Source organism: Clostridium lundense DSM 17049, from assembly GCF_000619945.1.
GTDB lineage: Bacteria > Bacillota > Clostridia > Clostridiales > Clostridiaceae > Clostridium_AO > Clostridium_AO lundense.
Genome location: NZ_JHVC01000001.1, coordinates 1 through 57,671, shown reverse-complemented (window position 1 = coordinate 57,671; position 57,671 = coordinate 1). Strand labels below are relative to the sequence as shown.

Genomic DNA, 57,671 nt, shown 5'->3' with positions numbered 1-57,671 from the left:
CTAGTAAAGTAGTAACTAAAACTGCTTCTTTTTTTGTAAGCATAACCTTTTTGTCTCCATTTTGAAGAATAAGACTATCAAAATAAAATATTATATCTCCCTTTTTTAAAACCCTATCATTTTCATTTTGAGCATAATCTCCATATACTCTTCTTAAGTTTGCATTTATCTTGGCAACTACAACCTCAAAAGAAAAAGGCTTAGTAACATAATCATCTGCCCCATTTTCCATGGCAAGTATTTGATCCATGTCCCCACTTCTTGCTGAAATAAATATAATAGGACATTTTGATATTTGTCTTAGCTTTCTACACCAATAAAATCCATCATACTTAGGTAAATTAACATCCATTAACACAATATGAGGGTCAAATTTTATAAATTCATCTAACACATTATCAAAATCATTACATACAAAACATTCAATACCATACTTCTCTATATGACTGGCTAGCAGCTCACATATAGAACTATCATCCTCAACAATCAATACCTTATACATAAATTCACTGTCCTTTCTGTATATGCTAATATTAATTATACAACATTTTTAGCTAAATATAGATTTCCCATTTTCATAGGTAATAAATAAGTTTCTTATTTTAATTATCGAATTATTCTTAGCTTTAACTGAAGTTTTTTTATCTTTTATGACAGAAATTTAATAAACCTTCGTACTTATTTAGTGAAGAGCTCTTCAGGAGGTATGGGAAATGAAAGTAACGGAAAATAATTTTATTCATGAACTAAAGTGTAAAAATGAGAAAGCATTAGACTATATATATTCTAAATATGTAAATTTAGTTTATAAAGTTGTGTTAAATGTTTTAAATGATGTTGCTACTAAGGAAGACATTGAAGAATGTGTAAGTGATGTTTTCATAGCAGTTTGGAAAAACATATCAAAATATAATGCTGATGTTACCCCTTTTAATAAATGGCTTATAGCAGTATCTAAATATAAAGCCATTGACTATTTAAGAAAATTTAATAAATGGGAACAAACTATAGAATTAGAAGAAAGCATAAGTACATCGAAGGATAATATAGAAGATAAAATAATTCAACAAGGTGAAATGACTACAATATATAGAACAATAATGGATATGAACAAAATAGACCGAAATATATTTATTAAGCGTTATTTTTTAAATGAAAATATAGTAGATATTGCAAGACATCTTAATATGTCTAGAAATTCTATTGATAGCAGATTATCTAGAGGTAGAAAAACTTTAAAAAGTAAGTGCCAGAAGATTATGGGGAGGTAATTAAATGAATAAAATAAATAATCATGATGATGACATCATTTATGATATATTAAATTATGTTGATGTAGAAGAAAATTATAATGAAGATTTTCAATTAGACCAAATTACTTCTAAAAGAATTAAAAAAAATATTGATAAAAAATTAAAGGGAACTAAAAAAAGAAAAAAATATGCTGCAGCAGCAGTATTATTAATAAGCTTAGGAGCTTTCGCCTTTAGCAATCCAACCTTTGCCGCTAATATACAAGATTCCATAATTCAAACTATGCAGGTTCTTAGAGGTGATTATGCAGACTATAAAAAATATAGTAAAAATGTTAACTTATCCTCTTATGATAAAGGTATCCAGTTTAAAATTAATGAAATAGTAAGTGATGGTAATAAAATAATAATTTCATATTCTATAATTAGTGATAAAAAAATCAGTGAAGTGATTAAAAATCCACATATAACTACTATGGAATTTAAAATAAATGGGAAAATGCTTGGCTTTGCCGGTGGTGGAAATGGTGCATTAGTTAATGATAACAGATATGATGGAATTTTAGACATAGATACTATGAGAGAACATATTCCAAGCACATTCTATTTATCTGCTAAAGTTGTATCAATAGACAAGTTAGAAGGAACTTGGAATTTCAATATTAAAGTTAATAAAAATGATATCCAAGAAGAAACTAAGGATTATAAAATAAATAAAACTATAAGCATTGGGGAAGATAATGTCCTTATTAAAAAAATAAGTATCTCTCCTATATCTACATCCATAGAAATCAATGGTTCTGTAGGAAAATACCATTACTTTTTATTAGATGATAAGGGAAATGAAATACTAGCTAGTGGAGCTTCTTCAAATGGGTATGAAGGAGAAATGCATTATAATAGTTTAATAAATAAAGATACAAAATATCTAACATTTATACCATTTGACTACAATGATAACTATACACCTAACCCAAAAACATATGACATAGATAAATTACCACTAGAATTACCAATTGGAAACATTGGAAAACTTATAGTTAAAAATGTTAGCTGGGATAATGATACCCTTAAAATTTCATATACAGCAGAAGGAAAATTTCCTATAACTCAATCTAGATCTTTGTGTTTACTTGATGAAAAGGGAAAATTTGTTGAATGTGAAAATGATTTAGGTTATCAAAAAGATCCTTCTAATCAACATGAATTTGAAAAATGTTTCAAAGGAGTATCTAAAAACAAAAAATATAAAATAGGTGTTCTAAGATTTGAAGAATTCTATAAATTAAATGAAAAAGATAAATTTAATATTGATTTAAAATAAAATTCAAGGGGCTGTCGCATTAGAGAATTTGCGCACAATAATTGTAGAATTTATTTTTAGTGCGACAGCCCCTTTGTATTTCAATATTTACAGTTGTTCTTTTAGAGATATTCTAGTATTGCCATCCCTTCCTACTAAACTTTCAGCAGTTACCATGGAATTTAAAATTGCTTCTTCTACAGATTCCGCCGCCGCCCTAAATACCATATCAATAAAGTTTTCATTTATTACTTTTATATTTATTGTAGGCTTGTCTTCATAATGATTAATTTTATTTGCAGTGCTTGTAGCTATAATTATATCTCCACTTCCATTGCCCATAAATGACCCTAATCTTATTATGCCTACAGATGCCCTTTTAGCAACTCTTTTTAATTGTCTATCTGACATTGGTGCATCTGTTACTAATACAACTATTATTGAACCTTTTTCTAATTCTAACTTTGCAGGTATAGTAATTTTCTCGTTGGATTCTTTTGTTAAGGCAAAATCATCTTTTAACCCAAAATTTGAAAGAACTAATGCCCCTATTGTATATTCCTCTTCTCCAATATTAAAAACTCTCGAAGAAGATCCAATACCTCCTTTGTATCCAAAGCAGCTCATGCCTGTTCCTGCTCCAACGGCTCCTTCTTCAAAGATTTCTGAGGCCTCATTTAAACTTTTGAAAACCTCTTTTTTTCCTACATGCCTCCCTCTTATGTCATTTAAAAACCCATCATTACATTCACAAACTACAGGATTTATTGTTCCAGTGGTTAATCCTATATCTTCATTTATAGAAAGCATATATTCAACTAGTGCATCAGCCACCTTACCTACATTTAAAGTATTTGTTAATACTATAGGTGTTTCAATTGTCCCCAATTCCTCCATTTGTACTGTTCCTATAGTTTTTCCAAAACCATTCATTACATTAACTGCAACATAAAGCTTTTCTTTAAATATGTTTCCTTCATGTAGTATTATAGAAGTTACTCCAGTATTAACATTTCCATCTTTCAATGTAGCATGTCCAACTTTAACTCCTCTAACATCTGTTATTAAATTATTTTTACCAGTTTTTAATTTACCTATGTTTATTCCATAATCTCTTATTCTTTTCATGCAATCACCCCAATTTTTTATTTGATAGTTTTCTTATATCATTCCTGTAAATTTAAAATTCAAGCAAGATTTATTTCCTTATTGTTTATTTTATCATTTTCATAATCTTTATTTATAATATATTTCATAATTTTTTCTCAGTATTGCATCAACACATTTGTTAACACTTTTATACAAATCTATTTTTATAACAATAAAAAGGCTCAGTCAGTTAAACTTCCAGTGTAATCATATAACATTTATGCTATACTTTACCTACGAGGAGTATTGTGCTGTTTATATGAATTTTGCTAAAAATAAGAATTTTTGAGGTGATAATATGTCAGAGGAAATTCATGTGATTGGTGATAATGAGATAGAAGAAATGTTAGATATATTGACAAAGAATTACGGAATGAGTACTAAATGCCTATCACACTTACTAGGAGTAAAAAGTGATGTAGTCAAAAACTATAAGGAACACAAAGCTGAAGCGCCATCAGAATTTGAAAAATGCCGTTCCTTTATGAATTTATTACTAATGCTAAATATTATTCCAGATGAAGAACCAGATTTTAAATTCAAGGCATTTTTAGAAGTGCTAATTGATATACATAAAATTAGTGTTGACACTATTGCCAAATTTGCAAAAATCCAAAAGCAGGATGTTTTAGATTTCATGAATGATAGTAGTAAAGTCCCAATCGAAACAAAGTACAAGCTTGCATCCGTGATCATGACATTAAGATTTATATTTAAAGCTGTTGAGCCTAAATTATAATAAAAAATATTATTTTGTAGTAAATTCCTGAGTTGTGTTAATTTACCAAAACAAACAAGGGGACGGTTAACAACTTTTTCCTAAATCACTTAACAAATTGTTAACTGTCCCCCTCTACCTCTACCCTACTCTATTTTCTATGTTCATTTTCTTTCTTTAATAAAGAAAGCTATAGCAATTAATGCAGCAATAAATAAAACAGCTATAACTGCAGTTGCCCCTATTATTGCAATTATTGATAATGCCTTTTTAGATATAGGACTATATGTTTTCTTTTGGACTTCACATTTAGTTTCTGTTTTGTTTTCTATTGATTCACTATTAGGTTCTTTTCCTATTAAAATATAATCTGTACTTACATTGTAAATACCACTTAATTTTATAACATTATTTATATCAGGATTAGATTGTCCACTTTCCCATTTTGAAATTGCCTGCCTGGATACTCCAAGCGTATCCGCCAATTGTTCTTGTGAATAATTAGCAAGTTTTCTAAGCTGCTGTAATCTTTCGGATATCTCCACTTTCCTACCTCCTTTTTAAATAAATGTCATATATAAGCGTAGTTGCAACCTGTCAACAAGCAATTAAATACTGTCAAGTACTAGTTGCAAATCAATATTTCTTAAGCTACATCTAAATTTATAATAAAAGAGTATACTAAAAAATTATAACATACCATGTAAAATCATCCAATGAGATAAAATTAATTATTTTTAAAAAGAATCATATATTATATATTGTAAAATATTGTATAATATATACTGATAACACTTAAAATATATTAAATTACTTTAATTTAGAATCAATACCATCAATAATGTATTACAATGAAGTAAGAGAAAAAAATTGATTATAAAATAATTAACCAATGAAAAAATAATAAAGAAATATAAAATTTTTAAAAGGAGAATAGATTATGAGAAAAGTGGAAAATTTCTTTTTTACACTAAATATTCTTTGTCTTATAGGTTTTTTTTTAATAGTAATTCATAGTATTTATATTGGCAATTTTTTTAACGTAGTTATCATAGGTATTCCTTTGTGTCTAATAGGAAGTGTCTTTTTATCTATTTCAAAAAATGAGAAATATGGCTGGATAGGTTGGATTTTCATATTACTCATTATTTGTTCAATGACACCTTTAGCAAATTCTTGAAAATTATTTTTTCGTTTTATCTCTATCATACTTTAATGATAAATTTTTCAATGGCTTAATTACAAAAAGATTTCACTTAAACTTATAAGCGGCTTTGATCCTTACTTCAAAACCGCCTTATAATCCTTTTTCTGTAATTTTTTTAGTTTAATGAAATCTTCTGCTAAAGTTAAAGCTCACTTGATGGCAGTACATTATATATAAAACTTGGCATATCACCATAAATAGCTCTTGCAAATTCTTTAGTCATGTTAATTTTCCATCTCTCATCACTTTTTTCAAGTGAAAGTGTCACATCATACTTTTTCATTTTATCCGTGCTTCTTATTAAACTTGTAAACAAATTATCTTCATTTTTAGAGTTTTCTTTAAGAGCCTCTTCCTCAATACGCTTATCTATATCTGATAAATCAAGATTAGTAATCTGTACTTTTACTGTTGCAGTATTCTCCTTTTCTTCACTATGAAGGATTTTATAAGAAAGTTTTGATACAATAATTTCCATGTAATCTTTGCTTTCACCATGAATATTATCACCAAACAATACATTATTCTTAAACATGATTCCATTTTTTACAGTATCTTTATATTTAATATATTCATTAAATTCTCTTGTATTCAACGAAGTTAAAGCATCAAAAGCGGCTTCTACAGTACCTTTTGGTGATGTATTTTTTGTTGAGTGGACAATAGATGTATCCTGTGTTATTTCTTTTTTATTGTTAACTTGTTTTTGTCCGCTACAGGCTACAAAAAAAGTAGCAATAACTATCATAAGTAATATCAATAAACTTTTTATTTGTTTTACCATTTATATCATTCCTTTCTATTACATTACCCTGCATCTAATAAAAAAAGCTATAGAAGTTAATGCAACAATAAATAAAATAGTAATAATTGCAGTTGACCCTATTATTGCAATTACTGATAATGCTTTTTTAGAGATATGATTATATGCTTTTTTTTCAATGTTGCATTTGACTTCATTTAAGTCACTGTTAGACTCTTTTCCCATCAAAATATAGTCAGCACTAACATTGTAAATATCACTTAGTTTTATAATATTGTTTATATCAGGATTAGCCTGTGCGCTTTCCCATTTTGAAATTGCCTGTCTGGATACGCCAAGCATATCCGCCAATTGTTCTTGTGAATAATTAGCAAGTTTTCTAAGCTGCTGTAATCTTTCGGATATTTCCATTCCTCCACCTCCCTTTCTGTAAGTTAATGTACCATATAAGCATGGTTGCACACTACCAACAACTGCTTGAATACTGTAAACTACTGGTTGCAAACTAATATTTCTTAATTGCATGTAGTTCATTAAAGAAAAATTCTAAAATTATGGAACATAATCCAATACAATCCATTAATTTACTTGACAAAGGAAAATTAGAGTGTTAAATTGGTAATAAAGTTATATAAAGTATCCTTCAGGGTTGGGTGAAATTCCCTATCGGCGGTATAGCCCGCAAGCCATTAGGCAGATTCGGTTAAATTCCGAAGCCGACAGTATAGTCTGGATGAAAGAAGGTGAATACACTTATACGTATTTTTTGTTATGTATATTTATTGTATTTTCAAATCCCCTTAAGGTTGCTTAAGGGGATTTTTTATGTGCAATTTAAAGAAAAATGCTTAAAATAAAACCACTGGTTAAATAAACGAATGGATCCATATAAGTATAAAAAACTGAGATACTTTATATAAAATTTATTATAATTTGGAGGAAATTTTAATGAATGAATCACTATTAGCTCAGTTTGGTAATTCTTTAGAACGTATAGAAAAAGCATTGGATGATCTTAAACAAGGAAAAGGAGTACTTCTTGTTGATGATGAAAATCGTGAAAATGAAGGAGATCTTATTTTTCCTGCTGAAACCATTACAATACCTCAGATGGCTATGTTAATTAGAGAATGTAGTGGTATTGTTTGCCTTTGTCTAACAGATGAAAAAGTTAAAAATTTAAATTTACCTCAAATGGTTCCTGATAATACATGTAAGTATGAAACTGCATTTACTATATCAATTGAGGCTGAAGAAGGTGTAACTACAGGGGTTTCCGCTGCTGATAGAGTTACTACAATTCTTACTGCGGTAAAGGATGACTGTAAACCTGAAGAACTATGTCATCCTGGTCATGTCTTCCCTCTTCGTGCACGTACAGGTGGTGTTTTAGTCAGACGTGGCCATACAGAAGGCACTGTTGATCTTATGAGTTTAGCAGGATATAAACCTGCAGGAATTTTATGCGAGCTTACAAATCCAGATGGAACCATGGCTCGCCTGCCACAGATAGTTAATTTTGCTAAAAAACATAATATGACTGTTGTTTCCATTGAAGATATTGTTCAGTATAAACAAAATATGTAATATATTAAAATTTAAAAACGTTTAGACTAAAATTGAGGACACTAAAAAGTGTCCTCTAATTTTAATAATGATATAATCTTCCTAATAATATAACTTAAATATACTTAAACTATATATATTAATATTCTAAAATTAGATAAATGCTATATTTTTATAGGAGATGAAGGATATGAAAATGCCTTTCTTACCAAAAAGTATTCTAGGTAAATGGTCAATTGGATTAAGTATTTCTTTTATTATTTTAATTTGGCTTAAAATACAATTTGAGATTCATGTTATGACATTTTTAATTGCAGCTTTAGGATTAGCAGGCTTTTTTACTAGCATTGTCTCAATAATTAAAAATAAAGACAGAGGAGTATTATATTTTATACCTATTCTAGTTGGGTTAATAATTATATGGTGGATCGCTGGTGAAATGATTTATCCACATTAAAAATCGTAATTTTTAAAATTATATGGTATATAACTATATAAGCGGAAAACTATAAAAAAGTACACAATAGAAATAAACTATATATATTGCGAAAGGAGACTATAATGAAAAGCAAATCTATCGTTTCTACAAACTTCAATGATATTGAAGATAGTATAAGAAAAGATATAAACAATTTGATGAAAAACTATAAAATTGAACTAAAATCCTTGAGTAAAATGCTAGGAGTAGATTATGTTTGGTTCAAAGACTATATGGATGGAAAAAACGATTTATATGATTTTTTTACTGATACTGTAAATTCTAAAGACAATAATAAAGAGAATTTGAATAATTCCAATGCTCCCAACCCCGCGCATTTATGCAATATGATTTCCATGTTATCTGAGGGAGTATTGGCAATAAATGAAGATGAACGAGTTAAAGCAGTCATAGATGTGCTAATACATGTGTTTGAAATTAACTATGAAACTTTAGCCATATATTCAGGACTTGAGTTGAAAGATTTGCAAAGTTTTATGAATGATACTAATTCTATTTCCTGCGAGAAAAAATACAAATTAGCAGTAGCAAGTCTATTTTTGCATTATTTATTTAAAAGATAGCCAAATCAATTCACAATTTTCTTATTTTACAAGTCAAAAGTTACAAACAAAATAATAACTTATACACTACCTAATTTATATGTAGTCCATGTATAAAATAAGTAAAATGAAGTCTTATATGAGAATATATATGCTATATTGTGAGGAGGTTTATTATGTTAGGTAAACGAAGAGATGTCTTAAAGTATCGAAAAATAGCTTTGAAATGTTTGTTTATTTCTATAACACTAAGCATTTTAGCAACAATAGCTAGTTATGTTTATTTAATAACCTTATCTAAAGTATTTCTATATCTAAGTATATTACTATTAATAATTTTTATAGTAATATCTTTTTTGTTTTGGAGATGCCCAAGATGTAAAAAGAGGTTGCCAATTAGATTTGATATTAAAAATAATGTTGATGAAGTTTCATGCCCATATTGTAATATGAACTTTTTACATGATGATATTAATAATTAGATATGCATTATTTAACCTAAAAGAATAGGTTATTAAATTATTTATATGGCACTCCTAACAAGTAAAATAATGCTTGTTTAATTATATTTTGAAGTTTATTATAAATTAAAGAAAGCTGGACTTTATATACAACATATTGGAAATACTGTTATAATTATTATATAAATAAATTTTACTATACTTTATTTTACCTATTAACAAAGATCAGCGTCTTAAGATTTTACCCTGTGCTATTATAATTACTTCTATTTTTAGACACTCTAGTATCTTAAGTCATATTTTGGGTGGTTTATAAATATAGTAATGAAATTAAATAAATATTTAATATATTGGAGATAGACTTTATGAATAAGAAATTACAAAAAAATAAATTTAAAATTTGTTTTACAAAAACAGGACGTATTATATTATCTATGTGTATAGGTGCTATAATCGGTATATTTATGGCAATATTCGGCAAACATATTTTTGATAATATGGATACATTTAATGATATTATTTTTTCAATACCTTTATTAATTGCTCTTCTTATGGTTGCATTTATGCTTCAGTTAATTTTGCATGAAGCAGGTCATTTAATTTGTGGAATTTGGTCTGGATATGAATTTGTATCTTTTAGAGTTGGAAGTCTAACATTTGTAAAAGAAGATGGTAACATAGTACTTAAGAAATTCAAAGTTGCTGGAACAGGTGGACAATGTCTTATGATGCCACCAGAAGGAAATGGATATGATTGTCCCTACATTCTTTATAACTTAGGTGGTATATTAATGAATTTTTTAGTCTCCTGCTTATGCATAATTTTATATATAGTATTCCCTATGCCAAAATTAATAGCAATGTTTTTAATTTTTACCGCTATTAGCGGAATCTATGATGTAATTGTAAATGGTATACCCATGAAAGTAAGTGGTATTTCTAATGATGGACATAATATACTTTCAATGAAAAAAGATAAACTTTCACGACACTCATTTTATATACAACTTAGAGTAAATGGACTTCTTTATCAAGGCATACGAATAAAAGACATGCCTCTTCGTTGGTTTGAGCTTCCACCTAATGCTAACTTAAACCATTCGTTAATCAGCAGCATAAAATGTCTAGAAGCTACTTATTATCATGATAAAAAAGAATTTGATAAAGCAAAAGAATGTTATGAAACTCTATTAAATAATGCACCTAATCTAATTAAATTATTCCAAAATGAAATCAATTGTGAGCTTCTTTTTTATGAAATAATAGGTCAATGTAGAAAAGAAATAATTGATAAATTATACACAAAAGAATTAAAAAAGTATATAAAGCTAACAGATTGTTATATAACAAGAAAGCGTTTGATGTATGCTTACGCTGTTATAGTTGAAAAAGACAATGTAAAAGCAGATAAACTATTGAAGGAAATTGATATAGTTAAAAAAACATATCCTGCCAAAGCTGAAGTTGAAAGTGAACTTGAAATAATAGAGTTTATCCGATGGCTACCATCCGTAACACTCCCATCCTCTTTAGGTGTGAGATATTAGAACTCTTGAGCTTTTAGCGATTTAGAGTTCTTATGCTGTGCATAACGGCTGATACGCCCCTGGATAAGTTCTTCTAATGCTCAGATGGAGAAAGGCATTCCTCATAAGCAAACTCCACCTGAGTCTAAGAATCACTTGATAAAACAAAAATATTTAAAAACTTTCTAATACTCAGCAATGTTTGTAACTATATCCAGCTTTTTTATTTTATTAATTGGCCCAATAATTGATACATAGGTTGCTATTATAACTAAGAAAATTATAACTATTAATTCATGAATAGGAATAGCCCAAGGTAGTCCCCACTTTGCATTTATAGCTTGCATAAAGATAAATCTATGAAGTGGCAGCCCTATTATGCATCCTACAATACATCCACAAACAGTATAGGTGGCAGCTTCAGCAGTAATCAATCTTTTAAGCTGTTCTGTACTCATACCAATTGCTCTCATGCAGCCATATTCTTTCATCTTTGCTGAAATGCTCATATTCATACTGTTTATGATATTAAATACAGTTATAGATGCAATACACACAAGGAATCCATAAATAAAAACAGAAAAAGAAAATCTTACTGCTTTGACTTCCGCATTACTACTACGCTGATCAGAAAAAACATATCCTTTTGCTAAATTTCGAATAGCTTTTACATTTTCTTCATTTGCATTTTTATTAAGCTGAATATCAATAATGGTATAGTGATCATTACCTATAATTCTCTTAAAAGTATCCTCATTGCATATAACCGTCTCAGTACCTTTCTGTTTATCAAAAGGACTTGTAGCTAATATTCCTGCCACATTAACTGTATTAGTTCCATATGATGTGGTGGAAATTTTAATTTTATCCCCAACTTTCCATGGTAAATCCTTTGAATACACAAGCAATACATTTCCAATCCCCTCTGAAACTGTCTTAATATCTCCATCTACAAGTTGCCCTGTGGACCATTTAAATTGGTTCTTTTCATAGGAAACAAGATCAATCTTTCCTTTAGATTCATCCACAGTAACAGGAATGTTATAAGAAAAAGCTCTCCCATATGCCCTCTTAACATCCGGATTAGCTGCAACTTTATTTATAACTTCATTTGAAATAGATTGCGTATTATCTTTACTAACAATAGATAAATCTGGTGTCCAAGGTCTTGCCGGCTTAATAGCCTGATCCGTAAAATCAATTCCCACACTAAAACACAGAAATAAAACAATGCTTATAGAAAAAGATCCTACCATCAAAAACAAATTCTTTTTTCTTGTATAAGCATGATACATGCCTAGGGCAATATCAATTTTGTTATTCTTTATATTTACAGGCTTTTTATATATTCCATTATTGGATTCATTTATTTCTCCATTAATAGCACTTAAAGGAGATACTCTAGATGCTTTTTTACTAGGAGAAAAAGATGCTAAAATAACAGACAAAAGTCCTACCCCTGCACCTGATATTAAACTAATTAAACTTACATTAAATACAGGCATTTCGCTAAAATAAGTTGGATTTACATTTCTTAAAAAAGCACTTAATATCCAAACAGTTACTGTGCCTGATAATAAACCAATGGGAATTGCCTTAAAACTAAATCTTAACCCTTCATAAAGTACATATCTTTTTACTTGGTCTTTAGATGCCCCTATACACCTTAAAAGTCCAAAAAATCTAATTCTCTTCATAACTGTTGTATTAAAGGAACTTGATATCATTAAAATTGCAGCAATTAAAATAAGTAGAAAAAGAAAACCTGCTGTGGTATATAATTGAACTACATAGCTATCCTTGGTCTGTCCTAGAACCGCCATCAAATATTTGTTTTCATGTATTTTATCCTTTTTAATGGATACTTCATTAGAAATATCATCTATGGTTTTCTGCATACTTTTATGAGGTTTAAATTGAATATAAAATCTCTTTGGAAAACTATTTTCCGGGAAATTAACCTTCATAGCTTCCGGAGTTAAAATACAACCATATCCATCATATTTGAGCAAGGTTGACACATCATTACAAAATCCTGAAATTTCAAGTGTAATTATTTTCTTATCAGGAGTATTAATTATTATGCTGTCACCAATAGTTAATTTGAGACGTTCTTTTGCTGAAATGTTAATTAACATTTCATTTGGCTTAGTAGGATAATTCCCCTCCTGAACTTTTATGCCAAACTGCTTAGCCATTTCTTTGTCAACTGCATTTGGGTATATTGGTTTTCCTTTTAAAGTATAACTACCACTTTTACTAATAGTAAAAATCCACCCTGAACAAGCGATTTCTGGACGTGAAGAAATTAACTCTGCCTGCTCATTTGTTATATCTTTCATCATTACATGCCAATTACCATATTGATTAATCATGCTAGCCTTTTGAGTTTTTATCTCCATTTCTGCCATACCAAAAACAGTTGTTACAAGAAATACAGAAATTATAATACTTATAAGTGTCATTTTATTTTCTTTTTTATGCACTTTATTATATTCTTTCACCAAATGAAGGTAGTGTGTCATTTTATAGCACCTCCAAGATCAGAAAGCTCCCCATCTGTTACACGGAGAATTCGATCTGCTGCAGAAGCTATATTAACATTATGTGTAATCATTAAAATAGTCTGTTGATAACGTCGTGACATAGATTTTAAAAGAGAAACCACATCATTACTGTTTTTAGTGTCCAGATTACCTGTAGGCTCATCTGCTAAAATAAGCATTGGATTTTCAATTAAAGCCCTGCCAATTGCTACTCTTTGCTGCTGTCCACCAGAAAGCTGATTGGGCAAATGATTTCTTCTATCTTTTAAACCCAAAACTTCTAATATTTCTTCTACAAATTGCTGATCCGGCTTTTTATAGTCCAATAGTAGTGGAAAAATAATATTTTGCTCCACATTTAATTCAGGAATTAAATTAAAAGCTTGAAAAACAAAGCCTATATTTCTACGCCTAAATATAGTTAAGTCCTTTTCATTCATAGAAAATATATCTCTTCCATCAATAATTACTTTTCCTGAAGTTGGAGTATCTAATCCACCAATTTCATTTAGCAAAGTGCTTTTACCCGATCCAGATTCTCCAACTATAGCAACAAATTCTCCTTTTGCAACCTTAAATGAAACATTTTTTAGAGCTTGAACTTTATTTTCACCACTTCCATATACTTTACTTAAATTCTTTACTTCTAGTATATCCATTCTTCATTCCACCTTCCTTTACTGGTAGAATAACAAATTACTCTTACTCTAAAGTGTATCTAATCTTACTTTTTTGTAAGCTTAATGAATGTAAGAGTAAATTCTGTTCCTTCATTTAATTTACTGCTAACTGTTATATTACCCCCATTAGCTTCTATAATAGACTTAGCAAGGGATAATCCAAGTCCAGCACCATCACGATTTGTTGAATATTTACTTCTATAAAACCGTTTAAATATATTATGTATATCTTCTGGATGTATTCCTCCCCCATTATCTACAATCTTTATTTCTATAAAAATGGGGTTTTCCCTCCAATTAATACTGATGGTATTTTCTGATATTGTGTGATCTAGTGCATTTTTAATTATGTTTCCAATTGCTTCAATCATCCAGTCACGGTCACATATTAATGAAATATTACTATCACCACTATAGTAAATTTTCTTATGCTCATTTTTAGCTCTTATTTGGAGAGGTTCAATTGCATCTTGGATAATATATAAAACATTCTCCTTTCTTTTTTCAAAATCCATAATTCCAGTATCCAATTTCGCCATCTTTAATAAATTTAATACTAATAACTCCATTCTTTCTATAGAATGATTAGATTTTATGGTAAATCTCTTTATTGTATCAGGATTATCATATTCATCAATTATAATTTCATTGTACATTTTTAATGCAGAAATAGGTGTCTTTAATTGATGAGAAATATCTGATATTATTCCCTTTAATAATTCTTTCATTTGTTTTTCTTTTTGTAAGTGAGTGTATAGCATGGTGGCCATTTCATTAATAGATCCCAAAAACTGCGAAAACGTCCCTTCTTTCTCACTATCCAATCTTACTGAAAAATCTCCTTCTATATACTGATGAATAACATTTGAAGCTTTAATAATAGCTTTTCTTTGCATATTCAAATAAGCTATTATTAAAATTAAAAGGGTAATAGATACTATAACAAGAAAAAAAACTAAATTATGTTTGTTATTTTCATTAAATTCTTTGATACTAGGCAAATATGTATTTCTCATATCACTTTTATAACCTATAGATTTCAATAACTTTTTTCCCTTTTCAATTTGCACTTCACTTTTTTCAGAAGTAATAACTTTAGCTACATCAGCTGGAGACATGCCTTGTTCTAATAAATATCCAGCCATCTCAGCATCATTATTAACTATTGTCCCCTTCATACTATTTACATTTTGTGAAAAGATAAAAAATCCACTACTCCATAAAAAAATAAGTGAAATAAAAATACCAATTACTAAAAATCTATTAATCCTATCCCTTATGAAATCCAACTACTTCACCCCATTGTTTTCATTTTTCCATTTATACCCCATTCTACGTACTGTTAATAATATTTTAGGGTTGGATGGATTTTTCTCAATCTTCATTCTTAATCTTCTAATATATACAGATAAAGTATTATCGTCTATATAGTCACCGTTATTATCCCAAAGATAATCAAGTATTTGTTGCCTAGTCAAAATTCTATTTTCATTTTCCATAAGATAACATAATAAACGATATTCAACGGAAGTAACTTCAATTTCTTGTCCATCTTTAAATGCTCTATTTTCTAATAAATTCACTAAAATATTATTAGACTCAAGAGTGGTTGGCTTAGCTTGAAAAACATTAGACCGCCTTATTAAAGCTTGAATTCGAGAAATAAGTTCATTTAATTTAAATGGTTTTGTAATATAATCATCACCACCAATGTCTAAGCCCTTAACTATATTAATCTCCTCATCTAACGCTGTAAGAAAAATAATGGGAACAGTTGAATTTCTTCTAACATTCTTACAAATATCATATCCTGTACCATCAGGTAAAGTAATATCCAAAATGAGTAAATCAAATTTATTTTTAGATAATAAATCCATGGCCTCTAAAACTGTTTGTGCAATGTTCAAATTGAATCCAGCCTTTGTCAAAGAATACTCCAAACCATCAATTAAACTTATATCATCTTCAACAAGCAATATATTTATACATTTTGTTTCCCTCATTTTAATCCCCCACTTTTTACTAAAATGTCCTTCAACACACTTTTTCCCTTTGTAGGAAGTCTTTTTTACTATTTATTATATTTGCTTAAAGAAATAATATCAATCTGCTATTACTTCATTGAACATTGTAAATGCTAAATAAATTTTGTTCATTTATTCACATAATAAAAAATAGGAGTGTTCACATAACTCTCCTATTTTCCCTTAGTTATATATTATAATTAGCTTACAATATTACTATATCATTTCTCAATATATATTTAGCACCAGTATCTACGTTACCAAAAATAAGGTAACTTGTACCCCATTAGCCGCTTATGCTTGAATACAATAAATTTATTTAGTTACCACATTATCATATATTTTCCCATCCAAGCATAAAGCTGCCACCGCACCAACATGCTTTCCTTTGCCACCAGCAGAATCAATATCAACATTCTTAAGAGTTACATTGTAAATACTTCCCTCTTCAACATATCCAAATAAACCAATATATTTTGCTGTTTTATTAGTAGTCTTCAAGTTGCTAATTGTAAAACCATTACCATTAAATGAACCAGTGAAAGGATTATTATCATCACCAATAGCTACCCATTCTTGTGTTAGGGAAATATTTGCATCTAAGATATAATTATATGACATTGTATATTTACCTTTTCCAATTTCGCGAAGTTGTTCCTCTGTCTTAACCATATAATAAGTTTTTTTACCTATAGTTGTTGTTTGCATATCTGTAGTTTTTAATGTTTTAGCACTTACTACTCCAGTATTTATAACTGTCATTATCCCTAGTAATAGTACTAGCAATCCCCTAAATAAGGATTTCATATTACACACCTGCCTTAAAACGAATTAGTAATGAGATGACCTTGTATTCATTGCAGTACCTATTATTTTAAGTATCTTCATTTCGGCTAATGGGAAAATATTCTTGTACAAGTTAATTAATTATACATTGTCATTACAATTTATGTCAATGCAGTGTTTTAAAGGTATGTCCTAGCACTCCTCCTAATCAATATCTCAAGTTATAAAGTAAAATAGATAATCCATACAATATATAAATATGAGCTGGGTAAAATATATAAAATAACTTCTTCATAGATTTACCCTTTTCTCCATTATATAAAAACATAAAAATTACAGCAAACACACCCATCCATTCGTAGTAATCTGTAAACATAAGTCTTAAACTAATAGGTTTTATAAATAAAATTGGTATTATAGTCATCCATAAAAACTGAAATAGTCCAAAAGCTGTTAACTGTACCTTTCTATTTTTGTAAAAAATATATAGTATAAGGCCAGACATAATAACATAAATACCACCTTCAACTATAGAAGGCGCTGGTAAAACTGTATAAAATAAAATATTTGCATAAATTCTTAAAGAATCTGTTAAAATATAAGCTAAAAATGGTCCAATAATGTATGGTATAACAAAAGGTGCCATAAAAAATAGCAATCCTTTAAATATTTTCTTTTCCCTAAAATAATCAATACCCATAAACATAACCATAAGTATAACAAAAGTAGAGAGTATTCCATTCATAGCATAAAAACCATCTCCTCTTCGAAATTGCGGAATAGTTTCCATTAAAAATCTTACAACTCCCATTCCAATTGATATTAAATAAATTCTTAAGAAATATTTTTTCTTATTAGAAGTATGAGTATATCCTTCTATCATCATAAATAAAAATAACCCACCAGCTAATCTCCCAATCCAAGAAAATGCAACAGGCACCTTACCTGTAAATTCAAAAAAATAATGAATATGATCAAATACCATAAATATAAGAGCTAATAATTTAACTTGAAATCCAGTAATTCCTTTTTTGCTTATTTCTAAAGTCATTTTAATTCCTCCATATCAAATAATTCTTAGAAATCGTTATCCGATGACGTAGCCGCTCTTTACTTCCACTTTTAAGAAGATGGGGGGATTAGAGCGGGTAGTCATAGGATAAATTCTACATATAATCTAACATCTAATTATAAAAATTTTATAAAGTTTGTCCAAAAAAATAATTGATAGTCATAAATTTCATATGGAACAAGTAAATAACTATATTTATAAATTATGATATAATTAAAATTAAATAAACAGAGCTCTTATCTTCTGATAAAAATTATAATCCATGAAAGTAGGTAGAAAGAATATGGCTTCAAATATAGAATTTGTAGAATATGTTTGTGATCAAATAAGTGGTGCTGGTACTATAACTTACAGGAAGATGTTTGGTGATTATGGCGTGTACTGTAATAGAAAAATAATAGGATTAATATGTGATGATCAATTTTTCCTAAAGAAAACTGAAAGTGGTAAAGACTTATTACATGAAGTGGTAGAAGCCCCTGCCTATAAAGGTGCAAAACCATCTTTTTTAATTGAATGTTTGGATAATAGAGAATATTTGGCTGAAGTCGTGTCTGCAACTTATAAAGAACTGCCAATGCCAAAACCTAAAAAGGAAAAATAATCAAGGTCATTTCTAAAAGTAACATTACGATACAGGGATTCTGTTTCTGTTTCGAATATAAAATTTAGAACAAGATATTATGATAACTATAAAAATTGTTTAATAAAAAGCTGATAATATGTTATTTACAGGGAGGATACAATGGAGAAAAAAGAAATAAATTATATAAAAGGTGACGCAACAAACCCTCAAGCTGAAGGAAAGAAAATTATTGTTCATGTTTGCAACGATATAGGTGGTTGGGGAAAAGGTTTTGTTTTAGCACTATCAAAAAGATGGCTAAAACCTGAACAGGAATATCGCAATTGGTATAAATCTGGGAATGATTTTAAACTTGGTGAAGTCCAGTTTGTAGAAGTAGATTCAGATATTATTGTTGCAAATATGATTGGACAAAGAGGGATAAAGGGAACTAAGTCTGTTCCTCCAATTAGATATGAAGCTATTGATAAATGCTTAAAAAAAGTTGGAGATAAAGCTAATGAAATACATGCAAGTGTTCATATGCCAAGAATAGGCTGTGGTTTAGCTGGTGGAGAATGGAGACTTATTGAACCACTAATTAATCAAAATCTTATCCATAGAAATATTGATGTGTTTGTGTATGATCTTGATTAGTTTATATTTTCTTAATATAACTAATTAAACCCTATCTTTTTAAATACACTTTCTTTTATAAAAATAAAATCCTCTGCAACATTATAATTATAAAGCTTTTCTTATAAGGCTGCTGACAAAATATATTTATCAGCAGCCTTAATAATATTATTACTCTTTTAAATTTTAACTAACATTTACATTTAATTATATATTTGGTAAACTTTATATTGAAGTTACTTCATACCTGGAAAACTTTATGTAATATTAACCTAAGAAAGAGAGTGATTAAATGAAGAAAACCTTTATAAACTTTGGAAAAGTGATTATATTTTTTCTTTGTTGGAGTATCACAATAGTAACCCTGCTAACAGTTTGGGAATATCCAGAGTTTGTCTCCAATAAGGATTATTTATTGCGTTTGTATTGGGAAACAGCACCACTAATAGTGACGATTTTAATGACAATTATTTTTGCAAAAATAGTTGAAAGAAAAAATACTATTAAAATTCCTATCTTCAAAAATTCCATTGATACTATAATATTCGGAATTGTAGTAGGTGTATTATGGATTGGGATGGTGTTACTGGTTGCTTTAGGAATGGATATTTTACATATTGAAAAAATAACCTATCCACCTAATCTTTTTATATGGATATTAGCTATATTTCTAAATACAATTATGCAAGAATTACTGGTGCGTGGTTATATGTTTTCTCTATTAAATAGAGAATATAATTTGCCTGTTGCCATAATTATAACAACTATCATTTTCACATTTATGCACGGCGTTGCATTCCATGCTGGACTTTTAGCTTTAATAAATATAGTTACAACCAGTATTTTATTATCTTTAGTTGTAGTATATAAAAAAGGATTAGGAGCTTCAATTTTAATACATTTTATTTGGAATTCAGTTGGACGACTATGTGGTATTGTATCTTTACCAAATGATTATCCTATAATTTTCAAAACAACAATATCAGGAAGCAACTTAATTTCAGGTGGCAAGAGCGGCATTGAGGGAAGTATTATTGTTTTTTTCATAAATTGTATTTTAATTATTGGATTACTTATCTATGGTAGATTTCAAAGCAGAAAGCTTCCTAAATATGTGAATATGCGAAATAAGTATACCCCATAATTTTAATATTCTTTTTGACAAAAGATAGAAGTGCTAATATAACACCCCTATCCATTACTTAATAAAAAACTATATTAGGTTACAAAAATACTAAGAAACTTAACTAATATAGATGAGCCTATTTAATGCTAATGTTCCTTTTAAAAGATACCAATGTAGCAATAAAGTAACATAATAAAAGAATTATTATAACGCTGTACTTTATAAAAATATTATATGTTAATGTCCCTAATCCAATATAAGTAACTAATTGTCTGAAACTAGTTTTAACAAAACATGCTATTATAATTGCAGATCCTAAAAATGAAACTAATATTGGACAACCAAACCATACAGCCATTTGTTTTAAAATAATTTTATTTATAGAAGTATTTTCAACACCTAACTTTTTAAGTACATTAAACCTATACTTAAAATCTGTGGAATCTGCTAATTGTTGTAATGACAATACAGTTAAACACATAATAATTAAAATAACTCCTAAATATGTTAAAAGTAAACGAAAAGTAAGAGAACCTGAGATTCCTTCATTTATTTGAAGGGTTTTTATATTTATATTAGTACTATTCTTAGTAACTTTATCTATTTTTTCTGAATAACCTATAACATACTTTACTAGCTCCATTGCTCTATCATAGGAAAGTGTTTTTTTAGTATTAACATAAAAATTTGTATTTGCCACCAATAGATTTTTGCATACATTATCAGGAAGAATATATATAACATCTGTATAAGAATTATACAAAGTTTCCCCTAATGATACTTGATAATATGGTGTTTTTGAAATTTTTAATGGGCTGTTTTGAATAGTAATATACTTTTTATCTTTTAAAAATTCATTAATATTCTGAGAAGATACAGTACTATGCCATTGTGTTGCAAAACTATTCTCTTGTAATTTAATTTCATTTAAGCCTGCCATTTTTCTAAGATAATTATAATTAGAAAGAGAAATACCTAATATGGGAAAATCTGTCCTCAGTCTTCTATAAAAATCGTAATCATTAATAAAATACAGTTCTATTTGCACAAAATCTTTTATTTTAATCTCATTTTTATTTAAATAATCTACCACAAATCCATAATCCTTATTTGGTAGATTTTCTATTTTTTCAACATCATTATAATTACTAAATATTTGTATATCAAATACTGCACGTTCATCTAAATACCCTTTTGCCCACTGTGACATGGTGGTTGATAATATTAATGTCACTATAGATGATATTAAAGTAATTGTAATAATAGCCATAGTTTTTGAATTTGTCTTAAGTTTTGCTGAAAGCTGCCCAAATAAAAATAGATTTTCATCCTTATACTTAATATTTTTATATCTACTCTTTACAATCTGTATCAAATCTGAAATACAATAATATAAACCAAATATAAAAAATACTAAAAAAAATAAAGCTGCTACTATATAGCAATTATTAAAATACTTATCTACAGAATCAATTGAACTTATAAAAAAGTACATTTCAGTTGCAAATATTGAAATTATAATACCTATAACTGACAGACTTCCAACTAAACCACTAAATCTTATTAACCTATTTCTTTTTTTCATAAAAGAATACAGGCTACAGAAAAGTATAAAGATAATAGGCCATATCAATGCGCCGAAAAAAATAATTCTTACCCAAATTTCTAAACGACTATCATAAAATTTATTAAACACAATTACTCCTGTTATAATCATTATAATCGTTATAATTATACCAATTGTTATAAAAACTGGCATAGTTCTATCATTTTTAAAACCATCCACTTCTGTTTTTTTATTAGCATTAAGCATATCAATTATTTTAATTTTTTTTATGGTTCTTATGTTAGCAATACCAATGATGCAAAACACTATTAAGAAAAATAATAAAGTAATAGCTATAGTATCTGAAAATAAAGAAAAACTTATCTTATATTTCTCCCCAAAAGAGTTCATTACAATTAGTGTAATAAATTGAGATATAAATGTTCCTAAAAAAATACCACAAACAATAGCTAGTGAACTCATAATAATTGTCTCAAGAAAAAATAAATATGCTGTTGTCTTTTGCTCCATGCCCATTATAGTCTGTATTGCAAATTCCTTTTGCTTTCTCTTTATCATATAATTATTTACATATTTAATAAGGAACAAAAGAATGGTTGTAATGACGGGTACCGCACGCTGCATAATTTTCTTTAACATATAAAGATTGTACTCTTCAGGTAATGAAGCTGTATAGTAAGGACTAGTAACAGCCATAACAGAATAGAATAATCCTACACATATAGTTATGGTTATTAAATAAATTAAATAATCTTTTGTAGAACGCCTCATATTACGAAATGCCAGCTTAATGTACATCACTTAAATTCCCCCCTAGTAGAGCCATAACATCAAGAATTTCACCAAAAAACTGTTTCCTAGTTTTATCTCCGCGTATTAATTCGCTGAATATAAGTCCATCTTTTAAAAATAAAATACGCTTAGAATAACTAGCTGAAAAAGCGTCATGTGTTACCATTAAAATCGTAGCATTTAATTTTTTATTCATACTTTGAATTGTATCTAACAACATTTGAGATGACCTACTATCTAGTGCTCCGGTTGGTTCATCTGCTAGTATAAGTTTTGGCTTGTTCACAATAGCTCTAGCACAGGCACAACGTTGTTTTTGCCCACCAGATACTTCGTAAGGAAATTTATCTAAAATATCGCCAATCCCTAATTGGTTTGCAATATTAAATACTTTGTTATCTATTTTTTTTATAGGGATCTTATTTATGGTAAGCGCAAATGCAATGTTTTCATGTATTGTAAGAGTATCAAGTAAATTAAAATCCTGAAAAATAAACCCTAAATTTTCTCTACGAAATCTAGCAATTTCTTTATCTTTAATTTCAGTAATATCCTTTCCATCAAGGAAAATATGTCCTGCACTTACTGTATCAATTGTAGAGATGCAATTTAAGAGAGTTGTTTTTCCAGAACCTGATGCCCCCATAATACCAATAAATTCACCTTCATTTACAGAAAAACTTATATCATCTATTGCCTTTGTAATATTTGTTTTTGTTCCGTAGTATTTTTGGATACTATCTAATCTTAATATCTCTTTCATTTCCATCACCTCGTGATTACTATAATATATTTTAACTATTAAATGTATCAAATTATCTTACAAAATGTCTTACAAAAATGAAAGAATTTCTCTTAAGCAAACTCCACTGGAACCTAAGAATCTCTTGACCTTGCCACTTTTATAAATTCACCTTTGGGAAATGAAATAATTATTCTTGTATATAAATCGGCTTGTGATGTAACATTAATTTGTAGTCCTAATTTGTCACAAAGACGTTTGCAAAGATATAATCCTATTCCCGTTGTCTTCTCACGGTTTCTACCATTTTTTCCTGTAAACCCTTTATAAAAAACTCGTGGTATATCACATTCATCTATTCCAATACCATTATCTTCAATAACTAATTCTATACCACTTGAAATTTCATTTGCATAAAATTTTAAAATAGAGTTGTCCTCATTTTTATACTTTATAGAATTAGAAATAAGCTGATTTAAAATAAATTGAATCCATTTACTATCTGTAAAAACAGTATATTGGCAGTTTTCTATTTTTATTTCAACATTATTATTTATAATTAGTTGTCTATTATCCATTACCGCTCTGCGTACAACATCTGATAAAAATATTTCATTAATAATATAATCTTTTTCTACATTCTCACTTCTTGCATAAAAAAGGGCTTGTTCAACAAAATGTTCAGACTTTTCTACTTCCTCAAGTAGCTTTCTTGTGATATCAGAACGATTATTTTCACAGATAAGCTTCATAGCTGCAATTGGTGTCTTTACCTCATGTATCCATTGTTCTATATAATCTTTATATTCTTTTCTTTCGTGTTTAACTTTAGCAATCTTTTCTAGCATAGATTTATTGCTTAATCTAATAATTTTCTGATAAACAACATCATCTACTTTCATTGGCTCTTCCATAACACTTGCAATTAAATATTTTTCTTCTAAATTTTCTGCTATATCTAAAAGATTTTGTAGATATTTTTTTCTTTTAAAATATCCTACTAACATGGTAAAATATAAAATGCCTGTCCACACAATCAATGGCAAAATGATTTCACTATAGTTATTTCCTATTTCACCTATATAAAAAGATAATGCCACCATGCAAATAACATTTAAAAGAACAATATAAATTTTATCATATAAATAATTGTATAATTTCATATCATATACCCCTGTTTGTACTTTGTTATAATAAAATTCTGTACTCCGATTTGCTCAAGTTTACTTCGTATTCTTGTAATATTAACACTCAATGTATTGTCATCAACGAATAATTCATTATCCCAAAGGTAGTCTATAATATCCATACGAGAAACAACCTTTCCTTTATTTTTGAAAAGCAACAAAAGAATCTTTAGTTCGTTTTTTGTAATCTCTGCGTATTTTCCCTTATATTCAATCTTACTTCCTTCTATTAATAATGTCACTCCTTTATGGCGTGGAACTTCCCATACTTCATCTGTAAGATATGATCGTTTTATAATAGCCCCTATTCGTGCCAATAAAATTGAAATATTATATGGTTTCCTAATAAAATCATCCCCACCCAAAGTAATACTATTAAGTTCGTCCATATCCGTATCTCTACTCGTTACAAAAATAATGGGAACAGTAGAAAATAAGCGTATTTGAGTACATAAGGTAAATCCATTTTGATATGGTAAATTTATGTCAAGTAATATCAAATGAGGTGTGTAAGATTTTACATTCTCTAAAACACTTGTAAAATCTGTAGTTATGTATACTTCATATCCATTATTTAATAAAACAGAGGTTAATTCTTCTCGTATGGTTCTGTCATCTTCTATAATTAAAATCTTATACATGGTAAATTCCCCTTTTCATATTTTGTTTATATATACACAGAAAACTTTATTTTACTTATTTTACATAGTACTATATATAATCTATGTAGTCTATAATCAAACTATTTTATCAGTATAATTCAGTACACAATTAGGGAAATAAATGCATTTACCATGGCTGGCAGAATCTCATATATTGGTAAATATTTCTAACTATATTCCTTGTGCCAGCGAATCAAATAAAGAATTTAATTTGTCATCTATGTTTCCTCCAATATTATACCAAATACCATTGTACCTAATTAAATTTCCATAAAAAGTTATATAACTTTTCCCTTTACCCGAAAATCTAAAGTCATACTTGTAATCTACTTTAGGTTCATCTATCATTTTTTTAGTAGATTTTATATCTAAAGAATCAATAAATTTAGCTATATCTTCTAACGATTCTTTTCTGCTAGTTTTTACTGAACTCTCCTTGTTGGGGGTTTTTTTTATTATCTCTACATAATTAAAGTCCTGTATACTTATTGTATTAACTCCATCATTAGGCACATTATGATAATTACTAAGGTAGATGCTTAAACTAAGTATTAGAGATATAAATATTAACATTTTTTTCATATACCCACCTCCTTCTTATATATAATAAAACTCCAATAGGTCTACAATAGTTATGTCTTGTAATATTTATTATATAAGGTATCTTTTACTATTATTTTACCCTAATGACTTATTTTTATTATCATTACAATTTGAAATTCAGCATCATTATAAAATATAATTAATAATAAATATGATATTATTGACGAATTGAGATGGTTTCCTAACTGACGTTTCATGTGTATGCTTTTTATTCATATATATTAATATAACCAAAATATTTTAAGGGAAGTCTAAAATGACTTCCCTTAAAATATCAATTAATGTAATCTAATTGAAACCTATTTCTTTTTCACATATGAATCAAATATATCTGCACTTAGCTGTATAGCTTCATCTAATGAACCATTATGATCTCCTGCTATAACTGTTAGCTTATATGGTACATTAAATTTTTTTGCTTTCTTTTCAAATTCTTTTGATAAGTACAGTATTCCTGTATCTTCTTTCCCTACGAAAGCATAAACAGGTGTTTTTATACTATTTGCATATTCATAAGATGAACGTATGTGTATTTCATCTTTATTATATTCAAATGGTATACGATCTTTTTTCTGTTCAAAATAAATTTCAGTACCATAGGATGCCCCATTAGTAGCAATAGCTTTATATGGAGAATCCAACATTGATGCTAAAACTCCTAAAGACCCCCCTGCACTATGCCCCATTAAGAATATATTATCCTTATCAACATAAGGAAGGTTAGCTAAATATTTTCCAGCAGCTATGCAATCTCTTACCTCCCCATAAAAGTATTCAAAATTACCTGGATTTCCATTTTCACCACGAACCATAGGTGTCATAACTACATAGCCACGATTAATATACTCCTCTGCAACTTCCCAATCCCATTTATCAAATGCAAATCCACCATGCATGAAAACCACAGCTGGATATTTGTCCCCCTTCTTTGGATCATTTAAAACCCACGCCCTTAATTTTAATCCATTAGACTCATATGCAACTTGCGAAACATATGATGGAGGAGCTTGCTTTTCATATTCATCCATTGAAGGGGCTTTTTTCACAAAAGATGATTTGAAAGTTTGTATATCCTTATCATAATATCCCGAAAATTTATCTATTTTAGGCGGCTTACTATTAGAACAACCTATGAAAAATATTGATAACATTAAAATTACGGTAAAAATACTATAAGCTTTTTTATTCATAAATTCTCCTTTGCTTTCTAATTCTTTTTCTTTTTTCCAGATAGTAGTATAACAAAACAAGCTACTATACCTATAATAGAAATTCCAACAGAACCATATTTAATAATTTCATACATAATATTTCCCCTCCTATACCTAAGTTATATAATTTATGAAAAATGCACCAGTTAATTATATCACAGCAATACCAATTTTTACAACAAATTAAGACAAATTTCCTGTATAATTTTCACTTACTCTTTATAATTACAATAAATTATGAATTAAATATGAAAAACTATTAAAAGCAGAAATATTAGCAATTATATATAAATCATGGTAATAATATGCTATAATTTATAAAACTTATATAATATTCTCTTAAAACTAGCTAAATTCATGTTACATATTCAATTTATAAATATTATAAGTACCGTATTCAGCTGAAGTCTTAAATAATAAAAGTAGGTGAATTTATTGACTGATAAAAAAGAAATATATGCTTTTGAGAATAAATACAATATTAAACTTCCAGAAGCATACATAAATGCATTAATGCAAGGTGATAACAAATTGTATGACTTAAATACTATAGCTAAGTATATGAAACTGACAATGAAATGGCATGAATATAAAATGAATGAAGTTAGGCTAAACGAAGATTTTCCAATAGATATGGAAATGGTAAGGAAAATGTCCGATGCACGAAAACTGGGTACGTATGGTGGTTATGATATATATTTTACATTGGATAGAAATATATATTTAGAAGAAAACCGCCAACCTGAATGGTATGAACTAGATGCTTTAATTAAAGGATGGATACCAATATTAAGCTTAGGATGCGCTTATGAAATGATTTTAGTATTATCAGGAGATTTAAAGGGACATGTTTTCAGTATGAATGGAGATGATGGTGTTGAAGTAGTGCACATAGGTCCTTTTGAGGAATGGTTTGAGAACTTTAAGTTAAAATATTAAAAAAGCTTAGATTTAACTAACAATTAAAAACTAAGCTTTTTTAATTATTACTTGTTTTTCTTTTTTAACATTTTATATTTTTGATAAAGAATATCTTTTAAAATCAAAACAGTGTTTGTATCGTTAAAGACAAATTCATCTTTAAAGGCATCGTATAACTGGGATATTTCCTTGTAAAATTGACTTAATAATTTTGCTTTGATAAGTTTAGGAACTGTTTGATCTGTTTCCCATTTACTTATTGTTTGTCAAGATACACCTAATTTTTCAGCAACATCTTCTTGAGATAAACCTGCTTTTTTACGCAGATATAATAATTTTTCTAACAACAGCATAAGAGTATGTTATAATTATTTTACACTGGTATTTTAATACAAACAATTATTTACATAATCACCTCTATGCTCTAAAGTTAATCCATTGATACGATGACTACCCGCTCTAATACTTCCATCTTCTTCAAAGTTGGGATAAAGACTGGCTACGTCCATGGATAACGACTTCTAAGGAGTAAAACTCCTTCTGAAGCCAAGAATTTTGTTTATATGAAAGTAGGTGAACTCATAATGTGGACACAAGAAATCAACTATTCGGTGCAGTTAATATAATCTGGTAGCACATTGTATCAAGTAACAATACATTTGCTATCGATTAACTGCACCGCTTTTATTTTAAATAATAATATTAAAAGGAGAACAATTATGAGTTATGATAAATTAAAAAATTTATGGAAAAAAGATGAGGAAATGAGTTTTCAAGGATGGGATTTTTCCTATTTAGAAAAGAGATGGGAAGATGAAAATTTGCCTTGGGACTATAAAGATATATTAAAAAAATACTTAAGATCTGATTATCAGTTACTTGATATGGGTACAGGCGGTGGAGAATTTTTATTATCCTTAAACCATCCTTATAAAAAAACTTCTGTTACGGAAGCTTGGGAACCTAATCTTAAATTATGTAATGAGAGGCTATCACCACTGGGCATTTGCGTCCGTCAAGTGTATGAAGATGCACAATTACCCTTTGAAGAGAATTCCTTTGATATGATCATTAATAGGCATGAATCATATGATATTAGAGAAGTTAAAAGAATATTAAAACCCAATGGTATATTTATTACACAGCAAGTAGGCGGAAAGAATAATGAACTTCTTTCTAAAAGATTAATTAAAGATTTTGTATCCAAATATTCATATCTTAATTTGAATTATTCATTAGAAGAACTCAAAAGAAATTCCTTTGACATTTTATATAAAGATGAGTATTTTCCATATTTACGGTTTTATGATGTTGGAGCTATTGTGTATTTTTCGAAAATAATCCAATGGGAATTTCCTAGCTTTTCTGTAGATAGTTGTTTTGATGAATTATTCAAAATGTACGAGGAATTAAAAACATCTCCATACATTGAAAGCCATGAACATAGATTTATTATTGTATCTAAAAATATAAAAAATCAATAATTCTATCTAACTTAGGAGGTATAAATATGAATATAATTATTAGACAAGAAAAGCAAGACGAGTTCAAACAAATATATGATTTAGTTAAAGTTGCATTTCAAACTGCAAAAGTTTCAAATGGACAGGAACAAGATTTTGTGGATGAATTACGCAGTAAAGGCAACTACATCCCAGAACTTGCTTTAGTAGCTGAAGAAAATAATAAATTAATTGGACATATTATGTTGACTAAAGCTTATATCAATAATGATAATTATAAAACAGAAACACTTTTATTAGCCCCTCTTTCTGTTGCTCTAGAGTATCGCTATAAAGGTGTTGGTTCTAAATTAGTAAATAAAAGTTTTGAGATAGCAAGAAACATGGGCTATAAATCTGTAGTACTTGTAGGTGATCCTGCTTATTACAATAGATTTGGATTTAAAAAATCTGCTAATTTGGGCATTAGATACTCCCCTGAAATCCCAGAAGAATATGTTCTAGCTTGCGAATTAATTCCTGGGGCATTATCTAAAATAAGTGGAACATTTAGTTGTTAAGTGAACTTATTCTTAACTTCCCATGGAATTTTAACCATATGCTACTTATTTGCATTAACAACAAATTATAAGAATGTAGGTGATTGATTTATGGAAAATGAAGTAATTGAAAACAAATTTGAATTATCGATATTAGCTTCTTTTAAAATGTTACTCATGTACTATATTTTAATACCACTTATTGTAGGACTTCCCCTTAGATTAATTGCACTGAATATGTCCTTTGGTTCCTTTGATACTTTATCCATAATTACAATTTTTTTAAATGATGTACTAACAAATATTGTAGGGGTAAAATTAACCTTAAATAAAATAAGAAATAAGCTTAAAGTCAATTTTAAGATACACTATATTGAAAAATTTAATTTTAAGCTATTACTATACACAGTTCTTTTATTTTTAGGATTCTTTGTATGTCGTCAAAGTTCTATTGGCCATTTAGTAGAAAAAATACCCCTACCTGATTTTGTTGAAAAGCAATTTGAAAATTTGTCTTTATCTTCTACTCCTTCTATAATAGCTGCTTCCGTTGTAGTATTTATTTTTATTGTAATAATAGCGCCTGTTTTTGAGGAAATACTTATAAGAGGAATTATTCTAGAAGGTTTTTTAAATAAGTATAAGGCACTGACTGCTATAATTGTTTCATCACTTATATTTGGAATAATTCATTTAAATATTCCTCAATTTATTAATGCTACACTTCTAGGACTGTTTCTAGCAATAATATACTATAAAACAAAATCTTTAATACTATGTATTGTGTCTCATGCGTTAAACAACATACTTGCTATTGCTTTAATCTTTGTAAATTTCCAGTTTAATGTTATAAGTCTTTTTATAGGTATAGTCCTCTTTATAGTAGCAGGAATATTTTTTATAAAACATGTTAATGAATTACCATCTACCACTGTTAGTCCTGAGGAAGATAATACATCATCGGAATTACCTGTTGAATAATCAAGTGATTATTAGCTTCAGATGGAGTTTGCTTAAAAAAATACTTACTCCAACTGAAACTTAGAAGAACTTATCCAGGGACGTATCATCCATTATCTCCCTCTTATAGAAGATGGGAGTATTATGGATGATAGTCATCGGACAATTTTGTTACATTAGCAAATTATATATTGACTCTACCCTTTGGGTAGAGTCTATACTTTTCTTAGGGGTGATTTAATGACAAGAAATGAAGTATGTAAAATTCTTAATATAACTTTAAAGTCTCTAATAGTTTACGAAGAACATGGAATTGTGATTCCTAAAAGAGAAGAAAATAATTATAGAAATTATAGTGAAGATGACTTATTTAGATTAAGAACTGTTATATTATTAAAAGAACTTGGTTTTTCACTTAAAGATATAAAAAATTTAATTGATAAAAACAATTATGGAAATAGCCACTTCACACGAAGTCTTTATCTTCAATTAAAAGCAGTGGAAAGAAAAATTGATGAATTAGATAATGTAAAAAATACATTAAAAACAAGTATAGATAAAATGCTAGAATGTGACTTTGAACTAGATTATAACCGCTTTGTACATAACATTGATATAAGTTTACAAGAAAATAAAACTAATAGAAGAAGGTGGATAGATATGTGGGGATTTGATAATAAAGCAATAAAATTTGATAAAATGGTTAGAAATAAATGGAATGATGAACTAGGTTTATTTGAAAAATATGATGAAATCTTATCCCAAATAAGAAGCAGAATAATTAAGCATGGAGCTGCAAATGTAATTGATATAGGATGTGGAACAGGTAATTTATGTGGTGATTTAAGTGGAAAAATAGATATTTTAGGAATAGATCAAAGTTTAGAAATGATTCTACAAGCAAAAAAGAAATATAATAAAATGAGATTTAAATTAGGAAACTTTTTAGATAAGCCCTTTAGAAAAAATGATGTTGATATTGTTGTAACAACCTACGCTTTTCATAGCCTAAATCATAATGAAAAAAAAGAAGCTCTTAATTACATGTTAGAATACTTAAAAGATGACGGAAAAATTATTATTGCAGATTTTATGTTTCTAAATGATGCAGAAAGAGAAAAATGTAAAAGTATTCTTTGCGGTAAAGGTAGACAGGATTTATGGGATGTTATCAACAACAAATACTATACTAATTTAGAGAAACTACAAGGATATGTTAAATCCTTAAATTGTAAGATTCATAGTGAACACATTGTAAATTTCACATGGATAGTAGAAATTAAAAAATAAGTTTCTATTATTTATCCTAATATATTTAAGTAAATATGTTATAATTATTCCATATATTATAACATAATGTGTCACTAAAGGAGATTTTTATGATGAATAATAAAATAACCTATGAAAAAATATATCCAGTTGATTATGATATACTAACAAAGATAATGACTTCTGCATTTAATGAAGATACATCAATGCATACTGATTTAAAAGAGGATGGCCCTACTGGATATAATGATGGTAGCTTAATAAAAAAACTTAATGAACATAGGGGATTTGAAAGCTATAAAGTACTTTTTCAAAATATTATTGTTGGTGCCTATACTGTTGGAATTAAAAAAAATAATGAATATACTTTAGAACTATTATTTATTAACCCAACTTATCGAAAAGATCATCTAGGAACTATGGTATGGAATGATATAGAGGAAAAATATAAAGATGCTAAAAAATGGACTGTTGAAACTCCCGACTATTCAAAGAGAAACCATCACTTTTACACTAAAAAATGTGGCTTTGTTTTTTGTAGAGAAAACATATGTGCTAATGGTAGTAAATCTTTTGTTTTCCAGAAAGAAAAATAATACTTTATAATGTTTAAATATAAAAAATATTGTCTTTATATTCATATACGGAGGTTATTATATGCAATTAAAACAATTATCAGAGAGGATATACTATTTGCCAGCAGAATCAGAAACTGACAGACCAGTACTCGGTTATATTAAAGGAAATACTTATTCACTAATGATAGATGCTGGCAATTCATCTGTCCATGTAGAAAAGTTTAAAAATGCTGTAATAAATATGGAACTGACTTTACCACAGTTCACAGCTATAACCCATTGGCATTGGGATCACACTTTTGGCATGCATTTTGTGCCAGGCAAAACTATTGTTGGACATCTGACAAATCTAAAATTAAAAGAAGTTTCACAGTGGGACTGGTCAGATAAAGCAATGCTACAACGTTTAGAGTCTGGAGAAGATATAGAGTTTTGTGACAAATGTATAAGGTTAGAATATCCTGATAGAAATCAAATTAAAGTAGTTTCAGCAGATATTGAATTTAATGATGAATTAACTCTTGATCTTGGAGGAATTCATTGTGTAATGAAGAACATAGAGGGAACTCACTCAGAAGATTCAGTTATTATGTATATACCAGAGGAAAAAGTCTTATTTGTAGGAGACGCCGATTGTGAAGATTACTATAATAATAACGGAAAATATGATAAGAAAAAATTAGATAACTTAATAAAAACATTAGAAGAAATTGATTTTGATATATACGTCTTAGGGCATGATGAACCACAGAAAAAGGAAGAAGTTATAGATTATCTAAAAACAGAACTATTAAACTTAAAATAAGAAAAACTTTGCTTCAAGTTACCTTCTTATTTCATTATTAGCAAAATATTATTAAAAACTACACAATTATTTCATAAATTCAATATATTATTAATTTAAAGATTAATTATCTTAATCTTCATCAGAATTTGTACTAAAAATAATATTTATAGATGGGGTGTTTATATGGATGATAACCAAACAAAAAAACATAATAAAAATTCTTTTAAAGAAATTATGGATTATGCATTTTCTATAGCAATGGCTCTTGTGATAGCACTTGCTTTCCGTAGTTATGTATTTGCTAGAGCTAATGTAGATGGTCCTTCTATGCAACCTACACTACAAAACAAAGATAATATCTTTATGGAAAAAATAACCACAAACTTAAAAAACTTTAACCGAGGCGAAATAATAGTATTTGATTCTAAAAATAAAAATCATGACTACTATGTAAAAAGAATAATAGGTTTAGCTGGAGATAAAGTAGAAATAAAAGATGGACACGTATATTTAAATGATATCCTTCTTGAGGAAGACTACTTAGATCCAAATGCTATTACAGAACCTATTACAGATAAAACACAATACATAGTTCCAGAAGGACAAGTGTTTGTTTTAGGTGATAATAGAACTAACAGTACTGATAGTAGAATGCTAGGCCCTATTAATGTAAGTGATATAAAAGGCCATGTTATACTTAGATTTCTACCTTTTGACAAGTTAAAGGTGTTTTAAAAAATAGCTATGCTAAATTGTTAGCAATATAACATATTCTGAGGGAATTCTTAAAAGGAGTTCCCTTAATTCTTCTTATAGAAAAATCTGCACCAAAGATTATGCCCATAATTTTCATTATTTTTTTCGTAAAATAATATGATGAAATGAGGCTATGGCTATATATTCTTCTAATTCACTTACTTTTAATTCCACTTGTAACATATGCTCTTGCCATGTCTTATCCTTTTGAATATCCTGGTTTTGCTGTAAGTCCCAAAATGTTCTTATGCCTAAAATTCTTTCTATTTTAAATTTATCTGACCATTTTAATATATCTGTATCTCCATAGTAATTAATAGTACCAAATTGTTCCGCATGTCCATTCTTATCTTCTAATAATTCATTAGCATGTTCAAAATTATTAAGTAATACTACCATCTGCATGACCCTTCCTGCCTTGTTATGTTTTAAAATAGAAAGATAACCTTTGTTCTTTAATATCCTTGAAAATTCTTTAATAATATCTTCTCTTTCATCTGCATATTCCAAAACATTATGGCACAATATCACATCAAATGATTCTTCTTCAAACTTTTTAAGTTCTTTTATGTCTCCTTTTATTTGTGTATAATCATTTTCTTTAAACCTATTCTGTAGCATATTTTCATCTGGCTCAATTGCTATAACCTTATTTTCTATAGCAAAATGGTTCGCTGTAATACCATTTCCACTTCCAAAATCCAAAACTCTTTTACCATTTACGAATTTTAATTGTTCCCATATGATTTTCTTTTGTAATGACTCCCAAATAGCAACGTTGCCTTCAATACTCATTATTGATACCTCTTTCTATCATATTATATAAATAATTCTTACTTCATCTTTTCTTACTGTTATCCATTTATTTAATTATATATTACATAATTGTAAAATTTAAATTTTATAACACAACCTAATATACATTCATTATATTACGATGATGTTATGATAGATTTATAATATGAGAATTTACTTATTTAAAATTAATAAAAAAATGTTGTAAAATAATAAATATAGGCAAAAATTTATATTATATGGAGGATATAAAATGATTATTGACAACAATTCAAAAGAAAAAGAAGCCATGCAGGCATTTCACAAGGGTGACCGTGAACTTGGATATAAACTTCAAGATGAATTTGTACAAGAATTAAGAGAAAGTAAAGAAAAAGGACAAGATCATTGCTCATGCCAAAAGGCATGCAAGTATCATGGGAAATGTATGGAATGTGTTGCTATACATAGAGCACATAGAGATCATCTTCCTAATTGTTTTAGAAACATGATTAATGAAAGAATTGAAAAACTTTCTCAATTAACAGAACACAGTATTATAGATCAAATAAAAAAATAATAACTTTAGAGAAAATAATTTATTTAGAATGCCACATTATTCAAATTAAATTTTGTGGCATTTTCATGTAATGATACAACAAATACATATTAAGTGTTTTTGTAATTAAGCAAATTTATAATCAAACTAAACTTTTTTTATATTTCCAGCACTTAATTGCTTCTTTTAAAGTTTTATCCCTATTATCTTTAAAAAAGGTTCTAATTCTCTTGAAAGTATTTGGCTTAAAAATGGAGAAATGTTTAATATATAACAATCATGACTAAATTAAATAAGATTTCTTTTCTTTAAAAATTTATAGAGTCCATAACATACGAGTAATGGAATAAGGTATGAAAAGTATGTCAAAATTATATTCCAATGATTATAGTAAACTATTCTACCAGCTAACACCCCACTTCCTTCTATCAATGTCATTATTAAACTTGCTACAGGCAAACCAGTATAAGCATTAATATCGTATTTTTTAATAATTTGAAAACTTACACAAGGAAAAAGACAAAACAATCCTGTGTTAAGTGGTACTATTGAAAGATTACCAAGTTCAAAGGGATATATAGCCCAGAAATAATATAATCCTGAAGCATTAATTATAGTTGCCAAAATAATGGCAAAGGGAGCAATATAATATATAATTTTACGTTCACGAACAATAGCTAAGGCAACTATCCAAGGAATAATAAAACCTATTATAATATTTACACCCATAAAAGTACCTCTATTGTAATATTAAAATTTAGTAATATTATGTACTGATTTCATAACTAATTATTCATGAATCTTTCATTATTAGTGACATTGATTAATTTATTTTAAATATCTTGAAGCTTATTTGTATAATAACAAATGGATAATTATGTATATTTACCCTTATGATATGTTATAATTATTTTATAGTATCTAAGATTATTTAAAATTTGGAGGTATATCGTGAAAAAAGTAATAAAGCACATAGATAGTGTTTCTTTTGAATTAAAAGAAGACTTTGATTTCCATTGGTTAAATAAATATGGAAAGGTTTTTTGTGTTTTTGATCAACAAGATTCAGGTAATATCTGTTTTGGTGTTGAGAATGAGCATAACAAACTATTTATAAAATATGCAGGTGCTCCTACTATTAATTATGATGGTAAATGTGAAGATGCGATTTTACGAATGAAAAATGCAATTCCTATATATGAAAACATACATCATCCAAATCTTATTAGATTAATTACACATTGTGAACGAGGTAGCGGTTATGCTTCCATATATGAATGGGTAGATGGTGAGTGTTTGCATGCTCATTGGAATTTTTATAAATACCCTAAATACACTCATCCTAAATCTCCTAACTTCAAATTTAATAAATTGAGCTTAAAACTAAAACTTGATTGTATTGATAAAATATTTAACTTACATAAACTTGTTGCTGAAAAAGGATATGTAGCAGTAGATTTTTATGATGGTAGTATTATGTATAATTTTGAAACTAATAACACTACAATTTGTGATATAGATTTTTATACTAAAGGTCCTTTTATAAATACTATGGGACGTATGTGGGGTTCATCAAGATTTATGTCTCCAGAGGAATTTGAAAAAGGTGCTACAATTGATGAAGTTACAAATGTTTTTACTCTAGGAGCTACTACCTTTGAAATTTTAGGTGACAATTATGCCCGCAATATTGAGCAGTGGAAAGCTTCGAAAAAGTTATTTCAGATAGCCAAGAAAGCTACAAACCCTGATAGAAATAAGCGTTACCAATCTATTAATGATTTTTATAACGCATGGAATGCAGCTTTAGAGAGCTGATTATATAATTTAACTATATGATGAATTAATTATCAATGACACTCTAGACTTATATCTTGCACGAAGAGCATAGCTTTATTTTCTTTCCTTACTTTGATATACATTCTTTTAAAAAAGAAACTACGGGGGTATTTATATGGAACTAGCAGTTGTCACTATAATATATATAATATTGGGTATAATTATTGCAAAATTAGTAAGATCAGTAGGTTCAAAAATCTATAATTTTTTTTAAACACACAGATAAATAGGGTTATGCCTTGAACAAAATAAATAACATATTGAAAATTGAATATAAATTCAATGTACGGAAACAATTATTAAACTAAATCGTTAGGAGGGATTATCATTAAGAGTTTAGCAAAGTTGTGTGCTATTTTTACTATAGCCATAACCCTTTCATCTTGTTCTTTTAATATAAATGGTTGTAAATCTACGAAAAGTAACAATGAAGCAGTTAACAATAACCAATCATCGGAATCAACACAGGTTCAAATTCCTGTAAAAATTCCAGCTACTAAAGAAATAGTCACTACTTTATGTTCGGATGAGTTTGAAGGTAGATTAATTGGTTCAAAAGGAAATGAAAAGGCAGGAGAATATATTGCTGGAGTTTTTAAGAACATAGGTTTAGATACCTTGTTTGAAGATAGTTACTATCAAAAATATTATCAAGGAGTCTCAAATACTTTAGGAAACTATGGTAATAATACTAAACTTAAAATGGTTAATAATGTTGTAGGGATTATAAAAGGTAAAGAAGGTAAAGAACGAAGAAAAGCTGTTGTAATATCAGCACATTTTGACCATGAAGGATACCAAGACGGAAAGATTATTAGAGGAGCATTAGATAATGCCTCTGGAGTATCAGCTTTAATACAAATTGCTCATACATTAAAGGAACGTTCTAAAGAGAAGTCATTTGATACAGACATAATTATAGCTGCTTTCAATGGTGAAGAAACTAATCTTAGTGGAAGTAAAGCCTTTATCGGTGCAATACTCGCTTACATGTATGATAATTATAACTTGTATAACATTAATATTGATTGTATAGGTTCTAAAAATGGAGGAAAGCTTGCTTTGAAGAATAAAAGCTCGGTATCTAACAAGCTATATGACGCTGTGAAAACTACTATGAAAAAGAATAATATTGAATTTGCAGATACTACTGTAAGAGGCACAAGTGACCACAAGAGTTTTGAAAATGTAGATATACCTAATGTTTTTATCGTACAAGAAAATATAAACAAATTAGTTCATAATCCTACAGATACACCAGATAGTTTAGATTATGAACAAATAGACAAAATTGCAAATGCTATAAGTGATTTTGTAGAAACAAATAATGGAATAATGTTTGAAGCAAAGTAGTAACTACTAAGAAAATTGATTTAAACTATATATAATGAAAAAAGTCGTAATCTTCTTATATGTTGAAAGATAGGAGCATCAACTTACTACTTCTATCTCTAATAATGCTTTTGTATATTCATTGATAAATTCCAAGTCCCCTACCCCATAATTCAATCCATCATAAATCCTCTCCCCCTACTCCTCTAGTCCCTTTTAACCATTTTCAAAACACACCTATTTTTCAACCTATTTCTTTTCCTATTCTGTCTAACAGAAAATTTATTTGTAGCCAAGCTCTAGCCTTATAGCTCACTTAGTAAATATCCCAATTTACCATAATTTCCTTAACATATGTTATAATTAATTCGTAACATTAAGAAAATACCAAGTAAAGATTATTTATATTTTGGGGTGGTGAGATGAAATCAATACCAAATTACATATCCTTTAGTAGAATAATTTTTTCTTTTATTTTAATTTTTGTTAAACCATTAAGCGTAGCCTTTTATGCAATATATATTATTTGTGGATTCAGTGATATTATGGATGGTTTTATTGCTAGAAAAACAGGAACAGCAAGCAGACTCGGTGAACAGCTTGACTCTATAGCAGACTCAATAATGATAGGTGTATTATTGCTTGTGCTCTATCCAATCATAAATCCTACAATCAAAGTCATCATTTGGATTATTTTTATTGGTATTATCAGATTGTTATCGCCGATTATAGCCATGAGAAAATATAAAACCTTTGCAATGCTTCACACTTACGGAAATAAATTCACTGGCATAGTTTTGTTTATATTTCCAATATTGATTCCCTATATTCATATAACTGTGTTGATGTATATAACTTGTGCTGTGGCAAGCATATCAGCAATTGAGGAATTGGTTATTCAGTTAACATCAAGTGAATTGCAAATAAACAGACAAAGTATATTCTCAAAATGAGTATATTGTTTAAACGCATTCTTCTTAAACTATGTAGCAACAACAGTTTAAGGAATAATAATATATTATTATTGGGTTAAAGGGAGGTTAAAAATTATGAGAACTGAAAAAGAAAAAATGTTAGCAGGTGATCTTTATTATGATGGTGATGAGGAGTTAATTAAAGAAAGAGATTATGCCAGAAATTTAACTTTTGAGTTTAATCATACAAACCCAGCTGAAAAGGAGAAAAAGCAGAAAATTTTAAAGAAATTAATTGTGTCTAAAGGCTCCATTCGTATTGAAGCACCATTTAATTGTGATTATGGTTATAACATTGAAGTTGGCGAAAATTTTTTTGCTAATTATGGATGTACTATACTTGATGTAACTAAGGTTACTATTGGAGATAATGTGCTTTTAGCACCAAATGTGCAAATATATACAGCTTGTCACCCTATTGATCCTGCTGAAAGACTAACTGGGAAAGAATATGCTAAACCAATTGTTATAGGAAACAATGTTTGGATTGGTGGCGGAACAATAATATGCCCAGGAGTAAAAATTGGTGATAATGTAACTATAGGCGCAGGCAGTGTTGTAACCAAAGATATACCTAATAATGTAGTTGCTGTAGGTAACCCTTGCAAAGTTATTAGGAATATTTAATATTACGCTATTATAAATTTAGGACTACAGACTATAAACAATTTTTTAATAACATAATAGCACTCCAAAGAATTTAATAATATCAACTATTAAAAAGCTTTTTTATGTGTAATAATAAGATAAATATATTAACGATTTTGTAAAAATTATAATTATCACTAACTAAAGATTATATGTTATGGAGTTGATATGAAATGTGTACAAGCTTTGTAGATCGTAGAAATGATATAATTGTTGCCATGAATTTTGATAACAATTGTATGCCGTTTAATGTTAATATAAATGATCCAAAAAAATTTATGGTCCTTGTGGATATTGGTAAAGGAAAGCACCCTTCTTTTGGTGTTAATAGTGATGGTACATTTATCAATAGTTTGATGGTTGATTCAAATGGAAAGGGCTTATACAAAAGAGCCAGTAAAAAAGTTACCCATACCTCAAAATTGATAGATGATATTCTTGCCGGTATAATTCCATCTGATGAAATCAACAGATATTTGAAAAATATAGAAGTTGTGAACGTTCCTAATTTTAGTGTTCACAATATGATTGTTGATAAATATGGTAATGTTTGCATAGTTGAACCGGGACGTGGAGTAATTTACAGTCCTGCAAGTGAAACCCCATATTTTGTAATGTCAAATTTCTCGTTGTGGGATTTTAAAAATAATGGAGAATTGAACGGCAACGGTATAGACAGATATAAAACTGCAAAGGAGCTGTTAGATAAGTCTAATAATTTAGATGTGGATACAGCTTTTCAAATATTAGAAGCTTTAAAGCAAAATAGTGACCAGTGGAAAACATCCTTCTCTATGGTTTATTCACAAAAAGACAATGCTGTATATTATTGCGTAGATGGTGATTTTAAAAATATTTCGAAGCATTTGTTTACGTAGAAATTTTATATAATATGTAGTTTCTTTATACTCTTATTATTTAACATAGTAACTAAAAACCTTACTATAATACCGTATTATTCTAAAATACTCCCCTTTTTAGTAGAAGATTTTTATTATTTAATCTACATACTTTAAGGTGAGCATATCAATCATCTACGGCATTTCCCAAACAAGTTAAGACTTATACTACTAGCCGACATTGGCAGTAATTTATTTATAACGTAACTTAAAAATACAAAATTAAAATAGAGTCAGTACACTGAGGATTATTCCCAGTGCACTGGCTCTTTATTTTATACTATAAAATGCTTGCTTTTTTATAGCTCTTATACTACTCAACATTATAATTCATTTATACAATTTAAAGTTTGTTATTTCTATTAAACAATTGGGCATAAAGGAACTCTAACTAAAACAAGCTCATCTGTTCTATTGGTTTCAACGTTAAATACCAAAAATACATTTTGGCCAAATACAAATGCACAAATAAGATTTACTTCTCTTCCAGGTGCTGGAGTTGGAATTTCATCTGGACCTACTATTTCACAACGGCCAACTGATCTTATTAGTTCTGCTGCTTGAGCAGGTGTTATTCTTATTACAAGCACTTCTTCTATTTCTTCACCCGTTACTTCTACTTCTACTTCAACAAGTAACACAAAAACGTTAGGAGCTAATTCAGCAACACATGTTGCTCCAATTGTAACAGGATCATCTTGACATCTTCTATCATTATCAGTTATATTTTGATATTCTGATGCACTCATTACATTCACCGTCCAGTTTTATATTAGAGATAGGAGGCATGTCCCTATCCCTAATATAGAGTATTCTATATTTTAAAAAATGTTACTACTTCTTATACATTAGCGTCATAATTTAATTTTAAAGGTATACATTGAAAAATATAGTTCTTTAAGTATTATATAACCTTTCAAATTAAAATAGCATTTATTTGTTGTAAGCCATTTACTTTAACTCCATATTTCACAAAGGATATATTACTTCAGCAGGGATAAAATATTAATGAATTGAAAATATGTACTCATAGGAGGTAATACTTATGATGGGTTTATTTGACAATATTTTAGGCAATGACAATGACCATGATAATAAGAAAAGTAAAGATGAAGGAAGACTTACACTTCATAAGGAAGAACTTGATATAAATAAAAGCAAAGTTCAAAAGGGTGAAGTTGAACTAAGTAAGGAAATTGTTGAAGAGCAAAAAACAGTTGATGTTCCCGTTACTCATGAAGAAGTTGTTATTGAAAGAAGATCAATAGATAACGAAGCTAGTGATGAACCTATTGGTGATGAAGAAACCATACGTATTCCAGTCAGTGAAGAACAAGTCAACGTGGATAAACACACAGTGGTAACTGGAGAGGTATCTGCTCATAAACGTGAAGTCCAGGAAACAAGGCGAGTGGATGAAAACATAAAAAGAGAAGAAGCTCGCATAAACACAAATGGTGATGCAGATATAGTGGATAACAATACAGATAATGGCTTCCATTAAGGAATTTATAAAATAAATAAAAAAACACCTCTCAAATTATATGTTAGATTTAAGAGGTGTTTTTTAGGAGGATAGAGCATGTTAAACAAAGATGTACCTAATATAGAAAATATTCAATATTTAACAGGTGCTGCTATTGGAGGAATAATTGGTTTTATAATTGCTATTTTATATAAGTTCTCTATTTTAACTATACCCGGGCTTGTAACTATATTTACAATTACATCAATTGAACCAAACATAGTTGGAACTATATTAGGCATTATTATAGGTGTAGTTATAGGTAGGCTAATGGCTCAGAGTAAGACATATAAGAACGATATTGAAACAATTTCAAAGAAGATTCCTCATAATTCAGATAGTGATATGAAGATGCAACTTCGCGAAGAACAGATGAAAATATCTAAAAACAAAAAACAAACTGGTAAGGTATCCATTCACAAAGAAGTTTTAACAGAAGAAAAAAATATTACTGTACCTATAAAACGTGAGGAACTTGTTATTGAAAAGACTGTTTTTGATTCACAATTTCATAATAAATCAGATGCTCATACTGAAACTATTCGAATACCTATCAGTGAAGAACGTATCGACATACACAAGCAACCAGTAACTTTAGAAGATGTTTCAGTTAGTAACCATCAATATAAAGAGGTAAAGCATTTAACTAAAACATTAAAAAAAGAAATACCTCACATTAGTATTAATGGGGATGCAAAAATTGTGGATAAAAAAATCCCTAAAAAATATCGAAGTTAGAACTATAGGATAATTAATAGCTTTAAACACTTTCTGATTATGATTATAAAAACTTACATGTTTTTCTTTACTAATATGCTATAATTAATTCACAATAGTTAAATATAGCATATTATATTTGTATATTCATATGAAAAAACATTGTGAAAAATAGCACTCCCCACAAGTATTCCTATCCCCTTACATATAACTATTGTATGTACCCAAGTCCTCTCCCCTGCATTCCATCCACTGTAACCATCTTATCACTTTGAATTCTTGATATTATGATATGTATACTTTATAATATAGAGGACAAAGGGGTGATTACATTGAATAAAGATAAATTATTAAAAAAATCAAAACCAGAAACTCTCTGTAAGGATGAAAGGGATACATTACTTAATAGCCGCGCATCGAGTGTAGCTGGTATCTGCAGCATGATATTATTAATTGTACATATTGTATATAATTGGTTCACAGGAGCGCCAAAAGATTCGTTAATAGGAATATTATTTATCTATATGGGAATCTATTATTTCTTGAATACTAGCAAAGAACAAAAAATTCTCAGGATTATTTCCATTTTCATGATTATTGCAGGATTCATTTTCTTTATAGATCCATTAGTTAAAAGAATTTTCTTATGAATGATGACTTAGTATTAATAAATAAACTGCAAGAGTGAACAATTCTTATAAACACCACATTATTCAAGTTCAGTTTGAATTTTGTGGTATTTTTACGCCATATTCAAAAAATTTCATAAAAAAACAAGTATTATCCCTCAACACTCCTTTCTATTCTATTAACTATTGCATTGCTTTCTCTCAAGTTATAACTTGAGTATAAAATTCATAATAAAAATACTCTTGAAAAATCTATATATTCCTGCTGATTTCTTATATTATTAAATTTTTTAAAAATAAAAAGTCTTAGCTAAATTAATAACTAAGACTTTTACTACTTCATATTCTAAGGAAACTCCTTCTCGTTACCTCGAAGGAATAAATCCTTTTACACTCTTTTTTATGTTATCTTATATTTTATAACCTGTTTTATCAAAATTCCTTGCAAGAATTACATCTTATACTAAGATTTTATGTTGGAAATAATACCCATAATTTTATTATAATCGTACTTTGTATTCTGAACTCTTTCTGTGATTTTTTTGGGTATATCAACCTCCAGAGCATCTGTATAAACTTCTACTTTAGTAATTATGCCATCAATTACAAGAAGGTATATATCAATTTCTCCCCAAGGAAATTTTTCAGTAATCTCCAAATTAAATTCTGGAGAAGATCCATAGTTCCACTGCCAACTTTTATAAGTTTCCATAAGTTTGTATGCCTCTACCATACTATCAGATATAGAATCTTCTGATACATAATTTATAGTAGATATAGATACTTTTTTACCTGAGGATGAAAATATTTTAATCAAATTTTTTTTTAAACTTTCAATTGAAATTTCACTATTTAAAGAATTAATATTAACAACTCTGGACTTTACAGAATCAATGCCTTTAGACTGCATTTTTTTTTGTGAAACAGTTAATATTCTGCTCATTTTTTCCAAGTCAACATCAACTAATAATGTACCATGTTGGCATAGTGTATCATTTTCCAAATAAAATGCGGTTCCAGAGATTTTATAACCATCAGCTAAAATATCATTTTTTCCACTATAATAAGCATTTATTCCACTAAGCTCTAATGCCTTGATAATCTTATTAATATTATTTTTTATTTTTTCTGTGCAGTAATCTGAGATAAAACTAAAGTTTAAATTTCCCAAGTCATGATAAACTGCACCACCACCAGACAAACGCCTTACTAATTGTCCTTGTTGTGATTTTAATTCCTCAAGATTGCATTCCTTCCATGGATTCTGATTTCTGCCAATAACTACTGTGTTCTGATTCTGCCATAGGAAAAGCACCTCATCCTTAGAACTATGTTGCTTAGCAATATATTCTTCTAAAGCTAAATTGAAAAATGGATTATAACTATTTGAAATATAAATTTTATGCAAAATGAATCATCTCCCCAGTTATACCCAATATAGCCTCATTTACGGCTTCTGCTGTAGTGGGATGAGCAAAAACAGTATGGCTTAATGTCCTATAATCAATTTTTTGCTGAATTAAATTAGTAAAATTTGAGATTAAATCAGTTGCACCAGGGCCTATTACAGCAGCACCTAAAATTTTGTAATCCTTATCATCAAATAGGATCTTTACAAACCCTTTTGTATCTCCCTGACTTAATGCCTTTCCATTAGCGGAAAATGGGAATTTACTTATTTGATAAGGAATACCTAACTGTTTTGCTTCTTTCTCACAAAGTCCAACTACACCAAGCTCTGGAGATACAAATACTGCGCTTGGAATAGCAGAATAGTCCATACTGCTATCCTTTCCCATACAATTTTCAACTGCAATTATGCCTTGATGGCTAGCTACATGTGCAAGGGGAATTCTATTTGTCACATCACCAATTGCATATACAGATGTATTGGAAGTAGCCATATGCTCATCTACTTTTATACCATTTTTTCTTTCATTTAATTCTACCCCCAAAGCATCTAAATCAATAGAATTTAAATTGGCATTTCTACCTACTGACATTAACACAGTTTCTCCTACAAGAAAATGAGTTTCCCCATTTTGAGAAAAAGTAGTAATTGCTTCTTTGTCTTCTGACAAAGAAATTGCTTCTACTTTGGCTTTGGTGTAAAGGGAAATACCACGCTGAATGCATTCATCAGTAACAACCTCAATAATATCTTCATCAAAATTAGATAAGATATTGTCTGTATACTCTACTACTGTTACTTTTGAGCCAAATGAATTTAAAATGAATGCAAATTCCATACCTATAACTCCACCACCAATAATTGTAATGGATTTCGGAATTTTACTAAGATTTAAAATATCTTCACTGGTCATAACAACCGGCAAGGAAGCTCCTGGTATATTCAATCTAGCTGGAGATGAACCCGTCGCTATAATAATATTTTTAGCTTGTATGGAAGCATCAAGCCTATTGTTCTTTATATGAATAATATCTTTTGAAACCTTTGCTTCACCTTCTATTAGCTGAATATTCCAGTGTTCTAAAAGATATTTAATACCATCACTCAAGTTGGATACAACTTCGTTTTTTCGTTTTACAATCTGCTTTATGTCTAAAGTCATTTGTCCAGCATTAATACCAAATAGTTCACTCTTTTGCATTTCATCATAAAGGTGTGCACTTTTTACAAAGCTTTTAGTAGGAATACAGCCATGATTTAAACAAGTCCCTCCAATTTTGTCCTTTTCTATTAGCACTACACTAGCCCCTAATTGTGCGGCACGAATTGCAGCAACATATCCACCTGGGCCTCCTCCAATGATAGCAATGTCACAAGATATATCTTTTTTCTTTGGCTTTGCTAGACCAAAACTATATGTTGAATTTCCATTATTGAATTTTCTATCAGCCTTTTGACCATCAATTTCAGCAATACTCTCACCAATTTTGATTTGTTGACCTTCCTCAATCATAACATTTAATATTGTACCGTTATATTGAGATTTTACGATGAAATTCCCTTTAGCAGATTCCGCATTAAACAATCCATCGCCCTCTTTGATATTTTGACCTACCTTTATTAAAATCTTGCCCACCTTAGCAGTTCTAGTTTCACCGGATAGTTTTTCTAAGATAATTTTTTCCATTTAATATTCCTCCTAAAAAAAAGAGGCTTTTAGCCTCCCATCTTTTGGCATATTTATTATGCAAAATCATTCTCGAATTCATTTATACTATCTTTTAGTAGTGTAACGGAGTATGCCATTGAAGGACCTCCTCCAAATGCAACAGATACCATAGCTGCTTCCAAGATTTCATCTTTTGTAGCCCCAGCTTCAAAAGCTTTGTAGGTATGATATACGATACAATACTCGCACCTATTATAGCATGCAATCCCTACACTAATTAATTCCTTTGTCTTAATATCTAAAGCCTTTGGTTCGTATGTAGAACCCAGCAAATTCATAAAAGAATCTACTACTTGACCATTAGTTTCACCAAGAGTCCCTAACCCATTAACAAAATCATTTAACATTTCCCTAACATTCTTTGCCATTTTACTACCCCCATATAATTTTATTCAATTAATTTTTATTGAAAATTAATTGCTTAGCTAATTATTAGTATAGCAACTATTTTAATTTTGTCAATGAGAATTCAAAACAATAAATTATTTTTTTATATTATTTAACATCTTATCTATAACTTTGTTAAATATATCCAACTCTTCTGTAGTTATTCCATCCAATAATAAGTTGCTAAATTTTTCCCCCTCTGGTAATAATGTTTTTATTTTTAGCTGTCCCTCTGCAGTAAGTTCAAGAAATTTAATACGCTTATCTTCTGAATTCTCAATGCGTTTTATCAGTCCATCTCTTTCCATACGATCTATCAATCTAGCAAGAGAGGAACCCTGAACCTTCATTAGGGTAGCTAATTCCTTTTGACTTATTGGTTGATCAGCATTATATAAAAAATATAATGCAATCCATTGTATTCTAGTACACCCATACCTCTCCAATCTTTTATTAAAGTCATCTGAAACTGCTTTTATTGCTGTATTGGTTACAAAGCCTATACATTCTAATAAATTAAAATCCATAATACACCTCTTTTACTTGTATTTTTACCATTAATAACTTAAACATGATACAATATGACGTTACTAACGTTTATATTGTATCAGTTTATGTAAAATATTCAACGGGTTTAATATAAGAACAATACAGGATATTTATGCTTCTTCTATAATCACAATTACCATCTACTTCACCATAAACTTTAATAATCTCTGTTATTAATATCTTACTTTGAATTTCTAATTTTAATTTAATTGAACATATTCTTTTTTTCCTACTACAATAATTAATAGCTTTAGACACTTTCTCATTATGATTGTAAAAACTTACATGTTTTTCTTTAGTAATATGCTATAATTAATTCACAATAGTTAAATATAACATATTATATTTGTATATTCATATGAAAAAAATATTGTCAAAAAACATTAAGGATGTGATTTCTTTGGAAGAAGATTTAATAACGTATGAGGCTTTAGAATGGCTTATAAATAATAACAATCCATCAGCATTAGCCAGTGATAGATTTGGAGAAACTATAAATGCTATAAAGTTTGTAGAAAAACTATATGAACTTGGTGCTGTAAAGGTAAGTGTAGTTGGTATATGGGATGAACAAGAGCGAATTGAGAAAGAAGGAGGTTCATATGCTTCTACTCTACTTGTACAACTACCAAATGATACTAAAAAACGAGAAAGAATTTTAGATGTCTACAATAAAGAAATAGAAGAAAGTAGCCTTAATGATGGTGAAGAATTTGAGGGATGGAATGAAAATATATTGGCATTTTGGTGGGATTAATTCAGATTGTTCTTTTATGGTATTGCTGCGACTTTGTTAAATATTATAAATCATAGAAAAAACAAGTTGGACATGTAGGAATCTTATTTATCTATATGGGAATCTATTATTTCTTGACTACCAGTAAAGAACAAAAATTTCTGAGGATTACTTCCATTTTCATCATTATTGCAGGATTCATTTACTTTATAAAAAGAATTTTCTTATGAGCGATGACTTAGTATCAATAACTAAACTGAAAAAACCAACAATTCTTATAAACACCCCTTTCTATTCTATTGCTTCCCTCAAGTTTTATTTCCTATAATATCATTCATGATTCTTTAACAATTCAATAATATATTTTGGGAGAATTTCTACATTACATATATGTCTATGAATATATACTAATGGTGTGGTATAATTTTCATATTAATTTCTCAGGAAACCTTAAATACAATAAAATGAAGCTAAAAAGTACTTTAGGATGAAATAAACAAATCATATTAGATCAGAGAGGAGTTAAGTAATGAATTTATTTACAACAAACTATGAAACATTAAAAGAAAACGAAAAAAAGCGGATGTATTATAACTTTTCACAGAATGCTCAAAAAAGTTTTAGTAGATATTCCGATAAAACACAAATATTAGCACAACTTCTTTTTATTAACAGAGCATTCAATTCATATAATGAAGCAATGTTAAAGGTCGGAAAGAACATGCCCCTTCTCATACATGATGCATTAAATATGTTATGGGATTACTTAGAAGAGAAATGTGACAGCCGTGATTTTCAGGCATTTTGCAATGGGATTGATGCTGTTACTTTATTTCTCAATACCGGAGAAGAGATAGAAACACAGGAAAATCTAAATTTCTGGGAAAAATATTCAGATGAGTGGGAATGGGACATTAGTAATTCAATAATATTACTTAATTCTTTTGGTGCATTATTTTTTCAAATATATGAACAAAGTATAGATTGGTATTCAATAGGTGAGGATTGTCTTTTAGGAGAGATTAATGAAATTGTTGGAGACTATTTTGAAAATCTTTATACTAATCCTACAGATGGATATAAATATCATGAGTTAGAACTAAGAATAACTCAAATTTGTGAAAGTGCTACTTTTACAAAGATTATAGCATGTATCATAAAAGACATGAAAGAAGCAATAAACTATGAAGGAAAAGGTATTAAAGAAATTGCAAGATTAAGAGAGGAATACAAAAAGCAATTTTTGTTTTCATCAATAGAATGTGAAAAATTAGCTGAGTATTTTAGATAGTAATATCCTCACTATCTAGGATGGAGCACAGAATGAAAGAGGTTTAGATTATGTCACGGAATGAAATTTTAGATAAATTGATTTTAGAAAAACTAATTGCCCCTAATGTAGCAGATGCTTTGAAAAACAATCCTAATTTTCATGATTTGTTGATATACTTCAGCAGTATAGATAAGGCATATTGTTTGGTTAATGGTTTTTCTTATGAAATAAAACTAGATGGAAATCCAACTGTTTCGGATCGTTATAAGATGACGGACGATTTATTTTTTAAACATGCAGAGAATTTTTCAAAACTTGTTAGTAAAGCAATATATGGTATTGACTACTTTTATCCCAAACAGGAAGTGTTAATGAAGATTCCTGAGCTTCTATCAAAGTATCTTTCTCCTATGAAATGGATAGAAAGTAATACTGCCTTGTTATCAGATATTGAACTAGGCAGTGTATTGATTTCAATTGGTGAAATGTTACTTCAAGAAATAAAACAGAAGAATACACAGTATATTATACAGGAGAAAAGTGCCCTATCAAAAGTTGAAAATTTATCAGATGATAGTTCTTGGGCAGAAGTTGCTGAAAAAACTCTTAAAGTATGCAGAGGTTTTGTACAAGGAGAAAGTATTACATCTGAAGAACTTTATCCTCTTTTATGTAGTGATGATAATTCAGATATTGTGGATCTTACATTGGACATAAAAGATCCTCATATCCTTGTGATTATAGGCCATATAATTAATATAACATCATACATACTCACACTGGCTTTTTATAAGGAAGATGGTAAAGGGTGTCCTCTTCCTGAAATACTTGATGAGTTTCAGGGAAAAGATATGTCAGAAATATTTATAACATATTTGCTTGATATGATACAGGATAAATTGATTAATAAAGAGAAAATATTGGCTTACTTAAAATACCCCATTTAGAATTCATATAGATTGCAAAAAATTCAAGACACTTATATTTATGGACAATATTTTTATTTAACACACTAACTGAAAGGAAAATATATATAATGATTAATATAGAAATTTTAAATAATATTAATAAGGAAGATATGAATAACATATTAGACGTATGGGAATCATCGGTAAGAGCAACACATACTTTTTTAAATGAAGATGATATAGTATCAATAAAACCTCAAGTCAAAGAAGGTGCTTATGCTGTTAACAAACTTGTTTGCGTAAGAGATGATTAAGGAAATCCATTTCCTATACTTCATATGAAATTATTGTAAAGTTAAAGCTCAATTTTATAGAAGACCTTTAAGTAATATTATTATACTGTTCATCAAATAAAAAGGCAATAAAGCCTTTTTATTTTGCCCCTAGTGCCACGTTTGCTGGTATTTCTTTATGTTTTCATATATATCAATTTTGTATTATTACATTTACTTTTCAGTACATCCCCCCAAGAACTCTGTTTATCTAAAATATGAATTTTGTGAAATGATACCCATATTATCCGTATTAATTAGTGATAGAGTAAAACGAAGGGAGTTAAAAATGAAAATTAATGATGAAAACTTTTTATTAGAACTTAAGAAAAAAAATCCTGCAGCCTTAGAATACATAATTAATACTTACTGCAATTTAGTTTTTAAAATCGTAATAAATGTACTTGGAAATGATAATTATGAAAATGCAAAGGAATGTATTAACGATGTATATCTGTTAATCTGGAATAAAAACCACTTATATAATCCCCAGAAATCCTCATTTAAAAATTGGCTTTTGGCTGTAAGTAAATATAAGGCTATAGATTATAAAAGAAGCTTAACTAAACAGGACAACCTTCAAATAGAAGAACAAGTGTTAATCTCTAAAACTGATGTTGAAAATGAGTATATATTGAAGGAGAAGAAAGAAGAATTAATAAATCTTTTACAATATGAGCATGAATTGGACAGAGAACTGTTTATACGAAAATACATCTTAGATGAAACTATGGACAGTCTATGCAAAAAATTTAATTTATCAAAAGGAGCTATTTACAACAGATTATGGCGTACTAAAAACTCACTTATAAGAAAATTAAATATTTCAGCTGAAGTGGAGGTATGGAAATGAATTCAAATTTAAATGAAGATGATATTTTAATACTTTTAAATGATGTTAATATAGAGGAAAATGAATTTAGCAATGTAGAACTTAATGAAATTGAAAAGAAAAAAATCTGTAAAAATATTATTAGTAAAGTAAAGCCTAAAAAATCTAAAAGTAAAAGAAGTTTTATTGCAGCAGCAGTTATCCTTTTGATAAGTATTCCTATACTTATATCCCAAAAAAATGTTTTAGCTAATATAATAGAAAAACTTACTGTCATATCTGGCATTGGAGAAGTAAAAGTTTCTTCAGATAAACCAAAAATTCTTAAAAATAGTATTAAACAAGATAACATAACTTTAGCTAATATGTATGTAGACAACAGTAAAATTATAGTTACTTTAACTATTGAACCAGAAGAACTTAAATCATCCTATTACACTATTAAAGACGACCATGACAATTCTTATGAACTTCATAGAAGTGATAATCTTGCCTTGCTGCCAGATAATAACATAGGTTCATACAGAGCAGAATACTATGGTAAAGTAAAAAAAGCTAATAGTTATACTTTAAGTATTGTAGATAATGATAAAAAATTTACTAAAGCAACTTTTAAACTAAAAAATTCTGATTTTAAAGAAGCTCCTGAAGCAAAAATCTTATATACCGCAACTAATGGAATAACTACATTAAACGTGACTTCATTAAAAAGAGAGGGAAATATTTTAAAAGTAGATTATTATTTTACAGATACCTTACCAGATTTTAAATTTAAAAGAATAGATAAAGTTAATTATAGAACTTTTGAAGAAAGCAGAGAATGGAGATTCAAAGAACCAATTGATACAAAATTAATAAATAATAATTCTATAGAAGATTCTTACATTATAATTTCTGATGAATATAATAATGCAGTATGTGGACATAGCAATACTAATTATTTAGATCAAGAAAATGAATCTTTATTTGATTTAAGTAAGCTTACTGGTAAAAAGTTAAAATTAACTGTTCCAAATGTAATTTATCACGTTCAGAATAATCCCATGGATAAAAATAATGATTTTAAGTTGAAATTAGATCTTCCTAAATCAGGTAAAAGCATTTTAAACAAAACAGGTGAGTATAAGGGAATTAAATATAAAATTATTAGTATTGAGCGTTTATCAGATAACAGCATAGAACTAATTTATGATTATGATAACAGCAATGCAAAATTGGAAACTTGGGACATTTTCTTTTATGGCATTAATATGGGGGAAAATAGTAGTAATATTATTAGAGCATATAATAATAATATTAAACATACTCTTAAGTTAGATAACGTAATAGGCGACAAATTACTATTAAACGATATTATGATATCTTTTTCTTCAGTTGGTCCTTTTGAAATAGACCTGGACCCATCAACAATTAAATAATTTTTTATTTTATCACTAACTAATTATGAGCATATCAAAAATATTCTTTTTCAAACATATTCTCGACATGCTCATAGTTAGTTATTTTTTGTAATGAATATATGAAAGCTTTTGTTTATTTTAATACTTTAAAAATACTTATCATAGAAATCTATTTATAAAAAAACTTTCATCCCCTCTTCTTTGGTGTTTTAAAATTATTATGTTTTTATATAGCTATAAAAATATATAGAGAGTATGGTATAATTTTGGTATTAATTAAATCATGATTGTAATCTACCATGAAACAACTAAATGCTTCTTACATAGCTAAATCAATACTATTGTTAGATAAAATAATTAACAGGGAGAACAGAATAGCTATGAAGAATTTAATAAAAAAAATAATAAACAATAAAGAGTATAAGGAAATCCTGATATTTGTATTTATACTATATATTTTTCGAATTAACTATATAAAAAGAGCGTTATTTCAAACTAAAAGTAGATTAACACTAAGTCAATATGGTTTATTGTTTTTAACTATGTTAGGGGCAACTGTACTTATGGGAACTTTATTATTTATTGCAATCAAGGCTTGCAATATGTTTTATACAAGAAAGAATGTACCTGAAGTAAAAGGAAAAGAATGGTCATTTGGATTTGGAGAATTAAAATATTTTTTAGTGAATAAAAAAAACTGCAAAATATGTGGTACAGAAATGAAAAAAATTACAAGTGAAGAGCCTAAAGGTATGAAAAGAGATATAAGTATGGATGGGTATGTGTCAGACGTAGAGATGTATGAAGTTAAAATTTCTTATTATTGTCCAAATTGCAACAAAAAATATTCTTTAGAAGAACTAACAAGTAAAACAGAATAACTATAAAGAACTTAATAAAAAATATGATGTTATCCCTGATGATAACTCAATAATGAAAATATTTTAGGGAGGTATTTAAAAAATATGAATTTTTATTTTAAAAAAACATTCCAACTTCTGATTACGGTTTTTATTATTTTAAGATTTTCTACTGTATATGCTGCTAGCGAATTAATTGATTCTAAAATTAATAGCGATTGGACATTACAGTATGATGTAACTAATCTTAAATCCCTTACTATCAATGGAGGTACTGTTGATTTAAATGGTCATACAATGATAATTAATGATAAACTAGACTTACAATTAGGTAAATTAAAGATCAACAATGGAAACTTAATTATTAAAGGTGACTTAAATATGTTAAATAATTATTCTGAAATAACTATAAATAATGGATCCATAACAGTAGAAAAAAACCTAAATTTAAATGGTGGTCATTTAGATTTAGATACTGGTAAAATCTCTATTTATGGAGATTTGCTCGAATCCGGTAAAGGTTTCGATGAATTTCCAATGTTTTTAGTTAATAACGGAAAAGCTTATATTCATGGAAACTATTACATAAATGGTTATGCTTTTTTCAAGATGGAAAAAAAGGATGGTTACATACTTGTTGAAAAAGATTTTGTAATTAATAGTAACCGTTCAGGTTATTCTGATAGTGGCCCTACATCCGATGAAAATCATCATTTAAAAGCTGGTACACTTGAAATCAAAGGTAATTTCCTACAGAAAAAGCAAGAATACAATATAATTAATTTTTCTCCTGTTTTAGATCATAAAGTAATATTATCTGGAGAATCAACTCAAACCATTACTTTTGAATCAGAGCACTACTCAAAATTTAATATACTTCAAGTAAACAAGCCTATATATTCTGGATATAATTTTACAAATGTCCATTGGAATGAACTAATAGAAGCTGTAGACTCAGATGCTGATAAAGATAATAATTCAGATCCCAACTGGAAAATATGGGAAACTAAAAACAATGTATCTAAAAATAAAACTTGGGAAGTAGAGTTTACTAATTCAATTGATATAAGTACAATCAAAGAAAAAAATATTTATGTAACTGATTCTAAAGGAACTATTATACCAATGTTTTATTATTGTACCCAATCTAATGGAAATATAATTTCAATTATACCGATAAAAGAATATACTTCAGGTGAAACTTATACTTTATGGATTAAAAATATCAAATCAAGTGATGGTACAATACTGAAAAAGTACATAAAAATGAATTTCTCTATTGAGTGAAAGGAATTTATACAATGAAAATTGAATTTACAAAAGCAACAATTGATGATGTTGATAAATTAATTGATGTACAAAATCAAAGCTTCTATGCTGATTTTGTCAAATATGGAGAATGTCCTGGATATAATCATTCTAAAGAAAGTATGACTAATATTATCTTAAACAAAATAACATATAAAATAATTTATAATAATCAAATAATAGGTGACATTATTATTAGAGATAATAATGATAACACCTACTTTCTTGGAGGTATTTGTGTGATACCAGATTATGAAAACATGGGAATTGGACAAGAAACTATTAAGTTTATAGAAAGTCAATTCCCTAATGCAACTGTTTGGACTTTAGAAACACCTGCAGATAAGAAGCGAAATCATTATTTCTATAAAAAAATGGGCTATACTATCGTAAAACAATATATGGTTGGTTCTGTGAAAATAGTATTATTTAAAAAAGAGATGAGCTTAACAAAATAAGTATAATTTTAGTACATGTATAATTCACAATAGTAATTAAGTACTGAGTAACCAATCTAGATAATATGCTTGGTTTTTAATATAAATACCATATGATTTTAAAGCTTTACACTATTTATTATTTAGTTCAAATTATAATTTGCAGAAGCTATATCCGAGTTTTATACCATATCCTATTATAACAGCACCACAAATGATATTAATAACCCTAAGTACTTTTTCATTAAATTTTTGTTTAAAGGTTGATACAATAGCGGCAACACTGATAAACCAGAAAAATGATGCTAAGCAGACTCCAATAATAAACGGCGTGGAAGCATCCTGTGGTAGTGATGCTCTAAATCCTCCAAGTAATAACGACCCATCAATAATAGCTTGAGGATTAATCCATGTGATCATAAAGCAAGTTATTATGACTTCTATTAGTGATTTATTTACATCCATTTGTTTTTCTGAATCTGGTGTGTCTCTCATAAGCTGAATTCCGATATACACTACTGCTATACAACCAATAAGTAATGTAGCTGCTCTTATCACTTTAAATTTTTCCATTAAAGCCCCCATTCCTAAAAAACATGCTAGTGCTAAGGAAATATCAAAGAAAATTGTAATGAATGCAACTTGATAAGCCTTTAACTTATTTTGGCTAACTGCCGTATTTATCACATAAATATTTTGCATACCTATAGGTGCAACATAAGCTAGTCCCAACAGGAACCCTTGAACACAGTATTTTAACATGTCCTTTTCCTCCTTATCATTCCGTCTAATACAATTATATATATCTAAAGCACTAAAATCTCCAACCAAATGGAATAAATTTATCCCAAATAAATATCCACCAGCTTAGCTGGTGGTTTTTCTTAAGCCCTATAAGGGCACTTTACCAGCATTGTGCCTTAAGGCACGTATAAAAATCTCGCCAGCCGCAATTTAACTGTTACCTGCCACCCTTAAAAGGGTCAACATATTCTTTAATACTTATTTGGTCAGCGATCATGTCTTCATTTTGTTGATTTTTTATATATTCTTCTATTGCATTCTTATTTTTTCCTACTGTATCCACATAGAAGCCTCTACACCAAAAATGTCTATTTCCATACTTATACTTTAAATTTGCAAATTTCTCAAAT

65 protein-coding genes, 1 pseudogene and 1 riboswitch (1 of these 67 running past the window's edge) are annotated in these 57,671 nt (G+C 28.4%); of the genes and pseudogenes, 37 read left to right on the top strand and 29 right to left on the bottom strand.

Annotated elements, in window-relative coordinates; genetic code table 11:
- Positions 1–502: the 5' portion of a response regulator transcription factor gene (locus tag T514_RS0100335; protein ID WP_027622951.1), read on the bottom strand. 185 nt of this gene lie to the left of the window's left edge; only the first 502 of its 687 coding nucleotides appear in the window; it begins with the start codon at positions 500–502; its stop codon lies off the left edge, out of view.
- A 211-nt stretch (positions 503–713) separates the two neighbouring features.
- Here T514_RS0100335 and T514_RS0100330 point away from each other — a divergent pair, with 211 nt between their 5' ends.
- Positions 714–1,271: a sigma-70 family RNA polymerase sigma factor gene (locus T514_RS0100330; protein ID WP_027622950.1), complete on the top strand. Its 558-nt coding sequence runs from the start codon at positions 714–716 to the stop codon at positions 1,269–1,271.
- A gap of 4 nt (positions 1,272–1,275) precedes the next feature.
- Complete coding sequence (locus T514_RS0100325; protein WP_027622949.1) at positions 1,276–2,577, top strand: DUF4179 domain-containing protein; 1,302 nt, start codon at positions 1,276–1,278, stop codon at positions 2,575–2,577.
- Between the two features lie 87 nt (positions 2,578–2,664).
- Here T514_RS0100325 and T514_RS0100320 read toward each other — a convergent pair whose 3' ends face one another.
- Complete coding sequence (locus T514_RS0100320; RefSeq protein ID WP_027622948.1) at positions 2,665–3,684, bottom strand: DmpA family aminopeptidase; 1,020 nt, start codon at positions 3,682–3,684, stop codon at positions 2,665–2,667.
- A gap of 319 nt (positions 3,685–4,003) precedes the next feature.
- Between T514_RS0100320 and T514_RS25470 the strand changes: the two genes are divergently transcribed.
- Positions 4,004–4,444 carry an HTH domain-containing protein gene (locus T514_RS25470; RefSeq protein WP_051541658.1) on the top strand — a complete coding sequence of 147 codons (441 nt, stop codon included), beginning with the start codon at positions 4,004–4,006 and terminating at the stop codon, positions 4,442–4,444.
- A gap of 143 nt (positions 4,445–4,587) precedes the next feature.
- Here T514_RS25470 and T514_RS0100310 read toward each other — a convergent pair whose 3' ends face one another.
- The 4 genes from T514_RS0100310 to T514_RS0100295 form a co-directional block, all read right to left on the bottom strand.
- Entirely contained in the window at positions 4,588–4,968 is a 381-nt protein-coding gene (locus T514_RS0100310; RefSeq protein WP_027622947.1) for a helix-turn-helix domain-containing protein, read from the bottom strand.
- A 475-nt stretch (positions 4,969–5,443) separates the two neighbouring features.
- Entirely contained in the window at positions 5,444–5,632 is a 189-nt protein-coding gene (locus T514_RS26865; protein ID WP_169735786.1) for a hypothetical protein, read from the bottom strand.
- A 140-nt stretch (positions 5,633–5,772) separates the two neighbouring features.
- Positions 5,773–6,414: a hypothetical protein gene (locus T514_RS0100300; protein WP_027622945.1), complete on the bottom strand. Its 642-nt coding sequence runs from the start codon at positions 6,412–6,414 to the stop codon at positions 5,773–5,775.
- 18 nt (positions 6,415–6,432) lie between these two features.
- Complete coding sequence (locus tag T514_RS0100295) at positions 6,433–6,927, bottom strand: helix-turn-helix domain-containing protein (RefSeq protein WP_242850536.1); 495 nt, start codon at positions 6,925–6,927, stop codon at positions 6,433–6,435.
- A gap of 101 nt (positions 6,928–7,028) precedes the next feature.
- Positions 7,029–7,142, top strand: a riboswitch (FMN riboswitch).
- 199 nt (positions 7,143–7,341) lie between these two features.
- On the opposite strand from T514_RS0100295, the gene ribB reads away from it, so the two are divergent.
- From ribB to T514_RS23525, 5 genes are all read left to right on the top strand, one after another.
- Complete coding sequence (gene ribB, locus T514_RS0100290; protein WP_027622943.1) at positions 7,342–7,980, top strand: 3,4-dihydroxy-2-butanone-4-phosphate synthase; 639 nt, start codon at positions 7,342–7,344, stop codon at positions 7,978–7,980.
- 169 nt (positions 7,981–8,149) lie between these two features.
- Positions 8,150–8,416 carry a hypothetical protein gene (locus T514_RS0100285; protein ID WP_027622942.1) on the top strand — a complete coding sequence of 89 codons (267 nt, stop codon included), beginning with the start codon at positions 8,150–8,152 and terminating at the stop codon, positions 8,414–8,416.
- A 104-nt stretch (positions 8,417–8,520) separates the two neighbouring features.
- Complete coding sequence (locus T514_RS0100280; protein WP_051541656.1) at positions 8,521–9,021, top strand: HTH domain-containing protein; 501 nt, start codon at positions 8,521–8,523, stop codon at positions 9,019–9,021.
- Between the two features lie 155 nt (positions 9,022–9,176).
- Positions 9,177–9,482, top strand: a complete 306-nt coding sequence (locus tag T514_RS0100275) for a hypothetical protein (RefSeq protein ID WP_027622940.1) — start codon at positions 9,177–9,179, stop codon at positions 9,480–9,482.
- 344 nt (positions 9,483–9,826) lie between these two features.
- A complete protein-coding gene (locus tag T514_RS23525) occupies positions 9,827–11,008 on the top strand; it encodes a zinc metalloprotease (RefSeq protein ID WP_051541654.1) in 1,182 nt (393 codons plus the stop codon).
- A gap of 164 nt (positions 11,009–11,172) precedes the next feature.
- Here T514_RS23525 and T514_RS0100265 read toward each other — a convergent pair whose 3' ends face one another.
- The 6 genes from T514_RS0100265 to T514_RS0100240 all read right to left on the bottom strand — a co-directional run bounded on the left by T514_RS0100265 (position 11,173) and on the right by T514_RS0100240 (position 18,074).
- A complete protein-coding gene (locus T514_RS0100265; protein ID WP_027622939.1) occupies positions 11,173–13,512 on the bottom strand; it encodes an ABC transporter permease in 2,340 nt (779 codons plus the stop codon).
- On the bottom strand, positions 13,509–14,192 hold the full coding sequence (locus T514_RS0100260) for an ABC transporter ATP-binding protein (protein ID WP_027622938.1): 684 nt from the start codon (positions 14,190–14,192) through the stop codon (positions 13,509–13,511). Before T514_RS0100260 ends, T514_RS0100265 begins: the two co-directional genes overlap by 4 nt.
- Before the next feature lie 65 nt (positions 14,193–14,257).
- Entirely contained in the window at positions 14,258–15,502 is a 1,245-nt protein-coding gene (locus T514_RS0100255) for a sensor histidine kinase (protein ID WP_051541652.1), read from the bottom strand.
- Positions 15,503–16,216: a response regulator transcription factor gene (locus tag T514_RS0100250; RefSeq protein ID WP_027622936.1), complete on the bottom strand. Its 714-nt coding sequence runs from the start codon at positions 16,214–16,216 to the stop codon at positions 15,503–15,505.
- Between the two features lie 336 nt (positions 16,217–16,552).
- A complete protein-coding gene (locus T514_RS0100245) occupies positions 16,553–17,044 on the bottom strand; it encodes a M26 family metallopeptidase (RefSeq protein WP_027622935.1) in 492 nt (163 codons plus the stop codon).
- A 187-nt stretch (positions 17,045–17,231) separates the two neighbouring features.
- Positions 17,232–18,074: a TraX family protein gene (locus T514_RS0100240; protein ID WP_051541650.1), complete on the bottom strand. Its 843-nt coding sequence runs from the start codon at positions 18,072–18,074 to the stop codon at positions 17,232–17,234.
- A 304-nt stretch (positions 18,075–18,378) separates the two neighbouring features.
- Here T514_RS0100240 and T514_RS0100235 point away from each other — a divergent pair, with 304 nt between their 5' ends.
- The 3 genes from T514_RS0100235 to T514_RS0100225 all read left to right on the top strand — a co-directional run bounded on the left by T514_RS0100235 (position 18,379) and on the right by T514_RS0100225 (position 20,440).
- Positions 18,379–18,699 (top strand): TfoX/Sxy family protein, encoded by a 321-nt coding sequence (locus tag T514_RS0100235; protein WP_027622933.1) that lies wholly within the window; start codon positions 18,379–18,381, stop codon positions 18,697–18,699.
- A gap of 141 nt (positions 18,700–18,840) precedes the next feature.
- A complete protein-coding gene (locus T514_RS0100230) occupies positions 18,841–19,317 on the top strand; it encodes a macro domain-containing protein (protein WP_034867788.1) in 477 nt (158 codons plus the stop codon).
- A gap of 271 nt (positions 19,318–19,588) precedes the next feature.
- The gene (locus T514_RS0100225) at positions 19,589–20,440 is read left to right on the top strand and encodes a CPBP family intramembrane glutamic endopeptidase (RefSeq protein ID WP_027622931.1); all 852 of its coding nucleotides are present in this window, start codon (positions 19,589–19,591) and stop codon (positions 20,438–20,440) included.
- 118 nt (positions 20,441–20,558) lie between these two features.
- Here T514_RS0100225 and T514_RS0100220 read toward each other — a convergent pair whose 3' ends face one another.
- The 6 genes from T514_RS0100220 to T514_RS0100195 all read right to left on the bottom strand — a co-directional run bounded on the left by T514_RS0100220 (position 20,559) and on the right by T514_RS0100195 (position 27,165).
- A complete protein-coding gene (locus tag T514_RS0100220; RefSeq protein WP_027622930.1) occupies positions 20,559–22,787 on the bottom strand; it encodes an FtsX-like permease family protein in 2,229 nt (742 codons plus the stop codon).
- On the bottom strand, positions 22,777–23,544 hold the full coding sequence (locus T514_RS0100215; RefSeq protein ID WP_027622929.1) for an ABC transporter ATP-binding protein: 768 nt from the start codon (positions 23,542–23,544) through the stop codon (positions 22,777–22,779). Before T514_RS0100215 ends, T514_RS0100220 begins: the two co-directional genes overlap by 11 nt.
- Before the next feature lie 113 nt (positions 23,545–23,657).
- Entirely contained in the window at positions 23,658–24,686 is a 1,029-nt protein-coding gene (locus T514_RS0100210; protein ID WP_027622928.1) for a sensor histidine kinase, read from the bottom strand.
- Positions 24,683–25,351, bottom strand: coding sequence for a response regulator transcription factor (locus T514_RS0100205; RefSeq protein ID WP_027622927.1), 669 nt, complete (start codon positions 25,349–25,351; stop codon positions 24,683–24,685). The genes T514_RS0100210 and T514_RS0100205 overlap by 4 nt, the downstream gene beginning before the upstream one ends.
- 192 nt (positions 25,352–25,543) lie before the next feature.
- Positions 25,544–25,954, bottom strand: coding sequence for a hypothetical protein (locus tag T514_RS0100200; protein ID WP_027622926.1), 411 nt, complete (start codon positions 25,952–25,954; stop codon positions 25,544–25,546).
- Between the two features lie 320 nt (positions 25,955–26,274).
- Positions 26,275–27,165, bottom strand: coding sequence for an alpha/beta hydrolase family protein (locus T514_RS0100195; protein ID WP_027622925.1), 891 nt, complete (start codon positions 27,163–27,165; stop codon positions 26,275–26,277).
- Positions 27,166–27,621: 456 nt separating this feature from the next.
- Here T514_RS0100195 and T514_RS0100185 point away from each other — a divergent pair, with 456 nt between their 5' ends.
- Entirely contained in the window at positions 27,622–28,125 is a 504-nt protein-coding gene (locus T514_RS0100185) for an SMI1/KNR4 family protein (RefSeq protein WP_027622924.1), read from the top strand.
- Between the two features lie 248 nt (positions 28,126–28,373).
- Here the strand turns inward: T514_RS0100185 and T514_RS27660 are convergent, their stop codons facing one another.
- Both T514_RS27660 and T514_RS27475 read right to left on the bottom strand, forming a co-directional pair.
- Complete coding sequence (locus T514_RS27660) at positions 28,374–28,460, bottom strand: helix-turn-helix domain-containing protein (RefSeq protein ID WP_423219340.1); 87 nt, start codon at positions 28,458–28,460, stop codon at positions 28,374–28,376.
- A gap of 33 nt (positions 28,461–28,493) precedes the next feature.
- Entirely contained in the window at positions 28,494–28,616 is a 123-nt protein-coding gene (locus tag T514_RS27475) for a hypothetical protein (protein WP_278246500.1), read from the bottom strand.
- A gap of 210 nt (positions 28,617–28,826) precedes the next feature.
- On the opposite strand from T514_RS27475, the gene T514_RS0100180 reads away from it, so the two are divergent.
- The 7 genes from T514_RS0100180 (at position 28,827) to lepB (ending at position 34,438) form a co-directional block, all read left to right on the top strand.
- The gene (locus T514_RS0100180; protein ID WP_027622923.1) at positions 28,827–29,591 is read left to right on the top strand and encodes a class I SAM-dependent methyltransferase; all 765 of its coding nucleotides are present in this window, start codon (positions 28,827–28,829) and stop codon (positions 29,589–29,591) included.
- A gap of 26 nt (positions 29,592–29,617) precedes the next feature.
- Positions 29,618–30,130 carry a GNAT family N-acetyltransferase gene (locus T514_RS0100175; protein ID WP_051541648.1) on the top strand — a complete coding sequence of 171 codons (513 nt, stop codon included), beginning with the start codon at positions 29,618–29,620 and terminating at the stop codon, positions 30,128–30,130.
- A gap of 90 nt (positions 30,131–30,220) precedes the next feature.
- Complete coding sequence (locus T514_RS0100170) at positions 30,221–31,090, top strand: CPBP family intramembrane glutamic endopeptidase (protein ID WP_027622921.1); 870 nt, start codon at positions 30,221–30,223, stop codon at positions 31,088–31,090.
- 219 nt (positions 31,091–31,309) lie between these two features.
- Complete coding sequence (locus T514_RS25995; RefSeq protein WP_027622920.1) at positions 31,310–32,359, top strand: MerR family transcriptional regulator; 1,050 nt, start codon at positions 31,310–31,312, stop codon at positions 32,357–32,359.
- Positions 32,360–32,448: 89 nt separating this feature from the next.
- A complete protein-coding gene (locus T514_RS0100160; RefSeq protein ID WP_034867784.1) occupies positions 32,449–32,934 on the top strand; it encodes a GNAT family N-acetyltransferase in 486 nt (161 codons plus the stop codon).
- A gap of 61 nt (positions 32,935–32,995) precedes the next feature.
- The gene (locus T514_RS0100155; RefSeq protein WP_027622918.1) at positions 32,996–33,721 is read left to right on the top strand and encodes an MBL fold metallo-hydrolase; all 726 of its coding nucleotides are present in this window, start codon (positions 32,996–32,998) and stop codon (positions 33,719–33,721) included.
- A 165-nt stretch (positions 33,722–33,886) separates the two neighbouring features.
- On the top strand, positions 33,887–34,438 hold the full coding sequence (gene lepB, locus T514_RS0100150) for a signal peptidase I (protein WP_027622917.1): 552 nt from the start codon (positions 33,887–33,889) through the stop codon (positions 34,436–34,438).
- A gap of 117 nt (positions 34,439–34,555) precedes the next feature.
- Here lepB and T514_RS0100145 read toward each other — a convergent pair whose 3' ends face one another.
- Positions 34,556–35,254 carry a class I SAM-dependent methyltransferase gene (locus tag T514_RS0100145; protein ID WP_027622916.1) on the bottom strand — a complete coding sequence of 233 codons (699 nt, stop codon included), beginning with the start codon at positions 35,252–35,254 and terminating at the stop codon, positions 34,556–34,558.
- A 253-nt stretch (positions 35,255–35,507) separates the two neighbouring features.
- Here T514_RS0100145 and T514_RS0100140 point away from each other — a divergent pair, with 253 nt between their 5' ends.
- The gene (locus T514_RS0100140) at positions 35,508–35,813 is read left to right on the top strand and encodes a hypothetical protein (protein ID WP_027622915.1); all 306 of its coding nucleotides are present in this window, start codon (positions 35,508–35,510) and stop codon (positions 35,811–35,813) included.
- Positions 35,814–36,080: 267 nt separating this feature from the next.
- On the opposite strand, the gene T514_RS0100135 is transcribed toward T514_RS0100140, so the two are convergent.
- On the bottom strand, positions 36,081–36,521 hold the full coding sequence (locus tag T514_RS0100135; protein WP_027622914.1) for a hypothetical protein: 441 nt from the start codon (positions 36,519–36,521) through the stop codon (positions 36,081–36,083).
- Between the two features lie 222 nt (positions 36,522–36,743).
- On the opposite strand from T514_RS0100135, the gene T514_RS0100130 reads away from it, so the two are divergent.
- The 5 genes from T514_RS0100130 to T514_RS0100105 all read left to right on the top strand — a co-directional run bounded on the left by T514_RS0100130 (position 36,744) and on the right by T514_RS0100105 (position 41,463).
- Positions 36,744–37,610 (top strand): serine/threonine protein kinase, encoded by an 867-nt coding sequence (locus T514_RS0100130; protein ID WP_027622913.1) that lies wholly within the window; start codon positions 36,744–36,746, stop codon positions 37,608–37,610.
- Positions 37,611–37,976: 366 nt separating this feature from the next.
- The gene (locus tag T514_RS0100120) at positions 37,977–38,984 is read left to right on the top strand and encodes a M28 family peptidase (RefSeq protein ID WP_242850535.1); all 1,008 of its coding nucleotides are present in this window, start codon (positions 37,977–37,979) and stop codon (positions 38,982–38,984) included.
- Between the two features lie 401 nt (positions 38,985–39,385).
- On the top strand, positions 39,386–39,916 hold the full coding sequence (locus tag T514_RS0100115) for a CDP-alcohol phosphatidyltransferase family protein (protein WP_027622911.1): 531 nt from the start codon (positions 39,386–39,388) through the stop codon (positions 39,914–39,916).
- A gap of 96 nt (positions 39,917–40,012) precedes the next feature.
- Positions 40,013–40,564 (top strand): sugar O-acetyltransferase, encoded by a 552-nt coding sequence (locus T514_RS0100110; RefSeq protein WP_034867780.1) that lies wholly within the window; start codon positions 40,013–40,015, stop codon positions 40,562–40,564.
- 194 nt (positions 40,565–40,758) lie between these two features.
- Positions 40,759–41,463, top strand: a complete 705-nt coding sequence (locus tag T514_RS0100105) for a hypothetical protein (protein ID WP_027622909.1) — start codon at positions 40,759–40,761, stop codon at positions 41,461–41,463.
- A gap of 383 nt (positions 41,464–41,846) precedes the next feature.
- Here the strand turns inward: T514_RS0100105 and T514_RS0100100 are convergent, their stop codons facing one another.
- Positions 41,847–42,233: a hypothetical protein gene (locus T514_RS0100100; RefSeq protein ID WP_027622908.1), complete on the bottom strand. Its 387-nt coding sequence runs from the start codon at positions 42,231–42,233 to the stop codon at positions 41,847–41,849.
- 296 nt (positions 42,234–42,529) lie between these two features.
- On the opposite strand from T514_RS0100100, the gene T514_RS0100095 reads away from it, so the two are divergent.
- The 3 genes from T514_RS0100095 to T514_RS0100085 all read left to right on the top strand — a co-directional run bounded on the left by T514_RS0100095 (position 42,530) and on the right by T514_RS0100085 (position 44,376).
- Positions 42,530–42,988, top strand: a complete 459-nt coding sequence (locus tag T514_RS0100095) for a YsnF/AvaK domain-containing protein (protein ID WP_027622907.1) — start codon at positions 42,530–42,532, stop codon at positions 42,986–42,988.
- Between the two features lie 78 nt (positions 42,989–43,066).
- Positions 43,067–43,747, top strand: a complete 681-nt coding sequence (locus T514_RS0100090; RefSeq protein WP_027622906.1) for a YsnF/AvaK domain-containing protein — start codon at positions 43,067–43,069, stop codon at positions 43,745–43,747.
- Between the two features lie 311 nt (positions 43,748–44,058).
- Positions 44,059–44,376: a DUF6442 family protein gene (locus T514_RS0100085; RefSeq protein ID WP_027622905.1), complete on the top strand. Its 318-nt coding sequence runs from the start codon at positions 44,059–44,061 to the stop codon at positions 44,374–44,376.
- A 442-nt stretch (positions 44,377–44,818) separates the two neighbouring features.
- On the opposite strand, the gene lplA is transcribed toward T514_RS0100085, so the two are convergent.
- From lplA to T514_RS0100065, 4 genes are all read right to left on the bottom strand, one after another.
- Positions 44,819–45,763: a lipoate--protein ligase gene (gene lplA / locus T514_RS23520; RefSeq protein WP_169735785.1), complete on the bottom strand. Its 945-nt coding sequence runs from the start codon at positions 45,761–45,763 to the stop codon at positions 44,819–44,821.
- Positions 45,756–47,453 (bottom strand): dihydrolipoyl dehydrogenase, encoded by a 1,698-nt coding sequence (gene lpdA, locus T514_RS0100075; RefSeq protein ID WP_027622904.1) that lies wholly within the window; start codon positions 47,451–47,453, stop codon positions 45,756–45,758. Before lpdA ends, lplA begins: the two co-directional genes overlap by 8 nt.
- A 56-nt stretch (positions 47,454–47,509) precedes the next feature.
- Positions 47,510–47,863 (bottom strand): carboxymuconolactone decarboxylase family protein, encoded by a 354-nt coding sequence (locus T514_RS0100070; protein WP_027622903.1) that lies wholly within the window; start codon positions 47,861–47,863, stop codon positions 47,510–47,512.
- Positions 47,864–47,977: 114 nt separating this feature from the next.
- On the bottom strand, positions 47,978–48,409 hold the full coding sequence (locus T514_RS0100065) for a MarR family winged helix-turn-helix transcriptional regulator (protein WP_034867775.1): 432 nt from the start codon (positions 48,407–48,409) through the stop codon (positions 47,978–47,980).
- 380 nt (positions 48,410–48,789) lie between these two features.
- On the opposite strand from T514_RS0100065, the gene T514_RS23515 reads away from it, so the two are divergent.
- From T514_RS23515 to T514_RS0100015, 9 genes and pseudogenes are all read left to right on the top strand, one after another.
- Positions 48,790–49,188, top strand: a complete 399-nt coding sequence (locus tag T514_RS23515; RefSeq protein WP_156939762.1) for a hypothetical protein — start codon at positions 48,790–48,792, stop codon at positions 49,186–49,188.
- A 508-nt stretch (positions 49,189–49,696) separates the two neighbouring features.
- A complete protein-coding gene (locus T514_RS0100055; RefSeq protein WP_027622901.1) occupies positions 49,697–50,458 on the top strand; it encodes a hypothetical protein in 762 nt (253 codons plus the stop codon).
- 50 nt (positions 50,459–50,508) lie between these two features.
- On the top strand, positions 50,509–51,387 hold the full coding sequence (locus T514_RS0100050) for an Imm6 family immunity protein (RefSeq protein ID WP_027622900.1): 879 nt from the start codon (positions 50,509–50,511) through the stop codon (positions 51,385–51,387).
- An 89-nt stretch (positions 51,388–51,476) separates the two neighbouring features.
- Positions 51,477–51,659, top strand: a pseudogene (locus T514_RS23510) (GNAT family N-acetyltransferase); the annotation flags it as partial.
- 310 nt (positions 51,660–51,969) lie between these two features.
- The gene (locus T514_RS0100040; RefSeq protein WP_027622899.1) at positions 51,970–52,533 is read left to right on the top strand and encodes a sigma-70 family RNA polymerase sigma factor; all 564 of its coding nucleotides are present in this window, start codon (positions 51,970–51,972) and stop codon (positions 52,531–52,533) included.
- Positions 52,530–53,930, top strand: coding sequence for a hypothetical protein (locus T514_RS0100035; protein ID WP_027622898.1), 1,401 nt, complete (start codon positions 52,530–52,532; stop codon positions 53,928–53,930). The genes T514_RS0100040 and T514_RS0100035 overlap by 4 nt, the downstream gene beginning before the upstream one ends.
- A 281-nt stretch (positions 53,931–54,211) precedes the next feature.
- Positions 54,212–54,793, top strand: a complete 582-nt coding sequence (locus T514_RS27235; RefSeq protein ID WP_242850534.1) for a hypothetical protein — start codon at positions 54,212–54,214, stop codon at positions 54,791–54,793.
- Between the two features lie 84 nt (positions 54,794–54,877).
- Complete coding sequence (locus tag T514_RS0100020; protein WP_027622896.1) at positions 54,878–56,059, top strand: Ig-like domain-containing domain; 1,182 nt, start codon at positions 54,878–54,880, stop codon at positions 56,057–56,059.
- A gap of 14 nt (positions 56,060–56,073) precedes the next feature.
- On the top strand, positions 56,074–56,538 hold the full coding sequence (locus T514_RS0100015; protein WP_027622895.1) for a GNAT family N-acetyltransferase: 465 nt from the start codon (positions 56,074–56,076) through the stop codon (positions 56,536–56,538).
- Between the two features lie 132 nt (positions 56,539–56,670).
- On the opposite strand, the gene T514_RS0100010 is transcribed toward T514_RS0100015, so the two are convergent.
- Together T514_RS0100010 and T514_RS0100005 are read right to left on the bottom strand one after the other, a co-directional pair.
- Complete coding sequence (locus T514_RS0100010) at positions 56,671–57,279, bottom strand: LysE/ArgO family amino acid transporter (protein WP_027622894.1); 609 nt, start codon at positions 57,277–57,279, stop codon at positions 56,671–56,673.
- A gap of 199 nt (positions 57,280–57,478) precedes the next feature.
- A partial coding sequence (locus tag T514_RS0100005; protein ID WP_027622893.1) for an IS200/IS605 family transposase occupies positions 57,479–57,671 on the bottom strand: 193 nt, incomplete at its 5' end.

Excerpts from the sequence above, each read along its gene's own strand:
- T514_RS0100330 (WP_027622950.1), top strand. The coding sequence starts at position 714 with ATGAAAGTAACGGAAAATAATTTTATTCATGAACTAAAGTGTAAAAAT.
- T514_RS0100325 (WP_027622949.1), top strand. The coding sequence starts at position 1,276 with ATGAATAAAATAAATAATCATGATGATGACATCATTTATGATATATTA.
- T514_RS0100320 (WP_027622948.1), bottom strand. The coding sequence starts at position 3,684 with ATGAAAAGAATAAGAGATTATGGAATAAACATAGGTAAATTAAAAACT.
- T514_RS25470 (WP_051541658.1), top strand. The coding sequence starts at position 4,004 with ATGTCAGAGGAAATTCATGTGATTGGTGATAATGAGATAGAAGAAATG.
- T514_RS26865 (WP_169735786.1), bottom strand. The coding sequence starts at position 5,632 with ATGATAGAGATAAAACGAAAAAATAATTTTCAAGAATTTGCTAAAGGT.
- T514_RS0100300 (WP_027622945.1), bottom strand. The coding sequence starts at position 6,414 with ATGGTAAAACAAATAAAAAGTTTATTGATATTACTTATGATAGTTATT.
- T514_RS0100295 (WP_242850536.1), bottom strand. The coding sequence starts at position 6,927 with ATGAACTACATGCAATTAAGAAATATTAGTTTGCAACCAGTAGTTTAC.
- ribB (WP_027622943.1), top strand. The coding sequence starts at position 7,342 with ATGAATGAATCACTATTAGCTCAGTTTGGTAATTCTTTAGAACGTATA.
- T514_RS0100285 (WP_027622942.1), top strand. The coding sequence starts at position 8,150 with ATGAAAATGCCTTTCTTACCAAAAAGTATTCTAGGTAAATGGTCAATT.
- T514_RS0100280 (WP_051541656.1), top strand. The coding sequence starts at position 8,521 with ATGAAAAGCAAATCTATCGTTTCTACAAACTTCAATGATATTGAAGAT.
- T514_RS0100275 (WP_027622940.1), top strand. The coding sequence starts at position 9,177 with ATGTTAGGTAAACGAAGAGATGTCTTAAAGTATCGAAAAATAGCTTTG.
- T514_RS23525 (WP_051541654.1), top strand. The coding sequence starts at position 9,827 with ATGAATAAGAAATTACAAAAAAATAAATTTAAAATTTGTTTTACAAAA.
- T514_RS0100265 (WP_027622939.1), bottom strand. The coding sequence starts at position 13,512 with ATGACACACTACCTTCATTTGGTGAAAGAATATAATAAAGTGCATAAA.
- T514_RS0100260 (WP_027622938.1), bottom strand. The coding sequence starts at position 14,192 with ATGGATATACTAGAAGTAAAGAATTTAAGTAAAGTATATGGAAGTGGT.
- T514_RS0100250 (WP_027622936.1), bottom strand. The coding sequence starts at position 16,216 with ATGAGGGAAACAAAATGTATAAATATATTGCTTGTTGAAGATGATATA.
- T514_RS0100245 (WP_027622935.1), bottom strand. The coding sequence starts at position 17,044 with ATGAAATCCTTATTTAGGGGATTGCTAGTACTATTACTAGGGATAATG.
- T514_RS0100240 (WP_051541650.1), bottom strand. The coding sequence starts at position 18,074 with ATGACTTTAGAAATAAGCAAAAAAGGAATTACTGGATTTCAAGTTAAA.
- T514_RS0100235 (WP_027622933.1), top strand. The coding sequence starts at position 18,379 with ATGGCTTCAAATATAGAATTTGTAGAATATGTTTGTGATCAAATAAGT.
- T514_RS0100230 (WP_034867788.1), top strand. The coding sequence starts at position 18,841 with ATGGAGAAAAAAGAAATAAATTATATAAAAGGTGACGCAACAAACCCT.
- T514_RS0100225 (WP_027622931.1), top strand. The coding sequence starts at position 19,589 with ATGAAGAAAACCTTTATAAACTTTGGAAAAGTGATTATATTTTTTCTT.
- T514_RS0100220 (WP_027622930.1), bottom strand. The coding sequence starts at position 22,787 with ATGTACATTAAGCTGGCATTTCGTAATATGAGGCGTTCTACAAAAGAT.
- T514_RS0100215 (WP_027622929.1), bottom strand. The coding sequence starts at position 23,544 with ATGAAAGAGATATTAAGATTAGATAGTATCCAAAAATACTACGGAACA.
- T514_RS0100210 (WP_027622928.1), bottom strand. The coding sequence starts at position 24,686 with ATGAAATTATACAATTATTTATATGATAAAATTTATATTGTTCTTTTA.
- T514_RS0100205 (WP_027622927.1), bottom strand. The coding sequence starts at position 25,351 with ATGTATAAGATTTTAATTATAGAAGATGACAGAACCATACGAGAAGAA.
- T514_RS0100200 (WP_027622926.1), bottom strand. The coding sequence starts at position 25,954 with ATGAAAAAAATGTTAATATTTATATCTCTAATACTTAGTTTAAGCATC.
- T514_RS0100195 (WP_027622925.1), bottom strand. The coding sequence starts at position 27,165 with ATGAATAAAAAAGCTTATAGTATTTTTACCGTAATTTTAATGTTATCA.
- T514_RS27660 (WP_423219340.1), bottom strand. The coding sequence starts at position 28,460 with ATGCTGTTGTTAGAAAAATTATTATATCTGCGTAAAAAAGCAGGTTTA.
- T514_RS27475 (WP_278246500.1), bottom strand. The coding sequence starts at position 28,616 with ATGGACGTAGCCAGTCTTTATCCCAACTTTGAAGAAGATGGAAGTATT.
- T514_RS0100180 (WP_027622923.1), top strand. The coding sequence starts at position 28,827 with ATGAGTTATGATAAATTAAAAAATTTATGGAAAAAAGATGAGGAAATG.
- T514_RS0100175 (WP_051541648.1), top strand. The coding sequence starts at position 29,618 with ATGAATATAATTATTAGACAAGAAAAGCAAGACGAGTTCAAACAAATA.
- T514_RS0100170 (WP_027622921.1), top strand. The coding sequence starts at position 30,221 with ATGGAAAATGAAGTAATTGAAAACAAATTTGAATTATCGATATTAGCT.
- T514_RS25995 (WP_027622920.1), top strand. The coding sequence starts at position 31,310 with ATGACAAGAAATGAAGTATGTAAAATTCTTAATATAACTTTAAAGTCT.
- T514_RS0100160 (WP_034867784.1), top strand. The coding sequence starts at position 32,449 with ATGATGAATAATAAAATAACCTATGAAAAAATATATCCAGTTGATTAT.
- T514_RS0100155 (WP_027622918.1), top strand. The coding sequence starts at position 32,996 with ATGCAATTAAAACAATTATCAGAGAGGATATACTATTTGCCAGCAGAA.
- lepB (WP_027622917.1), top strand. The coding sequence starts at position 33,887 with ATGGATGATAACCAAACAAAAAAACATAATAAAAATTCTTTTAAAGAA.
- T514_RS0100145 (WP_027622916.1), bottom strand. The coding sequence starts at position 35,254 with ATGAGTATTGAAGGCAACGTTGCTATTTGGGAGTCATTACAAAAGAAA.
- T514_RS0100140 (WP_027622915.1), top strand. The coding sequence starts at position 35,508 with ATGATTATTGACAACAATTCAAAAGAAAAAGAAGCCATGCAGGCATTT.
- T514_RS0100135 (WP_027622914.1), bottom strand. The coding sequence starts at position 36,521 with ATGGGTGTAAATATTATAATAGGTTTTATTATTCCTTGGATAGTTGCC.
- T514_RS0100115 (WP_027622911.1), top strand. The coding sequence starts at position 39,386 with ATGAAATCAATACCAAATTACATATCCTTTAGTAGAATAATTTTTTCT.
- T514_RS0100110 (WP_034867780.1), top strand. The coding sequence starts at position 40,013 with ATGAGAACTGAAAAAGAAAAAATGTTAGCAGGTGATCTTTATTATGAT.
- T514_RS0100105 (WP_027622909.1), top strand. The coding sequence starts at position 40,759 with ATGTGTACAAGCTTTGTAGATCGTAGAAATGATATAATTGTTGCCATG.
- T514_RS0100100 (WP_027622908.1), bottom strand. The coding sequence starts at position 42,233 with ATGAGTGCATCAGAATATCAAAATATAACTGATAATGATAGAAGATGT.
- T514_RS0100095 (WP_027622907.1), top strand. The coding sequence starts at position 42,530 with ATGATGGGTTTATTTGACAATATTTTAGGCAATGACAATGACCATGAT.
- T514_RS0100090 (WP_027622906.1), top strand. The coding sequence starts at position 43,067 with ATGTTAAACAAAGATGTACCTAATATAGAAAATATTCAATATTTAACA.
- lpdA (WP_027622904.1), bottom strand. The coding sequence starts at position 47,453 with ATGGAAAAAATTATCTTAGAAAAACTATCCGGTGAAACTAGAACTGCT.
- T514_RS0100070 (WP_027622903.1), bottom strand. The coding sequence starts at position 47,863 with ATGGCAAAGAATGTTAGGGAAATGTTAAATGATTTTGTTAATGGGTTA.
- T514_RS0100065 (WP_034867775.1), bottom strand. The coding sequence starts at position 48,409 with ATGGATTTTAATTTATTAGAATGTATAGGCTTTGTAACCAATACAGCA.
- T514_RS23515 (WP_156939762.1), top strand. The coding sequence starts at position 48,790 with ATGAAAAAAATATTGTCAAAAAACATTAAGGATGTGATTTCTTTGGAA.
- T514_RS0100055 (WP_027622901.1), top strand. The coding sequence starts at position 49,697 with ATGAATTTATTTACAACAAACTATGAAACATTAAAAGAAAACGAAAAA.
- T514_RS0100050 (WP_027622900.1), top strand. The coding sequence starts at position 50,509 with ATGTCACGGAATGAAATTTTAGATAAATTGATTTTAGAAAAACTAATT.
- T514_RS0100040 (WP_027622899.1), top strand. The coding sequence starts at position 51,970 with ATGAAAATTAATGATGAAAACTTTTTATTAGAACTTAAGAAAAAAAAT.
- T514_RS0100035 (WP_027622898.1), top strand. The coding sequence starts at position 52,530 with ATGAATTCAAATTTAAATGAAGATGATATTTTAATACTTTTAAATGAT.
- T514_RS27235 (WP_242850534.1), top strand. The coding sequence starts at position 54,212 with ATGAAACAACTAAATGCTTCTTACATAGCTAAATCAATACTATTGTTA.
- T514_RS0100020 (WP_027622896.1), top strand. The coding sequence starts at position 54,878 with ATGAATTTTTATTTTAAAAAAACATTCCAACTTCTGATTACGGTTTTT.
- T514_RS0100015 (WP_027622895.1), top strand. The coding sequence starts at position 56,074 with ATGAAAATTGAATTTACAAAAGCAACAATTGATGATGTTGATAAATTA.
- T514_RS0100010 (WP_027622894.1), bottom strand. The coding sequence starts at position 57,279 with ATGTTAAAATACTGTGTTCAAGGGTTCCTGTTGGGACTAGCTTATGTT.